Origin of the sequence: Stenotrophomonas sp. ASS1 (assembly GCF_004346925.1) — a bacterium.
Lineage (GTDB): Bacteria > Pseudomonadota > Gammaproteobacteria > Xanthomonadales > Xanthomonadaceae > Stenotrophomonas > Stenotrophomonas maltophilia_A.
Genome location: NZ_CP031167.1, coordinates 56914 through 114584 on the forward strand (window position 1 = coordinate 56914; position 57671 = coordinate 114584).

A 57671-nucleotide genomic window follows, 5' to 3' on the forward strand; every position below is an offset into this window, starting at 1 on the left:
CAACGCCGCCGCCTAAGCCATAATGGCGCCGATGTCGAAACAGAACCCGCTGCCGTTCCCCGGCGAAGAATCCCAGTCGACGCCCGCCGATACGGTGCCGGCGTCCCCCTCGACCGGTACCGGCCCGAACCCGGTACCGCCGCCCGCGCACGCGCGTCCGGCTGGCCGCCGCCCGCTGTGGGCTCGCCTGCTCGGCCGTCTGGTCGAGCCGTGGCTGTCGCTGAAGATCGAACCGGAAGACCCGGGCCAGTACAACGATGGCCGCCCGGTCATGTACGTGCTGGAGGACTACGGCCTGTCCAATGCGCTGATCCTGGACAAGGCCTGCCGCCAGGCCGGCCTGCCGTCGCCGCTGGTGCCGCTGGCCGGTGACCCGACCGGCCGCAAGCGCGCCTACCTGGCGCTGTCGCGGCGCAGCTCCAGCAACTCGCTGATTCCCGAACAGCGCGGCGCCAAGACCCATTCGGACTCGCTGGCCAAGGTCCTGCAGGCCCATCGCGTGCGCGATGACCTGGACGTGCACCTGGTGCCGGTGTCGATCTTCGTCGGCCGCGCGCCGGACAAGCAGAGCGGTTGGTTCGCCGTGCTGTTCTCGGAAAACTGGGCGCTGGTCGGCCGCTTCCGCCGCCTGCTGGCGGTGCTGCTCAACGGCCGCAGCACCATCGTCCGCTTTGCCCCGCCGATCTCGCTGCGCAGCACCGTGGACGAAGGCCTGGAGCCGGAGCGCACGGTGCGCAAGCTGCAGCGCGTGCTGCGTACCCATTTCCGCCGCATCCGTGAATCGGTGATCGGCCCCGACCTGTCGACGCGGCGCCTGCTGGTCGACCAGGTGCTGGCGGCCGAACCGGTGCGCGAAGCGATCGCCGCACAGGCCAAGCGCGACAATTCGAAGCCGGCCGATGCCTGGAAGAAGGCGCACGCCTACGCCTGGGAAATCGCCGCGGACTATTCCAGCCCGGTGGTGCGTTCGGCCAGCTTCATGCTCAGCCACGTGTGGAACCGCATCTATGCGGGCGTGCTGGTGCACCACCTGGACAAGTTCAAGGCCGCCGCGCCGGGCCATGAAGTGGTCTACGTGCCCAGCCACCGCAGCCACATGGACTACCTGCTGCTGTCGTACCTGCTGTACGACCGTGGCATCGTGCCGCCGCACATCTTCGCGGGTATCAATCTGAACCTGCCGGTGGTCGGTACCCTGCTGCGCAAGGGCGGTGCGTTCTTCGCGCGCCGTAGTTTCCGTGGCAATCCGCTGTATTCGGCAGTGTTCTCCGAATACATGGCGCAGCTGGTGTCAGGCGGATATTCCATCGAGTACTTCGTCGAAGGTGGCCGCTCGCGTACCGGCCGACTGCTGCAGCCCAAGGGAGGTGTCATCTCGATGACCCTGCGGGCCTATCTGCGCCAGCCGCGCAAGCCGGTGCTGTTCCAGCCCATCTACATCGGCTACGAGAAGCTGATGGAAGGCAACAGCTATCTGGACGAGCTGTCCGGCCGGCCGAAAGAAAAGGAATCGATCTGGTCGCTGCTGTGGGGCATCCCCAAGGTGCTCAAGCAGAACTACGGCCAGGTGGTGGTGAACTTCGGCGAGCCGATCGAGCTGACAAGTGTTCTTGCAGCCAATGCTCCCGAATGGGATGGCCGGGCTGTGCCGGAGGATGAGAAGCCGGCTTGGCTGATGAAGACCGTCGATACTCTCGCGCAGAGCATCAACGTGCGCGTCAATGCCGCCGCCGACGTCAACCCGATCAACCTGCTGGCGCTGGCCCTGCTGTCCACGCCGAAGCATGCGATGGGCGAGGCCGACCTGATCGCGCAGATCGAGCTGTGCAAGACCCTGCTGGTCGAGATGCCGTACTCGGACCGGGTGACGGTGACCCCGCACTCGCCGGAGCGGATCATCGCCCACGCTGAGGAAATCAACGTCCTCACCCGCATCAAGCACCCGCTGGGCGATGTGCTCAGCGTCAGCGGCGATACCGCAGTGCTGCTGAGCTACTTCCGCAACAACGTAGTGCACCTGTTCACCGCCTCGTCGTGGGTGGCCTGCTGCTTCCAGAACAACCGCCGCATGAGCCGCACCGGCCTGGTCCAGCTGGGCCGTACGGTATACCCGTTCCTGCAGGCCGAGCTGTTCCTGCCGTGGAGCGAGGACGAGTTCGCCCAGCGCATCGACCGGACCATCGACGTGTTCGTGCGCGAAGGCCTGCTGCAGAACGTCAACGATGACGACGGCGGCATCCTCGCGCGCAACACCGGGCAGACCGACGAGGTGTTCCGCCTGCGTGCGATCGGCCATTCGCTGCAGCAGGCGTTCGAGCGCTATTACATCGCCATCTCGGTACTGGTGAAGAACGGCCCCGGCGTGCTCGGCGCTGCCGAGCTGGAAAGCCTGTGCCAGCAGGCGGCGCAGCGGCTGAGCCTGCTGTATGCACCGGCGGCACCGGAGTTCTTCGACAAGTCCCTGTTCCGCGGCTTCATCCAGAAGCTGCGTGAGCTGCGCCTGGTGTGGCCGGACGAGAACAGCAAGCTGCTGTTCGACGAACGCCTCGATGCCTGGGCCAAGGACGCCAAGTTCATCCTCGGCCGCGAGCTGCGCCACACCATCGAACGGGTCAGCCCGGAAGCGGCACGCCCGGACGAGCCTGCGCCGCAGGATTGAAGGCAGCGCCGGGCGATGCCCGGCGAACGGCATGCCAACCAAGGTTGGCATCTACCGGGGCGAAGCAGTAGATCCACGCCATGCGTGGATGGGCCACCACTCAGGCCGGTTCGTCGGGAATCTGCAGGCTTTCCAGCCTGGCGATGCAGTCCTTCAGCTGCAGCTTGCGCCGCTTCAGGCGCTTGGCTTCCAGCTCGTCCTCGCCATTGGCGGCCATGCGGGTGATCTGTTCATCCAGCAGGCGGTGCTCGGCGCGCAGGGCGGCGAGGTGCTCGACGATCTCGGCGGGGCTGTAGGTGTCCACAGCCTCCGAGCATACACAGCGTTGATGACTGCCGGGAGAGGGGAATCCCGACCCCCAGCCGGGGCGGCTCCGAGCCGTTAGAATGGAACCCATGAGTGCCGTGATTTCCCTTCCCGATCCCCAGCCGCGTGCCGTCCGCGATCCGCGCGTGGCCGAGCGTGAGCAGCACAAGCTGGCCAAGCGCCTGCGCCGCCAGGTCGGCGAGGCGATTGCCGACTTCGGCATGATCGAGGCCGGCGACAAGGTCATGGTCTGCCTGTCCGGCGGCAAGGACAGCTACACCCTGCTGGACGTGCTGCTGCAGCTGCAGAAGAAGGCGCCGGTGCCGTTCGAGCTGGTGGCGGTGAACCTGGACCAGAAGCAACCGGACTTCCCCGAGCACGTATTGCCGGAATACCTCGCAGGCCTGGGCGTGCCGTACCACATCATCGAGCAGGACACCTATTCGGTGGTCAGCCGGGTCATTCCGGAAGGCAAGACCATGTGTTCGCTGTGCTCGCGGTTGCGTCGTGGCGCGCTGTACAACTACGCCGAGACCCACGGTTTCACCAAGATCGCGCTGGGCCATCACCGTGACGACATGGTGGCCACGTTCTTCATGAACCTGTTCCACCACGCCAAGCTGTCGGGCATGCCGCCGAAGCTGCGCAGCGATGACGGCAAACACGTGGTGATCCGGCCGCTGGCCTATGTGCGCGAAAGCGACATCGTCGAGTACGCACAGGCACGCCAGTTCCCGATCATTCCCTGCAACCTGTGCGGCAGCCAGGAGAACCTGCAGCGCCGCCAGGTCGGCCTGATGCTGAAGCAGTGGGAAAAGGACCACCCGGGCCGCATCGAGCAGATCGCGCGTGCCATGGGCGAAGTCCGGCCCTCGCAGCTGGCCGACACCACCCTGTTCGACTTCATGGCGCTGGGCCGTCGCGACGACGCGCCGCTGCCCGACGCCCATGCCTGGCTGGCCGGCTCCCCGGCCGACGCCGACGCAGATCCCGAGACGCCCACCGTTTAAGGTCGGTCGCCCTTCCTCTTTGCCATCCGGAATTCCATGTTCTTTCGCAACCTGACGTTCTTCCGTTTCCCGACCACCACCGATTTTTCCGAAGTCGACACCCTGCTGCCGCACGCGCTGCTGAAGCCGGTCGGTGCGCTGGAAATGAATTCGCGCGGCTTCATCTCGCCGTTCGGCCGCGAGGAGAAGGAACTGCTCTCCCACCGCATCGCCGAACATCTGTGGCTGACCGTGGGCGGCGAGGACAAGATCCTGCCGGCGGCGGTGGTCAACGACCTGCTCGAGCGCAAGCTGGAGGAGATCGAGGAGAAGGAAGGCCGCCGCCCGGGTGGCCGCGAGCGCAAGCGCATGAAGGACGACCTGCTGCATGAACTGCTGCCGCGCGCCTTCGTGAAGTCCTCGCGCAACGACGCCTTCATCGACCTGCAGCACGGCTACGTGGCGGTGGATACCTCCAGCCGCAAGACCGGCGAGTACTTCATGTCCGACATCCGCGGCCTGCTCGGCAGCTTCCCGGCGATGCCGCTGAATGCCGAAGTCGCACCGCGTTCGATCCTGACCGGCTGGATCGCCGGTGAGCCGCTGCCGACCGGGCTGAGCCTGGGCGAAGAGTGCGAGATGAAGGACCCGGTGGAAGGTGGCGCGGTGGTCAAGTGCCAGCACCAGGAACTGCGCTGCGACGAGATCGACAAGCATCTGGACGCCGGCAAGCAGGTGACCAAGCTGGCGCTGATCTTCGAAGACAACCTGTCCTTCGTGATCGGCGACGACCTGATCGTGCGCAAGCTGAAGTTCCTCGATGGCGCCCTGGACCAGCTGGAGCATGCCGACGAAGACGGCCGCCGCGCCGAGTTCGACGCCCGCTTCGCCCTGCAGAGCGCCGAGATCCGCCGCCTGTTCCTGTTGCTGGAAGAAGCCTTCAAGCTCAGCAAGGCTGACTGAACAGGCAGCCCGACGGCCGCCGGTCATCCGGCGGCCCGAAGCGGCGCTATGCTGGGCGCATGAGCCGTCTGCTGCGCCGCCTGATCAGCCCGACCCCGCCCGCCACCGTACAGCGCGACACCGTTCGCCTGCGCCTGGAGGATGCCGAGATCGAGGTGCTGCGCGTGCGCGATCCACGTGCGCGCCGCATCAAGCTGAGCGTGGACGAGCGCGGCGCACGCTTGACCCTGCCGCCGCGCGCAAGCCTGGTGATGGGCGAACGCTTCCTGGAACAGCATCGCGACTGGCTGGCGCTGCAGCTGCGCCAGTACCAAGGCCAGGGCCTGCCGGCACCGCTGCAGCCCGGCGAAGACGGCGTGCTGCCCCTGCGTGGCGAACTGCTGCCGCTGCGCTGGCAGGAAGGCCGCTACGCGCGCCTGGAGATCGACGCGCACGGCGCCTGCGTGCAGTGGCCGACCCGCGGCGGTGATGCCACCCTGCGCCGCCTGCTGCGCGAGTTCTACGAAGCCCAGACCCGCGCCGACGTCGGCCGCTGGCTGCCGAAGTACCTGCCCACCCTGCCGCGCGCACCCAGCCGCCTGCGCCTGAAGGTGATGTCCTCGCAATGGGGATCGCTGGCCCCGGATGGCAGCATGGCACTGGACCTGGCGCTGGTACTGGGCCGGCCTGAGGCGTTCGAGTACGTGCTGGTGCACGAGCTCTGCCACCTGATCCAGCCCAACCACTCGCCCGCGTTCTGGCACGAAGTGGAACAACGCTTCCCCGCCTGGCGCGAACAGCGCGATTACTTCCAGCTCGAAGGGCGCCGACTGAAGGCGATGCTGCGGCAACTGCTATAGCGCGCGGGCGCTATAGCAGTTGCCCGCGCATTCTTCCTCTACCCCCGCCTTCGGCGCGCTCCTTCAACAGAAGGGGCTTCACAATAGACACTGGCCCGCATCCGAGCGTGCGCGGTACCGATGTTCCGGGAGAGGTTATGTGCGAGTTGCTTCAAATCATCAGGATCGCCGGCTTTGCACTGTGCGTGATTGCAGGGTTAACCGCCGTACTTTCTGCAAACGCATACTGCAAAAAGAACGGAATCAACATGAATACCTTCGAGGGCATGTTCGAGATGTACCGGCGGGTTTTCAGATTTGAGAACAAACGCCTCTCGATACTGATGTTGTCTACCACCTATGGCGGGGCCGTGGTGATGGCGGGGGTTATCGCCATTACATTCTGGGGCCAGGCACAAGGGTGTGACTTCCACATCAACAGGCTCGCGCGCTGAACTTGGCGGTGCATCGGCGCTCTCACAGAACGGAGCCTGGATAGAAGCTCCCCCAGCATAGGACGCAAGAGCAGAGCGCATGTTTGGCTGACACGCCCAGCGCGGGGTTCCAGTCATCACGTCGAAGAGCAGCCGAGCATGGCGATGCCGGTCGTCCTGACCGGCACCCTTCGGGCCGTCGCAAGCGACGTTGGCAGCGGCTCCTGCTGCAACCTTCGGCTCTACATAGGAGCGCGCGCAGCGCGCGACCCGCTCCTGCTCTTCTTTTCTTTCTTCCGTGGTGGGCACACCGGAATCTGTCCGTGGCCGGGCGGGGTGGGTTGCGCAGGGGCGTGAGCCGCATGGATGCGGCGACCGAGCTTACAAGGACGTACTTGCAGCGATCCCTGCGCAATCCACCTCGCCAGGCCAAGCACGGCTTTGCCTTCGGATACCACCCACCACGAGGGGCTCAGCCGTTGGCCGAAACCCTCACCCCGCCCGCAGCGCCACCGCCGCCGCCCACCGCGCCGCCACCCGCGGCGCCGTAATGCACACCGCCTGATCGGTCACCGTCGTCACCGCGCGCTCCAGCAGCTGGATATCCGCCTCATGCTGGCGCGCCACATGCGGATCCTCGAAGAAGATCGCGCGCTGGCAACGCCCCTCCAGCACCCGGTCGGCAATCTGCGCATCACCGCCCATCGGGCCGCTCTGGTAGCGCGTCACCCACGGCGTATCACGCGGCCAGCCCCGGCTCCAGGCCAGCTCGTTCAAACGCTGGCCGGTGGTCCCGGTGGCCACCCGCTCACCGAACCGGGCCAGCACATCGAAGTGCTCATCGGCGAAGGCCAGCATCGCCGGCTTCATCGCATCGTGCGCGATCAGCGCCAGCGTCTGGCCTTCGAACGCATGCAGGTCGTCGGCGCCGGCATCGGCTGCCAGCCCGGCGTGGACGCGCTCCACCTCCACCCAGTCGCGTGCGGTGGCCACGGTCGAAATGAACGGCTTGCCGTGGATCACGCACTGCCGCTTGAGCGCGGTTGCTTCCGGAAACACCGAGGATGGATCGACCGGGTCGATCAGGTAGATCGCGCCATCCAGTGTCCGATCCGGACCCATGCCAACGACTTCGGCGACCAGCTTCATCAGGCCACCCTCGCGTCCGTAGGGATAACGGTGCAGGCCCGCGTACCCGGTCAGGAAGCCCTGTCGTTCGATCGCGTCATGGGTGCGGCCGACCGCATGCAGCGACACGCCCAGCTCGCGCAGGCCGGCCTCGCTGCTGCGCAGCCAACGGAACAGCGCAGCGCGCGCGTCGTGGTGATGAAGACGGTTGGCAGCCAGGCCGATGCGCATCGAACGCTCCGCAGGTACGGGTGAAGGCGGCAGTGTATGTCGGCATTCCCCCATCTGGATGCTTTTACAACTTTCTTCATTGCCGTCGGCCCGCGCGTCGATAGCGTGGCAGGCAGCGGTACCGCAGCGCGGCCGTTCCTTCCGCCCGCGAGATGAGGATGCCTACCGTGAATGTCGCCGGCTTCCCGGCAGCCATTGCTGTCATGGCCAGCCTGCTGCTGCCTGCCGCGGCCTCCGCCACGGGCTGCAGCACACCGCTGCGCATCGCCTGGCCGTCCGACCGTGCTCCTTTGTCGTCCAGCGAACAGGGCGAAGCCCGGGGGCTCGGCGCGGCGTACCTGAAGCTGCTGGGCGGGCAACGGCCACTGCAGCTGTTGCCCGTGCCGGCCACCAGCGTGGACCGGGACGAGCTGCCGGCCGGCACCCAGGCGCTGCTGGGATGGCCACGCTCGCAACTGCCTGCCGGATGGGTGGTCAGCACGCCCTACCTGCAGCTGCCACAGGTGATCGTGCGCCGGGAGGATGCGCCGCCGGTGCTGGGCCTGGAAGATCTACGTGGACGCATTGTGGCCAGCCCCAGCCGGGTGCCGCTGCAGGGGCTGCTGGCCGAGCAGGCAGCGGGTGCACAGCTGCTGCCACCGGCAGCGCTGGACGATGCACTCCCGCTGCTGGGCACCGGATTGATCGATGCGGTGGTCGCCAACCTCGGCGACGTCGAGGCGGCGTTGCGCCGCTACCAGGGCGATGCACTGCTGATCGCCGCGCCGGCCGGTTTCGATGATGCCCTGGTGCTGGCGGCCACGCCCGCCTGCGCCGATGTCATCGCCGGCTTCGAACAGGCGCTGTCGCAGCTGACCGATACCGAGCGCGATCAGATCCGCGCGGCCTGGCTGCCGGACCGGCCGCGCAACGCTCCGTCATCGTCGCCCCTGCGCTGGCTGGTGCCGGCCTCGCTGATCCTGCTCGCCCTGGCGCTGGTCCATGCCTTCGGCTACTGGCGGGTCCATCGCGAGAGCGTGCGCCGCCGAGGGGTGGAGCAGCGCCTGCAGGAGGTGACCGCGAACCTGCCGGCGGTGGTCTACCAGGCGCGTCGTTCGGCGGGCGGCAACTACAGTTTTCCGCAGATCGCCGGGGACGTGCAGGCTCTGTTCGGAATCAGCGTGGAGACCGCGCGGATCGATCACCAGCGATTGTTGGCCGCGGTCCACCCGGATGACCGCAACCAGGTGATGGCCTGCGTCGAGATGGCTGCATTGGCGCGTGGCCCGATCGATGTCACCTTCCGCACCCGCTCGCCACAGGGCTGGCGATGGGTGCGCTCGCATGGGCGGCCGTTGTCCTGCGACGACAGCGACGTCGAGTGGAGCGGCTACTGGATCGACGTCAGTGAGGTGCAGTCACGTACCCGCGCGCTGGCCGAAGCGCGCCGCGAGGCCGAGCAGGCGGCACAGGCCAAGGCGCACTTCCTGGCAACGATGAGCCACGAGATCCGCACCCCGATGAGCACGCTGCTGGGCATGCTCGAACGGCTGGCGGGCAGCAGGCTGGAGCCGCGCCAGCAGCAGGTGCTGGCCACCGTCGATGATGCCGCGCGGATGCTGCGGCAGATCCTCGACGATGTACTGCACAGCCAACGCCTGGAGGGCGCACCACTGCAGCTGCGGCCCACCGACCTGGCGGCACTGGTGCGCGCGGTGCAGCAGCTGCTGATGCCGGTGGCCGCCAGCCGAGGCCTGCACCTGCAGGTGGTGCTTGATCCGGAGATGCAGCCGGGATCGCTGGCCGATGGCCTGCGCCTGCGCCAGATCCTGTTCAACCTGGCCGGCAACGCGTTGAAGTTCACCCGGCACGGCCACGTGGAACTGCAGGTGCAGGTACTGCAGCAACGCGACTGGGGCCAGCGACTGCGCCTGCAGGTAAGCGACAGCGGCGTGGGCATCAGCGAGGAGCGCCAGCAGGCGGTGTTCGCTGCCTATACCCAGGCGGAGCGCTCGACCACGCGGCGCTTCGGCGGCAGTGGGCTGGGCCTGGCGATCTGCCGTGAGCTGGCGATCTCGATGGGGGCGGAGCTGCAGCTGCGCAGCTCACCCGGGAAGGGCACCACGGTGTGGCTGGATCTGGACCTGGATGCCTGTGAGGCACCCGTGGCCGCGCCCGCGGCGGCGGGTGCGGACGAGCGACCATTGCCGGCGGCGCGCGTGCTGATGGCTGAAGACCATCCCACCAACCTGCATCTGCTGGAGCAGCACCTGTGTGCGCTCGGGCTGCAGGTCCACGCCTGTACCGATGGACGGTCGGCGCTTGAAGCATGGCAGGCGCAGCCGTTCGACCTGGTCATCACCGACTGCCACATGCCGGGCATGGATGGCTTCGCGCTGGCACGGGCGATCCGTGCCGATGCCTGCCCGGCGCGTGCGCAGGTGCCGATCATCGCGCTCACCGCCAGCGTGATGGAAAGCACCCGCGAAGCCTGTCGTGCGGCTGGCATCGACCACTTCCTGGCCAAGCCGGTGGAGCCGCACGCACTGCGGGCGCTGCTGGCGGCATTGCTGGTACCGGACTCAGTGGGCCAGTAGCCGCACGATGCTGGCGGCGGCATCGCGGCCTTCGGCCACGGCGGTCACCACCAGGTCAGCACCGCGCACCGCGTCACCACCGGCGAACAGGCGCGGATGCGCGGTCTGGAATGGCAGGCGGTCCTTGCCGCCGGCCACGATGCGGCCGTTGGACTGGCCTTCCACGCCCAGCTCGGCCAGCCACGCCGGCACGCTCGGCGAGAAGCCGAAGGCGATGATCACCACGTCCGCTTCCAGCAGCGATTCACTGCCTTCGATCGGCACGGCGTTCTGGCGGCCGTTGGCATCGGGCTCGCCCAGCCGGGTTTCGACTACGGTCACGCCGATCACTTCATCGTCGGCGCCGGCTTCGATCGACAGCGGCTGCCGGTTGAACAGGAAGCGCACGCCTTCTTCGCGGGCATTGGCCACTTCGCGCGCGCTGCCGGGCATGTTGGCTTCGTCGCGGCGATAGGCACAGGTGACCTTGGCCGCGCCCAGCCGCACCGCGCTGCGCACGCAGTCCATGCCGGTATCGCCGCCACCTAGCACCACCACGCGCTTGCCGTTGAGGTCGGGCAGGGCAATGGTGTCTTCCCAGCCGGCAATCGGCCGACCCTTCGGGTCATCGCCGCCGACGATGCGGCTGTTCTGCACCAGGAATGGCAGCGCCGGCAGCACGCCCTTCAGGTCCTGGCCGTCGAGGCCACCATCGGTGTAGCGGTAGGCGCCGGTGCCGACGAACACCGCGTCGTGGCTGTCCAGCAGCTGCTGCACGCTCAGGTCACGGCCGATCTCCACGCCGAGGCGGAACTGCACGCCCATGCCCTCCAGCACTTCGCGGCGGCGGTGGATCACGTCCTTGTCCAGCTTGAAGCTGGGAATGCCGAACTGCAGCAGGCCGCCGATCTGCTCATAGCGGTCGTAGACCACGGCGGCAATGCCAGCGCGGGCGAGGCGATCGGCGCAGGCCAGGCCGGCTGGACCGGCGCCGATCACCGCCACGCTGTGGCCGCTGGGCTGCACCGCGCCCAGGTCAGGGCGCCAGCCGCTGGCCAGCGCGGTATCGACGATGTACTTCTCCACCGCACCGATGGTGACCGCACCGAATTCCTCCAGCGTGCAGCTGCCCTCGCACAGTCGATCCTGCGGGCAGACCCGGCCGCACACTTCCGGCAGCGGGTTGGTGCTGTGGCACAGCGTGGCGGCTTCATGGATGCGGTTCTCCTGCACCAGCTGCAGCCACTGCGGAATGGCGTTGTGCACCGGGCACTTCCAGCTGCAGTAGGGGTTGCCGCAGTCCAGGCAGCGGCCGGCCTGGTACTGGGCGTCCTCCTTGCCGAACTTGCCATACAGCTCGCCCCAGTCGCCGGACGTGCGCAGTTCCACCGGAATGCGCTGCGGCATGGTGCGGGGCAGGTCGAGGAACTGGAAGGCGTGCTTGCGGCTCATGGCGGGCTCTGGAATGCGGGGGGGAACGTTGCCGGCCAGCGGCCGGCACTACGTGATCCTGGGATGCCGGCCAGCGGCCGGCACTACCGTTACGCGGCGCGTCGCAGGGTTTCGGTCAGCGACTCGATGCTGGCGGCCTTCGGTTTGACCAGCCAGAACTTGCCGATGTAGTCGCGGAACTCGTCCAGGATCTGCTGCGCCCAGATGCTGCCGGTCAGCTCGCGATGGCGGCCGATCAGGCGGTGCAGGTGCTGGCGGTAGTTCTCGAAGCCTTCGGCGGACACGCGATGGATGTCGATCAGCTCGTGGTTGTAGCGGTCGACGAAGTCGCGGTCGACGTCCAGCACGTAGGCCAGCCCGCCGGTGAAACCCGCACCGAAGTTCAGGCCGACCTTGCCCAGCACCAGCACCACGCCATCAGTCATGTACTCGCAGCAGTGGTCACCGGCGCCTTCCACCACCGCCAGCGCGCCGGAATTGCGCACGGCGAAACGTTCGCCGGCACGACCGGCAGCGAACAGTTCACCGCCGGTGGCACCGTACAGGCAGGTGTTGCCGATGATGGCGGTGCTGCGTGCCTCGAAGCGGGCGCCGCGCGGCGGACGCACCACCAGGCGGCCGCCGGCCATGCCCTTGCCCACGTAGTCGTTGGCTTCGCCTTCCACCTCCAGGTGCAGGCCACCGACGTTGAACGCGCCGAAGCTCTGCCCGGCACTGCCGCGGAAGCGCAGTTCCAGCGGTGCCTCGGCCATGCCCTGGTTGCCGTGTGCGCGTGCCACCGCACCGGCCAGGCGGGTGCCGATGCTGCGGTCGGTGTTGTGGATCAGGAAGCGGTGTTCGCCACCGCGCTTGTGTTCGATGGCCGGGGCCAGCAGGCCGTCCATCTGCGTGGCCAGGCTGTCCGGCGATTCGTACAGGCGCTGCGCGGCACAGTGACTGCCCTCGTAGCGGGCATCGGCCAGCAGGCGTGACAGGTCCACGCGCACGCCGTCGCGCGGCGCCGCCTCGATCTGCCGCAGCAGGTCGGTGCGGCCGACGATCTCTTCCAGCGAACGCGCACCCAGGTACGACAGCCAGCCACGCACTTCCTCGGCCAGCAGGCGGAAGAAATTCTCCACGCGCTCGGGCTGGCCGGTGAAGTGGTTCTCGCGCAGGCGCTCGTCCTGGGTGGCCACGCCGGTGGCGCAGTTGTTGAGGTGGCAGATGCGCAGGTACTTGCAGCCCAGCACGATCATCGGTGCGGTGCCGAAGCCGAAGCTGTCCGCGCCCAGCAGCGCGGCCTTGACTACGTCCAGGCCGGTCTTCAGGCCGCCGTCGGTCTGCAGCAGGGTGCGCCCGCGCAGGTCGTTGGCCAGCAGCGCCTGGTGCGCTTCGGCCACGCCCAGTTCCCACGGCACGCCGGCATAACGGATCGAGCTGACCGGCGAGGCGCCGGTGCCGCCGTCATGGCCGGAAATGGTGATCAGGTCCGCACCGGCCTTGACCACGCCGGCGGCGATCGTGCCCACACCGGCATGGCTGACCAGCTTCACCGACACCAGCGCGGTCGGGTTGACCTGCTTGAGGTCGTAGATCAGCTGCGCCAGGTCTTCGATCGAATAGATGTCGTGGTGCGGCGGCGGCGAGATCAGGCCGATGCCTGGACGCGCGTAGCGCAGCCGCGCGATCAGCTCGTTGACCTTGTGCCCAGGCAGCTGGCCGCCTTCGCCGGGCTTGGCGCCCTGCGCGACCTTGATCTGCAGCACTTCGGCATTGACCAGGTATTCGGCGGTGACGCCGAAGCGGCCCGAGGCCACCTGCTTGATCTTGCTGCGCTTGGCGGTGCCATAGCGGGCGGGATCCTCACCGCCTTCGCCGGAATTGCTGCGACCACCGAGGCGGTTCATGGCGATGGCCAGCGCTTCATGCGCTTCCGGAGACAGGGCGCCGAGACTGATGGCGGCGGTATCGAAGCGCGGGAACAGCTCGCTGGCCGGCGCCACGTCATCGAGTGGTGTCGGCGCAGCGGCCGGCACCAGCTGCAGCAGGTCGCGCAGTGCCGACGGCGGACGCGCGTGCACGGCATCGCAGTACTGCTGCCAGGCACGCGGATCGCCGCTGCGCGCCGCGCGCTGCAGGGTGGTCACCACGTCCGGGTTGTACATGTGGTACTCGCCGCCGTGCACGTACTTCAGCAGGCCGCCGACATCCACGTCCTGCTGCGCATCCCAGGCCTGCGCGCACAGCTCGCGTGCGTCGGCATCCAGGCGCGCGAAACCGGCACCACCGATGCGCGAAGCGGTATCCGGGAAGCACAGGTCCACGACTTCCGGTTCCAGGCCGATGATCTCGAACAGCTGCGCGCCGCGGTAGCTGGCCACGGTACAGATGCCCATCTTCGAGATGATCTTCGACAGGCCCTTGTAGACGCCCTTGCGGTAGCGGCGGCCGATCTGCGACTGCTCACCGCCCTTGCTGAGCTTGAGGATGCCGCGTCGGCCCAGATCGAACAGGGTCTGATAGGCCAGGTACGGATACACCGCGGTAGCGCCGAAGCCGAGCAGGCAGGCCATGTGGTGCGGGTCGCGCGCGGTGCCGGTCTCGACGATGAGATTCACGTCGCAGCGCAGGCCCAGCCGCGAGAGGTGATGGTGGATGGCGCTGGTGGCCAGCAGCGCATGCACCATCGGCCGTCCGGCCACCGGGTAGCGGTCAGACAGCAGCAGCATCACCATGCCGTCGCGCGCGGCCTGTTCGGCCTCGGCACAGATGCGCTCGATGCCGGCACGCAGGCCCTCGTCTTCGCTGTAGGACAGGTCGAGCAGGCGGTTGGCCTGCACGTACTGGTCCATCTTCAGCAGCTGGCGCAGCTTGCGCTGGCTGAGCACCGGCGAATTGAGGATGACGTGGTTCACCGTCTCCGGGCCGGCATGGAAGATGTTGGTCTCCTTGCCGAGCTGGGTGGACAGCGACATCGCGCAGTCTTCACGCAGCGGGTCGATCGGCGGGTTGGTGACCTGCGCGAAGGCCTGGCGGAAATAGTCGTACAGTGGACGGCTGCGCTGGCTCAGCACCGCCATCGGCGTGTCGTCGCCCATCGAACCGGTGGCTTCCTGTTCGGTCTCGGCCAGCGGCCGCAGCACCTGTTCCACTTCCTCGCTGCTGAGCTGGTAGAGCTTGTGGTAGCTGCGCAGGGTGCCTTCGTCGAAGGGTTCCTCCACCAGCGACGGGTCGATCAGTTCGGTCTGCAGGTAGGTCACGCCCTGCTGCAGCCATTGCTTGTACGGCGCGCGACCGCGGTTGATGCGATCCACCGCATCGGAGTCGAGCAGGTCGCCGCGCTTGAGGTCGATGGCGATCATCTCGCCCGGGCCGAGCTTGCCCTTGCGCACCACGCGCTCGGTCGGCACTTCCCACACACCCGCTTCGGAGGCGACCAGGAAGTGGCGGTCGGCGGTCAGCATCCAGCGCGCCGGGCGCAGGCCGTTGCGGTCGAGGGTACATACGGCGTAGCGGCTGTCGCAGGCGACGATGCCGGCCGGGCCATCCCACGGCTCGCTGTTGAGCCCATGGAACTCGTAGAAGGCGGCCAGGTCCGGATCCTTGAATTCCAGCGACTGGGTGGCCGGCGGCACCAGGATGCGCAGCGCCTGGATCAGCTCCATGCCACCGGCCACCATCAGCTCCAGCATGTTGTCCAGGCTCTGCGAGTCAGAGCCGTGCATGGAGATGACGGGGTCGAATTCACCGATATCGAAGCGCGGCGTCTTCCACACCTTGCTGCGCGCCTGCGCCCAACGCCGGTTGCCTTCGATGGTGTTGATCTCGCCGTTGTGGGCGAGCATGCGGAACGGGTGCGCCAGCGGCCAGCGCGGAAGCGTGTTGGTGGAGAAGCGCTGGTGGAACACGATCGCGCTGGAGGCCAGCTCGCGGCGCTGCAGGTCCGGGAAGAAACGGCTGAGCTTGTCCGGCAGCACCATGCCCTTGTAGCTGATCGCATCCGGGGTGAGGGTGGTGACGTAGAAGTCGGCGTGTCCGCGCAGCTGCTGTTCGCTGCGGCGACGGGCCAGGAACAGCGCCAGCGCGAAGCCGGCATCGTCCTGGCCGATGCCGGCGTCGACGAACACCTGCTCGATGCGCGGCAGCGTGTCGCGCGCCAGCTGGCCGCAGACGCTGTCATCGGTGGGCACCTCACGCCAGCCGGCGACCTTGCAGCCGACCGCTTCCACCTGCGCCTGCAGCTGCGCGCGGCAGGCCTGCGCCGCGTCGGCGTCGTGCGGCAGGAACACCAGGCCGGCGGCGAAACGCGCAGCGACCGCGATGCCGGCTTCGCTGGCCAGCAGTTTCAGGAACGCATCGGGGCGGCGCAGCAGCAGGCCGCAGCCATCGCCGGTCAGGCCATCGGCGGCGACACCGCCACGGTGGGTCATGCGCGAAAGCGCGGCGATGGCGGTATCAACCAACAGGCGCGATGGTTGATCGTCGAGCTGGGCGACCATGCCAAATCCACAGGCATCGCGCTCGGAGCGCGGGTCGTAAAGCCCTTGGCGGTTGCGGGGGGCCATCTCTACCTCGATGCGGAATGAATTGAACGGGGACACTCAAGCCCGCTCAATCCCTGGAGCGCATCGTGAGGCCACCGGATGCCTCGACTAGAGCACAGGTTGCTGCAACGCCGCAATACACGGTTGCAGGTGCAACAGAACGCGCCGGCAACCCAGTGCCGGCGCGGGGCCGGACTCAGCCGCAGCGCGCGCCGCTGACGGCGCCCTTGGCGTCCACTTCGATGTTCAGGCGGTCGCCGAGGAACTCCATCGTGGCCACGTCGTTGGGCTTGAGCACGCGCACCTGGTTGGCGCCGGCATCTTCCTGCGCCTGCTTGCCCAGCGCGTCGGTGTAGGTCTGGCCGACCAGGCTCTGCACCTGGCTGGCATCGCAGGTGCCGACCGGCGGAGCCTCGGTGGCCTTGCCGGCTTCGTCGGCCGGCGCCTTGGCGGCTTCGGCGGCCTGCTGGGCGTGGGCCGTGGCCGAATCCTGTTCATCCAGCGCCGGTGCCTGGCAGGCGGTCAGCGCCAGCACGGCCGGCAGCAACAGGGCGGAGAGCGAACGGGCGCGAATCGGGAACGACATCATGACTCCGGAAGGGGTTGTGAAGACCCGAGCATAGCGGCGAACCGGCCCTCACGTGTTTGTCTTGCGTTATCGACAGGATCGCGGCATGGCGACGGCGACACTACCGACATGCCAACCCCCTCTACTCCCGAACGACAGGCCGCACGCGCGGCCGGCCTGCGCTATGTCGACGATACCCAGCCGGGCATCAGCCGGCGCCGCGCCGGCAAGGGTTTCAGCTACCGCGATGCCGATGGTCACGCGATACGCGACGCCACCACCCTGCAACGCATCCGTGCGCTGGCGATTCCGCCGGCGTATACCGCCGTATGGATCTGCGCCCACGCCAACGGCCACCTGCAGGCCACCGGCCGCGATGCACGCGGACGCAAGCAGTACCGCTACCACGCCGACTGGGCCAAGGAGCGCGACGCCGGCAAGTTCGACCGCATCATCGCCTTTGGCGAGGCCTTGCCCACGCTGCGGCGGCGGTTGTCGCGGGATCTCAAGCGACCTGGGTTTCCGCAGGAAAAGGTGCTGGCCATGGTGGTGGCGCTGTTGGCGGACACCCTGGTGCGGGTCGGCAATGAAACCTATGCACAACAGAACCGTTCGTTCGGACTGACCACGCTGCGCAACCGCCATCTGGAGCTGCTGCGCGGCGGCCGGGTGCGCATGCGCTTCCGCGGCAAGTCCGGGCAGCTGCAGGAGGTGACCGTGGGCGACCGCAAGCTGGGACTGCTGGTGCGGCGCCTGCAGCAGCTGCCGGGGCAGGCGCTGTTCCAGTACCGCGATGACGACGGTGCGCTGCAGCCGGTGGATTCCGGCGCGGTGAACGACTACCTGCGCGAGGTGATGGGCGAGGACTTCACTGCCAAGGATTTCCGCACCTGGGGTGGCACGGTGGCGGCGGTGCAGGCGTTTGCCGCCACCGAACTGCCGGAACCGGCCAGTCAGCGCGCGCTGGCGCAGGCGCAGCGCGCGGTGGTGTGCGAAGTGGCATCGCTGCTGGGCAACACGCCGGCGGTGTGCCGCAAGGCCTACATCGACCCGTGCGTGTTCGCCGGCTGGGAGCGCGGTGAACTGGCCAAGCTGGCCGGCCTGCGTGGGCCGCGCCAGTGGGAGCAGGCCACCCTGCGCGTGCTGCGCAGGGCGCGCAGGCTCAGCCGCAGTAGATCGCGGTGATGTTGTTGGTGCGGCCCTTTTCGATGGTCAGGCGGTCGCCGCCTTCGCTGGCCGGCGGTACCCGCGGACCGTCATGGCGCAGCACCCGCACATGCAGGCTGTCGCTGTCCACGCGTGCGCGGGCCACGGTGGCATCCGAAGCGGCCAGGCCCAGTGCGCCGCGCACCATGTCGCTGTGGCACTGCCCGGAAATCACGCCGTCGATCGGCTGCACCTGGGCCATCGGTGTGCTGCTGCAGGCGGCGAGGGCGAAGCAGACGGCGGTGGTGGCGATGGCATGTTTCATGGTGGCGTTCCTTGTGTGGTTGCGTGCAGCGTGCGACGTCGCACGTGGTGGCGGAATGAATACCGTGCACATCGTGGACACGGTGCGCTCACTGCCGCCAACAGCATAGGTGGAGACACTGCAGGAGCGGCAAGGGCCGCCCCCGGTAGTGCCGGCCGCTGGCCGGCAGCCCCTTTCCCTCCCGAGGAGACCTGCATGGCCACCACCAAGAAAGCCCCCGTCCGCCGCAAAGCCTCGCCCAAGGTGCGCAAAGGCAGCACCGCAAGCAAGACTGTCGCCGCCCCCGATCGCCCGCGCGTGGTGAAGACCGCCACCCGTAAGGCGGCCGCCAGCGATCCACGCGCAGCGCGCGTCGCGGCCCGGCAGCGGCGCCTGCAGGACCAGGAGAAGGCCAAGGACGTGCGCGCGGCAAGGAAAGCCACGAAGAAGACCGCAACCCAGGCCGGCACACGCCGGCAACCGGAGTCGATGCCGGCGCAGCAGCTGGCCAAGCCAGGGCACGAACACGAACTGGAGCTGGCGCCGCGTTTCCTTGCACCGGACTACACCGGCAGCGGCAAGCTGCAGGGCATGCGTGCGATCGTCACCGGTGGCGATTCCGGCATTGGCCGTGCAGTGGCGGTGCTGTTCGCACGCGAAGGCGCCGATGTGGCGGTACTGCACCTGGACGAGGCTGAGGACGCGGACATCACCCGCCAGCACGTGGAGCGCGAAGGCGGCCGCTGCGTGGTGATCGCCGGCGACGTGCGCGATCCGCGCTTCTGCAACAAGGCGGTCAAGCAGGTGGCCAAGGCCTTCGGCGGCATCGACATCCTGGTCAACAATGCCGCGTTCCAGCTGCATTGCGAGCGGCTGGAAGACCTGGAAGACGCGCATCTGCAGGAAACCCTGCAGACCAACATCGGCGGTTACATACAGATGGCGCGCGCGGTACTGCCGCATCTGGGCGAGGGTGCCAGCATCATCAACACCGGTTCGGAAACGGGAATCTTCGGCAGCAAGGCGCTGATCGACTACTCGGCCACCAAGGGCGCCATTCATGCCTTCACCAAGGCGCTGGCCAGCCAGCTGCTGCCGCGTGGCATCCGGGTCAACTGCGTGGCACCGGGTCCGGTGTGGACGCCGCTGAACCCGGCCGACAAGCCGGCGGAGGACGTGGCGGAGTTCGGCAAGGACAGCGACATGGGGCGGCCCGCACAGCCTGAAGAACTGTCGCCGGCCTATGTATTCCTGGCCTCGCCGGTCTGTGCCAGCTACATCAGTGGGGTGATCCTGCCGGTGATGGGCGGGCCGCACGGCTGACGCACCGATTCTGCCGGAAATGGCCGTCGGCGCGGCCGATGCTTCGGTAGTGCCGGCCGCTGGCCGGCAGCCTCAGGGCACGGTCACCGCAGGCGCATGGAGATCGGCAATGCGCGGAATGAACTGCTGTGGATTGGCACCGACCAGATTGGTCAGCACCACCACCGCCACGCCGCGGTCGGGGTAGACGATGAAGGCCGATCGCGCGCCACCGATGCCGGCCACCTGCAGGTCGGGCGATGCGCGCAGCACCGGCCAGCCGCCCGCCCATGGGCCGGCACGGCCATCGGTGAGGCGCTCTGCGGTCCACATCCTCTTCCGAGCTGCATCCTGAAGCAGGCGCCCGTCGGTCAACGCGACCAGCCAGCGCGCGGTGTCATCGGCGGTGGTGAGGATGCCACCACCGGCCCACAGTGAAGGCGGTATGTCGTAGAACCAGTGCGACAGGCGCGGCGGTGCATCGGCTGCGTCGGTGGCACGCGGGGCCAGGCTGTACATCGTCGCCACATCCGGGATCAGGTCGTAGCTGTCGCCGAAGGTGGTGCGCGCCATGCGCGCGCTGCTGAACTGGCGGGTGGCGAGGAAGCGTTCGTAGGACATGCCGGATTGCTGCGCGATGATCCGTGCCAGCAGTACGTAGTTAGTCTGGTTGTAGGCGAAGCGCTGCCCGGGTACGGCTTCGACCGGCCGCGCACTGACGGCTGTCCACGCCTGCGCTTCGGAGCCACTGCCCAACAGCCCGTTCGCATCAAGGATGTCCGGAAGGCCTGAGGTATGCGCAAGCAACTGGCGTACGCGTACGTCTCGCCACGTTGCCGGAAGATCATCCAGGTAACGCGAGGCCGGCGCGTCCAGATCCAGCTGCCCCTGCTGGGCCAGCTGTGCGGCAGCCACGCCGGTGAACGCCTTGGTGGCCGAATTGAGCGGGAAGCGGGTGTCGCGCGAGGCAAGCACACCGTTCTCGACATTGGCCAGGCCATAGGCTTCGGAGAGCACGATCTGCCCTTGCTTGACCACGGCGACCTGCAGCCCGGGAATGCGCTGCTCCAGCATGATCTGGCGGATCAGGCGGCGGGTCTGGTCGTTGGCCTGGTCCTGGCTGGCGGAGATGGCGGCGAAGGGCAGGGCACTGATGAGCATGAGCACGACTCGAAACGTTGGGCGGGACATGCGGAATTCCAGCGGGGCGTTGCGGATCGGATGCAGCGGGCGGGTCAAAGGTTTAAGCGCTCGGTGGTGCCTACCGTTCGTCGGCCCATGACTTCCGGGGGGTTGACTACAGTTGTCGTCATGCTGAAAGTGGCGACACGTGTAGTCAAAGGAGTGGTGTCATGCGTGGCAAGACGATCGGGGACCAGGAACTGGCCCTGCTGCAGTACATCGATGAACATGCGCCGGCCAGTGTCGGCGAGGTCGCCAGTGGCTACGCCGAGCCCCGTGGCCTGGCCCGGTCCACCGTGCTGACGATGATGGAGCGGCTGCGGGCGAAGGGGTATCTTCGTCGCCAGCAGCAGGACGGCGTCTACCGCTACCAGGCCACGCGTGGCCCGGAAAGCGTGCTGCAGGGTGCAGTGGCCCAGTTCGTCGACAACACCCTGCAGGGCTCGGTGTCGCCGTTCGTGGCCTACCTGTCGCAGCGCCAGCAGGTCAGCGACAACGAGCTGGCCGAGCTGGAAGCGCTGGTCGCCGAACTCCAATCGCGCCGCCACGAGGGCTGAGCCATGGACACCACGATGCTGATCCCGTTGTTGGAACGGCTGGGCTGGACCAGCCTGCAGACCGTGCTGCTGGTGGCCCTGGTGTACGGCGTGTGCCGCGCACTGCCGTCGCTGTCGGCGGCCACCCGCTGCCGCCTGTGGTGGCTGGTATCGCTGCAGGCCGTGCTCGGCCTGTTCTGGAGCCAGCCGCTGCAGCTGGCCTGGCTGCCGGCACCGCAGGCGGTGGCGATGACCGCCACTGACGTTGCCGCAGATCTGGTCTACCCGCTGGCGCCGGAAGCCTCGGCGCAGCTGCTGGCGACGATGCCGGTGCCTGCAGCGGACGTGCCGGCAGTGGCGTGGTGGGCCGTTGCACTGGCTGCGCTGTGGGCATCCGGTGTGCTGCTGATGGCCCTGCGCACCTTCGGTGAGTGGCGCCGCTGCCGGGCGCTGCTGGCCGCCGCCTATCCCTGCGAGGACGAGGCGCTGGTGCAGGCGCTGCAGCTGGCCTCCGATGCCCACGGCGTACGCCCTGCGCCGCGGCTGTGGATGAGCGCGCAGGTGGACGCACCGCAGCTGGTCGGGCCGTTCCGCCCGGTGCTGCTGCTGCCGGCCGGCGACAACGCCCTGCAGGGTGATGCGCTGGACCTGGCACTGACTCACGAACTGCAACACCTGCAGCGGCGTGACCTGCAGTGGGGCCTGCTGCCCGCACTGGCCCAGCACCTGTTCTTCTTCCACCCGCTGCTGCGCCTGTCGGTGCGCGAATACGCACAGGCCCGCGAGGAAGCGGTGGATGCGGCCGTGGTCGGCCAGCATGGCGCGAGCCGCCAGGCTTATGGCCGCCTGCTGCTGCAGCTGGGCGTGGCCCCGCAGCCGCACCTGGGTGTGGCCAGTGCCGCACCGAGCGCCACCAGCCTCAAGCGTCGCCTGCTCTCGCTGCAGTCGCGCCGGTCTTGCCCGCGCATCCTGGCGATGGCGTTGACCGCTGTGGTGGTGCTGGTGGGCGTGGCGCCGATGCGACTGGTCGCTGCGCCGGTGCCGCCGGCACCGCCCGCGCCGCCGGCCGCACCGAAGGCCGTGGTGCCGCCGCCGCCGAAGGCTCCGAACGCGCCGCCCGCAGCGCCTTCGGCCGCGCGCGTTCCGGCCGTGCCGGTGGCGCCCGCGCCGCCTGCCGAGCCGGCCGATGTCGAGGCGCTGTCAGGCCCGGACGATGCCGATGTGGCGGTCGACGTGGATGTCGATGTGGATACCGACATGCACAGTGAGCATTCGACTTCCCACACCACCTCCATCACCACCTACGGGCGCCTGGATCTCGGCAAGTCGCCGTTGCAGGCCTACGTGCTGGTCGATGGTGATTCGACCTTCGCCAATGGCGGCATCGACGATGTAACGGTGGCCCGCAGGCAGCTCGGCAAGGGGCCGGCGCTGTGGTTCCGCCAGGGCGACAAGCGCTATGTGGTGCGCGACCCGATGCTGATCCAGACCCTGCAGCGCGCCTACAGCGGCGCCGTAGACCTCGGCCGCCAGCAGAGCGAACTGGGCCGCCAGCAGAGTGTGCTGGGTCGCCAGCAGGGCGAACTCGGCAGGCAGATGGGCGAGATGGGCCGCCTGCAGGGCGAGGAGTCACGCCGTCTTGCGCTGGCCGCCGCTGAGGTAGCGCGCAGCGCGATGGCCGCCCACGACATCAACCGTGAGGCCGCCGCAGAAGCCGCGAAGGCGGCGCGTGGTGCGACCAGCGATATGGCCGTTGCACGTGAGGCTGCACGCGAGGCCGCCGCTGAGGCACGTCGTGCAATGCAGGAAGCCCGCAGCGAGGCCGCGCAATCCGGCCGCACCCGTGACATGCAGCGCCTGGCCAGCCAGCAGTCTGAACTGGCCAGCCGACAGGCGGCACTGGGCAGCCAACAGGCCGCGTTGGGCGAGGGTCAGGCACGCGTGCATGCGCAGGCATCGCAGCAGGCACAGCAGGTGATCGCGCGCGCACTGGCCAGCGGCAAGGCCGAGCGACTCTGAGCGGTAGTGCCGGCCGCTGGCCGGCAATGTGGGGTGCCGGCCAGCGGTCGGCACTTCCCTGGGAACATCAACCGCAGCTGGCGCGCTCGATGCGGTTCTGCGCATCCACCTGCACGGTCACGCGGTCCTGGCGGAAGTCCATGGTCACCGCCATGCCCGGCTTGACCACCCGTGCACCGCGCGCGCCGCTGTCAGCCACCAGTTTCTTGATCGTGGCTTCGTCGGCGGTCTTGCCGGTGAAGGCTTCCAGCGCCTCCGGCCTGCATTCGTGCGCGGTATCGGCCACGGGCGCCGGCGCGGGATCGTGGGTGGTGCTGCTGCCGGCGTGACTGCAGGCGGCCAAGGGCAGGATGGCGAGCAGGACCAGGGGGCTGAGGCGCATCGTCGGTCTCCAGGCGTGGATGGTGGCGGCAGTGTCACCGCTGCCACCGTCAGGCTGCGTCAACGCCTACTGCCCGACCAGCGCCAGGGTTTCGCGCTCACGTTGTTCTTCCCGTACCAGCCGCTGCAGCAGCAGGGCCAAGGTCACCACGTCCTGGTGGTTGTGGTCGGCCACCCGGCGCAGGTTCACCGCGTCGCCGCCGCGCAGGAAGCGCAGCCATGCGCCCGGCGCTTCAGAACCGGGCAGGTCGTCCTCGCGCACCACGCGCAGCAGCTGGCGCTCGATGGTGGACAGCTTGCAGTTCTCCCACGTGCCGCGATAGCGGCGACGGGTCGGATAGAGCAGGTCGACGTGATCCAGCGCGCTGATCGGGCAACGCTGGCGGGCCAACCGGTAGCGCGCCTTCAGCAGCGGCGCATCGTAGCTGCGGCCGTTGTAGCTGCAGAACACGGTGGACGGCTGCAGCCAGCGGGCGAAGGTGGCCAGCATCGCATCCTCGGCGGCCATCGTCGCCATCAACAATTGGCGGATGCGCAGGCCTTCGCCGCGTTGCGGGCACACATGCCAGTCGGCGGCCCCGATCATGAAGGCGCGGGTGCCGGTGCCGCCGGCCAGGCCGGTGGTCTCGGTATCGAAGAACAGCAGGTCGAGCGGGGATACGTGTTCGCCTTCGCGGCGGGCGAAATCCAGTGACAGCGGCTGTGCCGGAATGGGCTGCGGCTGCAGCGATTCGATCAGGAACAGGCCCGGTGCGATTTCCTCGCCGGGCAGCTGGCGATCCTGCGCGCTGGCGCGTGCCGGCGCGGCTCCACCCCGCGAACGCAGGCCGAGCAGGCGATGCAGGCTGCCCACTTCCGGCCGACGCAGCGGTGCGGGTGCCGGTGCGGAGGCCGCAGCGCCGGTCGGCTTGTGGCGGATTTCCTGTTCGACCCAGGCGAACACCGAACGCTCGGCCGGTGGTTGCCGCGCATCGTTGGCGGCCACCGGTGCCGCAGGTGCCGCGGGCGGCGGCTCGGGCGCAGCCGGCGTGACTGCCTTCGGGTCACCGGCCTGCTTCCGCAGCAGGCGCAGCTTGTCCAGGCTCAGGCTCACGGTGCCAGCAGCTCCATCGGATCGCGCGTGGTCACCACCACGTCGGGCACGTGCCGGCAGGCCTCGCCATCGAACAGGTCCAGCACGCGCAGCGCCAGCGCACGCGGCGAGGTGTCATCCTCTTCCTGCGCGGCCAGCACCGGGCCCACGCAGGCCGGGCAGCCGGCCTTGCAGTCGCAGCGCTGCACCAGTTCGCGCGCGCGCTGCACCAGCTCGGCCTGGCGCTGCCACAGCGGTTCGCTCAGGCCGACGCCGCCGGGGAAGTTGTCGTACAGATACACGGTGGGTACGAACTCCTGCAGCAGTTCCACCACACCAGGATCACCTTCGCTGCCGCGCAGCTGGCCGCGGCCGCTCTGGTCGGCGATCGCGAACCAGGAACCATCGCCGTTGCCGACCGACTTCTGCAGGTCACGCGCATCGGCCATCACCGCTACGGTGGCGACGATGTGCAGCGCATACGCGGCGCCGAGGAAGCCATCCAGCGCATCCTGCTTGCTGGCGAACGCGCGCAGCAGCAGCGCCTGCGGCAGCTGCCACCACACCGCAGTGGTGTGCAGTTCCTGGTCGGGCAGGTTCACCGGGCCGTAGCCGATGTTCTCGTGGGTGTAGTAGCGGATCTTCTTGTAGCCAGCCACGCGGCGTACCACGTGCACTTCGCCATGATGCGAATCACCACGGCCGGCCACGCCGCCGTCGAAGCGGTCCAGTACCTTGAGCTTGGTGAAGTCGATGCTGTCGGTGTAGTAATCCACATGCGTGCGGGTGACATAGGCCTTGCGGCCGTCCCAGTCGAGCGTCTCCACCTGGTAGGGCGTGGACTGCACCATGTGGATGGCACCTTCATACAGGGTGAGTGCGGCAGCGGAATAGTCGACCTCGGCGATGATCTGCTGGCGGCCATCGCTGCGATCGACCACCACGAAGTTGCCGTCGGCCACCGCGCGCAAGCTGACCGCGTTGGCCGGATAGCTGTCGGCAATCCATTCCCAGCGTTCGCCTTCGCGATGGATCACCTCGGTTTCGGCCAGCGCTTCCAGGAACACTTCCGGGTCGATCGGGCCGAAGCCATCGCCGACCCGGAACGGCAGCTCGAAGGCTGCGCAGCGGATGTGGTCGAACAGGATCAGTGGCTGGTCCGGCGCGATGCGCGCGTGCTCGGGCGAAGCCTCGGCGAAGAAGTCCGGATGCCGCACCACGTACTGGTCCAGCGGCTGCGAGCTGGCCACCATCACCCCCAGTGCGGGCTGCTGGCGGCGGCCGGCGCGGCCGAAGCGCTGCCAGGTGGCGGCCACGCTGCCGGGGTAGCCGTTGAGGATGACCACGTCCAGGCTGCCGATATCCACGCCCAGCTCCAGCGCCGAGGTGCTGACGATGCCGTCGATGTTGCCGGCGCGCATCGCACGCTCGGTCTCGCGGCGCTCGGTGGGCAGGTAGCCGCCACGGTAGGCGCGGATGCGCGGCGGCTTGCGCGGGTCGTGGTCGAAGATGTCCTTCAGGTACTTGGTCAGCACCTCGACCATCAAGCGGGTCTGCGCGAACACCAGGGTCTTCAGCCCGGACTTGATCGCGATGCGCGCGATGCGGTTGCTCTGCGAGCGTGCCGAGGCGCGCAGGCCCAGGTCCGGATTGATCACCGGCGGGTTCCACAGCAGCACCTGCTTGGGTCCGCTGGGCGCGCCGGATTCGGTGATGGCGGTGACCGGTGCCTCGATCAGCGCCTCGGCATGCGCCTGCGGGTTGCCGATGGTGGCCGAGCACAGGATGAACTGCGGTTGCACGCCGTAGAACGCGCAGATGCGCTTGAGCCGGCGCAGCACGTTGGTGACGTGGCTGCCGAACACGCCACGATAGGTGTGCACTTCGTCGATGACGATGTAGCGCAGGTTCTCGAAGAACTGCGCCCACTTGGTGTGATGCGGCAGGATCGCCTGGTGCAGCATGTCCGGGTTGGACACCACGATGTCGCCGTGCAGGCGGATGGCCTGGCGCGCATCGCCGGGAGTGTCGCCATCGAAGGTGAAGGCCTTTACGCCCAGATCGCCGGCGCGGTTGAGTTCCAGCAGCTCGGCTACCTGGTCCTGGGCCAGTGCCTTGGTCGGGAACAGGTACAGCGCCTTGGCCTTGTCCTGCATCGCCGCGCTGACCACCGGCAGGGTGTAGCACAGCGACTTGCCGCTGGCGGTGGGGGTGACGATGGCCACGTGCTCGCCGCGCTGGCTGGCCTCCCACGCTTGGGCCTGGTGGCTGTAGAGCTGTTCGATGCCGCGCGACTTCAGGGCGGCGGCCAGGGCCGGTGGCACCGAACCGGGAATGGGCGCGTAGCGGCCCTCGCGGCCGGGAATGGCGAAGCTGCCGGTGATGCGGTCCTGGTAGCGGCGCTGCAGGCGCGCACTGAGCAGGGCGCCATCGCGGGCGGGCAGGCCGTCGCGGGTGGCGAGCTTCTGCTCGGCATCGGCGGTGCGCTTGGCGAGTTCGTAAGCCATGGAAAGTGGAGCCGGGACGGATTGCGAGGGGTCACATGGCACCACACTCACGTCTCAGGATGTGAGACACCGCACACCAAGGGCATGAACCGTTCAGTGCTCGCGTCCCGTGGCGTCGCCGCATCTCCCCTGGCTGAACAGCTGCCCGTGCAGCAACGAAATCTGAAGCCGGCATCCGTATCCTTGGGTGCTGGACGCAACCAACAGGGTGGATGGCTGTGGCACGACGTGGAACGCAGGGAGCCGTCCTGGCCAGCATGCTGCTGGCCGGTATCGCGCAGGCGCAGCAGGCCACGCCGGTAGCGGTGCCCGACCCAGCGCCCGAACCTCCTGCAGATGCGCCGGCGGCAACCACCGCGCCGATCTCCACCACCCTGCCGCAGGACAACGTCACCACCCTTGGCGAAGTGCGTGCGCTCAAGCCCGAAGACGAGCCGCTGGATCTGTACCGTTTCAAGAACCCGGTGAAGTTTGGCGACAACCGCTTCAGTCGCGACTGGAGCGAACCGCCGTCGCCGGAGCAGGTCAGCATGGGCGGTGGCTACATCATGATGGGCGTGGTCAAGGGTGTGATGGCGGCGGCCAAGGGGATCAACAAACTCACCGGCGGACCGGCGCAGATCCAGGCCGCCGTGGCGCGGCCACCGCCGGAGCTCAGTGCCGAACAGCAGCAGCGTGCGCTGCGGTTCTCCCAGGAGCAGGATGCCGGCGATGCACCGCCGGTGAAGTAGGCCGGTATATCCTGCCGGCTCCCCACCGCTAGTGCTGCCATGTTCCTGCGTTCGATCTGCCTGCTGGCCGCATTGCTGCCGGCGTCCGCCTTCGCCGATGGCATCGCCGATGATGGCGCCTGCCGCAATGGCGCGTTTCCCTCTGAACAGAGCCGGTTCGCTCTGGCGCGGGTGGTCGATGCGCCCCGTCTGTACCTGCTTGGCGACATGGACGGCTGCCCGGCGAAGGGCGAACCGGCCTGCCGACAGCGCAGCTATGTGGTCAATGGCGATACCGTGGTGACCGGGCGTGATCTTGGCCGCTACCGCTGCGCGTTCTTCCCGAACAAGGTGGGTGGCAGTGCTGGCTGGGTGGACCGCAGCAAGCTGCAGGCGTTGCCGGTGGTCGTGCCGTCGCTGCAGGATTGGGCGGGCCACTGGAAGGACGGCGACAACGGCCTGCGCATCACCGTGCAGGGCGGGCAGCTGCATGTGGAGGGTGACGCCTACTGGCCCTCCGCCAACCCCACGCCGGAGCAGCGTCCCTACGGGCCGAACATGGGCCAGGTGGAAGCGCGCGCGGCGCCGCGTGGTGCCGATGTCGAGTTTGTAGAGGACACCTGCAAGGTGCGCGTGCATTCGCTGGGGGAGGTGCTGATCGTGGCCGACAACAGCGAATGCGGTGGCATGAACGTGCGCTTCAACGGCGTGTACCGGCGCGCCGGTTCGCGTTGACAAGCGCCAACCAAGGTTGGCATCTACCAAGGGCAACCGGAGGGATCCGATCCCGGGATCAATTCCCGGCTTCAGCGTCGCCGTTCCAGCCACCACAGCAGCGATGCGCACAACACGAACGCCAGCCACCACGGCCAGCGTAGGCCTGCCACGGGTTGCATCACTGACGCGTCTGCCGGCGTGCTGGCAGCCAGTGCACGTGTGGTCGCATCGATCATCGCCTGCCGATGCAGCGTCGGTGCATCCTTCGGGTCGAACACATAGCGCCAGACAACGATGTCGCCGTGCTGCAGGCGCTGCCAGCCCGGTTCGCGGGGCCACCAGCCAGCGCAGCGCAGCGCCGACGTCGCGCCATCGACGATCAGGGGTACATCGTCGCCACGCCTGTTGAAGACCTGCAGCGGCGCCTGCACACCGCACAGCGTCTGTCGTTCGCCTGCCCAGCCGATCGGTTGCGGTGACCACAGCGCATCAGCGCTGCCCTGTGCACGTGCCAGCGTGGCCACCACGCCGCTCCACAGTTCGCCGTGGCGGTCGTCGCGCCCGGCCAGTACCCAGCGCCAGCTGTCGGTCAGCGGCAGCAGGCCGATGCGGCCCTTGCCGGCAGCGCGCCAGCCACCGACAGCCTTGCCCGTGCCATCCTGCAGCAGGGCGGTGCTGCCCGGTGCCCGCAGCGCGAGTGCTTCCAGCGCAGGCAGGGGAGCATTGTGCGAGCTGCGGTCAGCCTCTTCGCCGTAGCCGGTCGGCAGCGTACCCGCGGCGAGCGGGCCACGCCGTGCGGCGAGGACCGCGCTGTCGCCGTCGCCGGGAAGTTCGAGGGTGCGGCTGCTTCCATCGCCCTGCACCGGCAGGCCCAGATCGCGGAGGCGCTGGCGCGCGCTGGCCGAAGGTGCGCCCGCACTGCGTACCAGCACGCCCAGTCCCTCGCGCAACGCCTGCCGCACGGCAGCCAGCTGGCCGGCACTTAATGCGGCCAGGCTGCGCTCGTCCAGCAACAGCAGATCGCTGCGCGCGAGTGACGCCGCATCCAGCGCGACCGCGCCATCTCCCACGCTGACACCCGCCCCGGTATCGGCCTGCACCTGCACGCGGATGCCGGCATCGGCCGCCCAACGCCGCAGGTACTTCAGCTCTGGACCCGGCGCACTGGCGCGCACCAGCAGGCGCAGCGGTGCGGCCGGCAGGGTCTGCTGCGGTACCGGTACGCTGTCCACTACATGGCCGTCGGCATCGAGCAGGCGCAGCTGGAACACGCTGCGGCCCTCGGCGCGGGCGATGCCGCTGAGCTTCACGCGCCCGTCCTCGGCAACGTCCGTGCGATCAACCACGCTGTCGGCGGGGTCAAGCAGCTCTGCTTTCGCTTTGGCCGCGCCACGCGCCTGTGCTTGGACTTCAAAACGGGCACCGGGAGCGACATCGGCCGGTGGTTGCAGTGCGATCCAGCCGCGCGGCTCCGGTGTGGCCTGCCAACGTACATCCGGTGGCAGCAGCGCGTCACGGTCACGTGCGGCCAGGCCCGCACCGACCAGCGTCAGCGTGGCGGCCGGATGCTGGCGCAGCGCGGTGGCCAGGTCGGGTACGCGCTGTGCGCCGGGTATATCGGCAGCTTCCGGCAACAGCAACAGCGGGCCTTCGCTGGCCGGGAGTGCGCCGGCCTTGCCGGCATCGGTTCCGAGCACCACCAGCCCGCCTGCAGGTTGCTGGCGGGTGGGCGGCACCAGGCAGAAATACAGCAGCGTGGCGACGATGATCTGCAGTGCGATCACGATCCACCGGCGGCCAGGGTGCGCGGTGTTTCCACGCAGCTGGCGCACGCTGGCGATGACCACGATCAGGGCGAGTGCCAGCGCAATCCACAGGTTCACAGCGGAGGCGTTCATGGCTGCGCCTCCAGCGCGTCGAGGTAGCGCTGGCCCATCGCATCGGCGGCACTGCGCCGCATCGCCTGCGGCAGCGGACGCTGCAGCGCCCGCCACAACTGTGCGCGCAGGCGCTGGCGACAGTCGCTGCAGTCGGGCTCGATGCGCAGCTGCTCGATGGCCGCAGCCAGATCGAGTGCATCGGGCAGGTAGGCCGCGTTGCGCTGCTGCCAGGTCGCGAGCGCGTCCAGATCCGGCGCGCCGGTGTCGTCGCCGAGACGCTGCCAGGCTTCGACGATGGCCGGATCGGGCGGGGTGCGGGCGGCCAGCGGCAGTTCACGACTGGCCAGCCCGGCACGGTCACCGCCGAGGCGGCGGCCTTCATCGATCGGTGGCAGCTCCGGTCCGACCCGGGCCAGATAGATGCGCTCGGCCTGCTGCACCTGCTTGATGAAGCCCAATGCCTTGTAGGCGAAGGGTAATGCCTGCTCCGGTCGGCCTTGGCGCAGCTCGCCTTCGGCCGACCACATCTGGTCCAGCGCGGCCTTCAACGTGGCGCGGGTCTGCGGATCGAGCAGGGTGGCCGCCTCGGCATGGTCATGGGTGTGTCCGTATTCCGAGAGCACGTCGGTGGCGCTGCCGAACACCGGTGGCGTATCGGCATTGGACGCCTTGCCGCCGTGATCGTGGCCATGCTCATCGTGCGCTCCGGCCTCGGCGCCATGGTCGTGATCGTGATCGTCGTCGTGATCGTGGTCGTCTGCGGCGGGCGTATCGCTGGTGGGCAGGTCGCTGGTCGGCGGTGGCTTCGGCGCACCTTCGCTTTCCTCACCCAGGAACTGGCCGTAGCGCAGGCGCAGGATGCGCTGGTCGACGCCGATCGCATCGCTGCGCTTCACGAAGTCCTCGGCGGCGAGAGTGCGGCGCTGCCGGATCAGCGCTTCGGCATCAATGATGATCTGCCGCTGGCTGCGGAAGTAGGCCGGCAGGGTCTTCTTGATGCGGCCTTCCAGCTCTGCACCGAGCGCGACTTCGGCGCTGGGCAGGCGCAGGATCACGCTGCTGCTGCGCCCGGTCTGCGGCGTGGGTGTGTGGTTGTCGCGCACTTCCAGCTGGGCGATGACATCGTTGCCGGGTTGTGCGCCTAGCGCGGCTAGGTCGAGAGTGTGGGCGAAACGCCGCGCGGTGGCTTCGCCGCTGCCGGCAAGCGTGACGCTGCGCTTCACGAAGGTGATGTTCTCACCGCTGCCCTGGGTGGTGGTGATCGACAGCGTTGCCTGCGCCGCGACACCGTAATCGTCGCTGGCCTCGAAGCGCAGCGCCCATTGCCGTTGCCCGGGCGTGCCCAGCACCAGGCTGGCGGCCGGCTCCAGCACGCGCACGCTGGGCGCGCGGTCGGCCACAACATCCAGCCGGTACAGGCGGGTTTCGGCCAGCGCCGGTTCGCTCACCACGCGGTACAGCACCGGCGTGCGCGCCACATCCTGTGCCTGCCACTGCCCATCGCGCTCGCTCAGCGGCAGCCGTCGACCATCGTGGAACTGCAGCCATGCCTTGGCCGGTGCGTGGTCGAAGCGCAACGACCACGACAGCCGGCTGTCGGCGGCGACCTTGGCATCCAGTGCGTTCTGGGTGAGCGTGGACTGGCCGGTATAAGCCGGTGCGTCGATGCGCAGGCGGGTGGACTGCAGGTGCAGTGGGCCCGCGGCAGCCGTGCTGCCAGGTGCCGCCGTACGGGCTGGCGCGGAGACGGGGCTGGAACGTGGCCAGCCGACTGCCAGTGCAACGATGGCCAGGCCTGCGATCCCGCACAACGCCAATGCCCCACGCGGCCAGCGCGGACGCAGTTCCGGCATCGCGCGTTCCAGCGTGGCCAGCACATGTGCGCGCTGGCGCTGCTGCAGCGGATTGAGGGTGAGCGTATCGGCGAACAGCAGATCGGCACTGTCCTCGCTGGCACCACTGCCATCGAGTTGGCGCTGCAGCCACTGGCGGTCCAGCTGGCGGGCACGTGCAGTGGCGAAGGCCGCGCAGGCGAGCAGGCTGACCGTGGCGACCACGCAGGCGATATCGAAACCGGACAGCCGCAGTGCGAGCGCCGTCGCAGCCAGCGCCCACGGCAGGCCCAGCAGCAGGGTGATGGCGGCGCGGCGACGACGCGCACGTTGCCAGGCATGCTGCAGCGTCTTCATGCGATCGCCCTGCGCCGCGCGCTGCTGGCCATCCAGCGTTCCAGTGCGAACAGCAGCACGATTGCCAGCAGAAGCCACGCCGTGGGCTCACGCACCGGCGATGCTGCGGCGGGCAGTGCAATCTGGCGCGGCGCCTGGTCCTGTGCATCGCCCACGCGTGGCGACGGCGGCGGCTGCAGGGCCAGCAGCAGGGAACGCGGCAGCTGTGGATCGCGCAGCGCGGTGTTGCTGGCGGCATCCCAATCACCCGGTAGTGACAGCAGGCGGCCAAGGCCGACACGTTGCTGCCACAACAGCGGCACGCCTTCGGCGCTGCGCAGCAGGACCTGGGCTTCCGTGGCGGGCTTGGTGGCGATCAGCACACTGCCGCCGTCGCGCAGCCAGGCCTGCCAGTTCGCCGGCAGTGCGTCGTTGCGGCTCCATACGCCGATCTCGCCGCGTTCGGGCAGGGCATCCGCCACCAGAGGAGCGAGCGGCGCCTGCACGCCCCACGCGCGCTGCAGTGCATTCAACCAGTGCTGGGCAGCGGCCGAAGCATCGCTGTGCACGCGAAGGCGCGGCGACGTTGCGGCACGCGGTTGCGCAGTGACCGGCATCGGCTGCGGGCGCCACTGTACCTCGCGCGACAGCTGCAGGCGTGCGCCGTCCAGGCCGGGCAGGGGATCGGGAACGTGCACGGTCAATGCGGTGCCAACGGGCAGCTGCGCGTCCAGTTCGCGCAGCAGGCTGGGCAGGGATGCGCTGGTTGCAGGTGGCGCCTGATCAATGGCCGGGAAGCCGGGCGCCAGCCAGTGCCAGTTGCCCGCTTCGGCGGTGCCGCGCAGAGCGGTCGCGTCCAGCCCTGGAGCAACGACCGTCCACGCAGTGGGGGCTGGTGCAGGCCCGGTCAACGCAGGCCGTGCCAGCAACAAGGCCAGCGCGGCCAGCAACAGCAGGCGCACCAGCAGCAACGGCCAGTCATCGAAGCGGATGCGCTGGCGTGGCCGGATCTGTGCGCGCAGCCAGCGCAGCGCGGCGAAATCCAGCGGTGTGTACGGATGGCGGCGGGCGAGGTGGATCAGCAGTGGCAGCAGCCACGCGGCCAGCGCTGCCAGCCCCAGTGGGAACAGCAGGCTCACGCGTCGCTCCCGCGACCGAACAGCGCCTGCAGCGGCTGGTCCAGCGGTTGGTCGAGCCAGCCGGCTGCGCTGGCAATCCCGCTGGCCTGCAGCCGCGACTGCAATGCGCTGCGTGCGTCGGCGAAGCGTTGCAGGTAGTCGGCGCGGATCGCCGCGCCATCGCCCAGCAGTTCCTCGCCGGTCTCCGGGTCGCGGAAGCGGTGGCCGGCGTCGAACGGGAAGTCGCGTTCGTCGGCAGTCAGGATCTGCAGCAGGGCCACTTCGCGGCGCGCGCTGGCCAGTTGTTCCAGCAGCGCGATGCAGGCTTCGTCGAAGCCGTCGCCAACTGCCAGCAGCAGGTCGCCCGGACGCACGCGCTCCCACAGCGGGCGCAGGCGATCGGCCGCAGGCCAGCCACCGCGCGCCTGCAGCGCATGAAGTTGAAGGTGCACGCGGTCACGTTGGCGTGCGCCGCTCGCTGCGGGCACCAGCTGCAGTCCATCGGCATTGATCGCCAGCAGGCCGAAACGGTCGCCCTGCTGAAGGGCCAGTTCGACCAGGCAGGCGGCAACGCCGCGCATGTGGTCCAAGCGCGTGCGTTCCGGCGCCGCGCGGTCGGCCTGACCGGCCGAAGCGGTGGCATCGAGCAGCAGCCAGACCGTGATCGGGCTTTCGCGTTCGGATTCGCGTACGAAGAAGCGGTCCGAGCGGGCGTACAGCTTCCAGTCGATCTGACGCAGTTCGTCCCCGGGCTCGTAGGCCCGGTACTGGGCGAATTCGAGACCGGCACCGCGGCTGCGGCTGGCGTGCTGGCCGATGCCGCTCGCACCGCTGGCCAGGCGCGGCCGCAACCGCAGCAGGCGCAGGCGCGCGCGCAGTTCGGGTGGCAGGGTCAACGACGTACCAGCGTTCACGCGTGGATCAACCCGGGAACGGCACGGCCTGCAGCAGGGCGGCGACCACGTCGTCGGCACGCTTCTGCTCGGCCTCGGCGGCGAACGACAGCAGCAGGCGATGGCGCATCACCGGTGCGGCCAGTGCCTGCACATCCTCGCGGGTGGCGGCGAAGCGGCCCTGCAGCAGTGCGCGTGCCTTCGCCGCCAGCACCAGCGACTGCCCGGCGCGCGGGCCCGCACCCCACTTCACCCACTGGTTGATCGCCGCGGGTGCGCCTTCGCCTGGGCGGCTGGCGCGCACCAGGCGGGTGATCCAGGTCAGCACATCAGGGCTGACATGCACCTGGCGTACTGCGGCCTGCAGCGCGATCACCGCTTCGGCATCCATCACCTTCGGTACCGCGTCGGTGGCACCGCCGGTGGTCTGTTCCAGGATCTGCCGCTCTTCGTCCTCGCTCGGGTAATCCACCAGCACGTGCAGGAGGAAGCGGTCCAGCTGTGCTTCCGGCAGCGGGTAGGTGCCGGCCTGCTCGATCGGGTTCTGCGTGGCCAGCACGAAGAACGGTGCAGGCAGTGGATACGTGGTGCCTGCGTAGCTGACGGTACGTTCCTGCATCGCTTCCAGCAGCGCGGCCTGGGTCTTCGGCGGGGTGCGGTTGAGTTCGTCTGCGAGCAGCAGGTGGGTGAAGATCGGGCCCTGCTGGAAACGGAAGTGGCGATGGCCGGTGCCGTGGTCTTCCTCCAGCAGCTCGGTGCCGAGGATGTCGCTGGGCATCAGGTCCGGGGTGAACTGCACGCGCCGGAACTGCAGTTCCAGCGCCTGCCCGAGCGAGCGCACCAGCAGGGTCTTGCCCAGCCCCGGGGCGCCTTCCAGCAGGCAGTGGCCCCCGGCCAGCAGGCCGATCAGCAGCTGTTCGACCACGGTGTTCTGGCCCACCACCGCGCGTGCGAGCGCAGCGCGCAGATCGTGCAGACGCGGCAGCAGGGAGTCGAGGTCAGCGGTGGTCATGGGCGTGCAGGTCCTATCAATTGTTCAACGCGTACATCACGATGTTGACGCCGAAGCGGGTGTTGTCTTCGGCCAGGAAGCGCTTGTTGCGCCAGTCGTAGTCCCACTCGCAGCCGTAGTCCTTGTTGCTGTAGAGCAGGCCCAGGCGGCCGTCGACCTCGATGCCTTTCAGGTAGTCGTGCACCAGGTCATCGCCCCAGCCGTTGAGTTCGAAGCTGGTGGCGGGCGGGCCATCGGGGAAGCGGAAGAAGCTGCGGTACAGCGGGTGGCTGTTGGGCAGCTTCTGCAGTGCCTTGGGACCAAACAGGCGACCCATCTGCGCCTCGAACGAGGTGGCGAACAGGCCGTCGATATCGTGGTTGCAGTCGTCGACGAAGACGAAGCCGCCATTGCGCACATAGCGCACGAAGTTCTGCCGCTCGGCGGCGTTGAACTCCACCAGCGTGTGCCCGGCCAGGTAGCAGAACGGCGCTTCCAGCATGCGTGGGTCGGCCAGCGCCACCACATGCTCCTGCGGATCCACGCGCAGCGAGGTGTAGTCAATCAGCGAGGTGATCAGGTTGGACGGCATGCGCGCGTCCACGTCCCAGGCACCGGAGTCGTACTGCAGGCGGGTGAACCAGAAGTCGTAGCGCGAACTGCGCGGGCCTGACTGCGCCCAGGCTGGCAGCGCCGCCGCCGAAGCGGCAGCGGCCAACCAGCGCAGGCAGGCCCGGCGATCCATCAGACCGCGTCGGACAGCGAGGTGAAGGTGAAATCGCGCAGCTTCATCGGCGGGATCATCATCACGTAGCTGGATTCATCACCGGCCACGCGCACCGGCTTGCCCAGCTCTTCGATGTTGTTGAGCATGATCACCGGCGATTCGTTGAAGCGGAAGTTCTTCACCGGGTGCTTGATCTGGCCGTTCTCGATGTAGAAGGTGCCGTCGCGGGTCAGGCCGGTCAGCAGCACGGTCTGCGGATCGACCATGCGGATGTACCAGGTACGGGTGACCAGGATGCCCTTCTGGGTGCCGCGCACCAGCTCGGCGGTGCTCTTGTCGCCACCGCTCATCAGCAGGTTGCCCGGCGTTGCCTTGGCGGTCTTGCCCTGCTTCTGCGCCCAGAAGCGCGAGTAGTCCAGGTTGGCGATCTTGCCGTTCTCGATGATCGCCATGCGCTCGCGTGGCATGCCTTCGCCGTCCCACGGCAGCACCGGTGCGTCCGGATGCCACGGATCGGCAATCATGGTCACGCGCGGGTCGTAGACCTGCTCGCCCAGCTTGTTGCCGCCGCCCTTCTTGGACAGGAAGCTGCGGCCTTCATCGGCCGAGCGTGCGCTGAAGAAGTTCATCATGAAGCTGATCAGGCCTGCGGCCGCGGCCGGTTCCAGGATCACCGTGTACTTGCCGGGCTCCAGCGCCTTGGCTTCGGCCGACTCGGTGGCCTTGCGCATGGCGATGCGGATGTCCTGGTCGGCCTTGAAGTCGGCGGCATCCTTCAGGTTGCGGCCGACCCAGCCCGAACCGCGGCCATCTTCGGTACGCACGGTGCAGGTGTAATCGAAGTTGGTGGTGCGCTGGTAGGCGAAGTTGCCGTTGCTGTTGGCGGTGGCCTGGAAGCCCTGGCCGTCTTCGAGGAAGCCAGCGGCGATCAGGCCGTGGCCACGGCACGGGGCGATCGAATCGGCGGCGACCTTGGCGCGGAAGGCCGGATCGATCGCTGCAGTGGATTCGCTGAAGGTCGGGCTGGCGCGATAGCTCTGCTTGCCGATGGCCGGCATGAACTCCGGGTTCTCCGGCGCCAGGCGCGCCAGGTCTTCGGCGCGGCGTACCACGCGTTCCAGCGCGGCATCGTCGAACTCGTTGATCGAGGCGGTACCCACGCGCTTGCCGAAGGCGACGGTGACCGCCAGCTCGGTGTTGTCGACGATGCCACTGGTGGAGACGTTGTTCAGCGCGAAACGGATGTTGCCGCTGATCGCGCCGGCCAGCACGGCGGTGCATTCGTCGGCCTTGGACAGGGCGATGACCTTGTCGAGGATGGCCTTGGCCTGGGCTTCGGTGAAGATACTCATGGTGTAAGGGCTCCTGACCGATCAGCCGAGGCTGCGTGCGGTGTTGATGACGTTGATGCCGTTGAAGCGCGCGGTCGACGAACCGTGCGAGACCGCCGAGACCTGGCCCGGCTGGCCCTTGCCGTCGAAGAACGAACCGCCCAGGCGGTAGTCGCGCTCGTCGGCCACGGCGGTGCAGGCGTTCCAGAACTCCGGTGTGCGGATCTGGTAGGCCACGTCTTCCAGCATGCGGGTGATCTGGCCGTTCTTGATCTCGTAGAACAGCTGGCCGCCGAACTGCGCGTTGTAGCGCTGCTGGTCGATCGAGAACGAACCATCACCGATGATGTAGATGCCGTTCTCCACGTCCTTGATCAGGTCCGGCACGCTCAGCGGCTTCTTGCCCGGTGCCATCGACACGTTGGCCATGCGCTGGAACTGCACGCTGGACCACGAGTCGGCGTAGCAGCAGCCGTCGGACTCGGTCTTGCCGAGGATGTGGGCCTGGTCGCGGATGGTCTGGTAATCCACCAGTTTGCCGTTGCTGATCAGGTCCCAGCGCTTGCACTTCACGCCTTCATCGTCGTACGCCACCGCACCGAGGCTGCCCGGCTGGGTCTTGTCGGCGAAGATGTTGACCAGCTCGCTGCCGTACTGGAAATGCTGCTCGCGCTTGTCCAGGGTGGCGAAGCTGGTGCCGGCGTAGTTGGCTTCGTAGCCGAGCACACGGTCCAGCTCCAGCGGGTGGCCGATCGACTCATGGATGGTCAGCCAGGTGTGCGACGGGTCGAGCACCAGATCGTACTTGCCCGGCTTCACCGACGGGGCCTTCAGCTTTTCCTGTGCCTGCTTGGCGGCGGCGATGGCATCTTCCTTCATGTTGTAGGAAGAGCTGTAGTTGACCACGCCATTCGGGCTGACCACCTTGCCGGCAGCCGCGCCGTCCAGATACTCGTAGCCCAGGCCCATCGGCGAGGACAGGCCTTCGCGGGTACGGAACTTGCCGCTGGACTTGTCGATGGCGGTGATCGTCATCGGTGCCCAGATGCGGTGCACGTCCTGGTCGATATAGGAACCATCGGTGGAGGCGAAGTACTTCTGCTCGTTGACCAGGAACAGCATCGAGTTGACGAAGCTGGCACCGGCGCCCATCGCCGCAGCGTTGACGTCCAGCAGCAGGCCGACCTTGTCCTTGATCGGCACTTCCATCGCATTCTTGCGGATAGGCGTGCGCCAGCTCACCTCACCCACGCCCGGCGCCTTGGCCAGCTGTACCGGTGCGGTCTGCACGCCGGCATTGGCCTTGGCGATTGCTGCGGCCTGCTGCGCGGCCTTGGCTACATCGGCCGTACCCAGCGCATTGGTGGCGGCGAAGCCCCAGGCACCGTTGACGATCACGCGGATGCCCACGCCGGTGGACTCGGTGTTCACCACGTTCTGCACCTTGTCCTCTCGGGTGATCACGAACTGCCGCAGGTAGCGGCCGATGCGCACGTCGCAGTAGGTGGCACCGGCCTGGCGGGCAGCGGCCAGTGCTGCATCGGCCAGGCGCTTCTTCAGCCCCAGGTCCAGCGTGCTCTGCAGTTGTTCAGCGGCAATCGCCTTGCCGAAGAAGGAGGGCACGATCAGCCCGCCCGCGGTAAGCCCGGTCAGGGCCAGGAAGTCACGTCTTTGCAAGGCTGCTCTCCATGTCGAAGGATGGGTGGCTCAAGCGCCGAGACTGCGCGCGGTGTTGATGATGTTGATGCCGTTGAAGCGGGTGGTGGACGAACCGTGCGAGACCGCCGAGACCTGGCCGGGCTGGCCCTTGCCGTCGAAGAACGAACCGCCCAGGCGGAAGTCACGCTCGTCGCAGATCGCAGTGCAGGCATTCCAGAATTCCGGCGTACGGATCTGGTAGGCCGCATCCTCGACCATGCCGGCGATCTTTCCGTCCTTGATCTGGTAGTACAGCTGGCCGCCGAACTGCGCGTTGTAGCGCTGCTGGTCGATCGAATACGACCCACGGCCGTGGATGTAGATGCCGTTCTCCACGTCCTTGATCATGTCTTCGACGCTGAGCGGCTTTTTGCCCGGCGCCAGCGAGACATTGGCCATGCGCTGGAACTGCACGCTGGACCAGGAATCGGCGTAACTGCAGCCATGCGAGGCATCGCGGCCGAGGATGTGGGCCTCATCGCGGGTGGCCTGGTAATCGACCAGGATGCCGTCGCGCACCAGATCCCAGCGCTGGGTCTTCACGCCTTCGTCGTCGTAGCCGACCGCACCGAGGCTGCCCGGTTGGGTCTTGTCGGCGAAGAAGGTGACGATGTCGCTGCCCCAGCGGAAACCGGCATCGCGCTTGTCCAGCGTGGCGAAGCTGGTGCCGGCGTAGTTGGCTTCGTAGCCGAGCACGCGGTCCAGCTCCAGCGGGTGGCCAACGTTCTCGTGGATGGTCAGGAACAGGTTGGACGGGTCCAGCACCAGGTCGTACTTGCCCGGCTTCACCGACGGCGCCTTCAGCTTCTCGCGCGCGTGGCGGGCGGCGGCGATGGCGTCCTCGACCGGGTCGTAGGAATCGCGGTAGGCGGTGATGCCACCGGGCAGCTGCACCTTGCCGCGCGCATCGCCATCGAGGAACTCGTAGCCCATGCCCATCGGCGAGGACAGGCCGGCACGAGTGCGGAACCTGCCGCTGGCCTTGTCGATGGCGGTGGCAGTGAACGGCAGCCAGATGCGATGGATGTCCTGGTCGATGAACGAGCCGTCGCTGGAGGCGAAGTACTTCTGTTCATTGACCAGGAACAGGGTGGAATTGATGTAGTCGGCGCCCGCATTCAGCGCGGCGGCGTTGAGTGCCAGCAACAGCTCGACCTTGTCCTGGATCGGCACCGCCATCGCGTTCCTGCGCACCGGGGTCTGCCAGCGCACCTCGCCCACCGACGGCGTCGGTGCCAGCTGCACCGGCCGGGTCTGGATGCCGGCGTTGGCGCGGGCAATCGCTGCGGCCTGCTCGACCGCTGCGCGCACGGCAGCCTCGGTCTGCTGGTGGGTAGCGGCAAAGCCCCAGGCGCCGTTGACGATCACCCGCACGCCGACACCGGACGATTCGCGGTTGGTCACATTGCCGACCTGGTGCTCGCGGGTGATGACCGACTGGTTGAGATAGCGGCCGATGCGCACGTCGCAGTAGCTGGCCTTGGCTGTGCGTGCGGCGGCGAGCGCAACGTCCGCCAGGCGTCTGCGCTGGGCGGTATCGACCGGGGCGAGCAGCTGCTCGGCGGCGATGGCACGGGAATGCGGCAGCAGCAGGCCCGCCAGGCCCAGACCGGAAAAAGCCAGGAACTCACGTCGTTGCACAGCGTTTCTCTCTCTCGCTTGCGTGCGGTTGGCAACGGGCCGGACCGATCACGTCAACTCCTCGACTTTCGCCAGCGCGGCGCGTCCGGGCAAGTGACTGCAGTCATGGTTGGGTGGGTTTCGGCAGGGCTTGCAGCCCTGCACCTGCTCAATGCAACGGCAACGGCAACGGCCAAAGCCAGAGCGGCATTCCGTGGGTTGGTGGGGCGGTGTCGGACTGCGGGGACGCCGCAAGTACGTCCCTGTAGGCTTGGCAGCCGCATCCATGCGGCTGACACCCCGCAATCCGACACCGCCCCACCTTCGACAGGTTCACTCGGCTGTTGGTAGGTGTCGACCTTGGTCGACACGTCTGTCAGATATCGAAATGTATCCGGGGTCAGAGCCGTTCTCCTGCGGAAAACGGATCTGACCCCAAGAGCCGTTCCGACAGACCGCAGAAAACTGTCGAAGGCGGGGTGGGTCCGGTTGCGGGGGCGTGAGCGCCATGGATGGCGCGACCGAGCCTCCATGGGTGAGGGCGCTTTGCTTGCGAAGCACCGCTTCGCAAGCGCCCGAACGCACAGCCGCCAGCGGCTGGGCCGGACCCCGGAGGGGGATTCACGGCGTCCCCCGCAACCGGATCCACCCCGCCATCCCACAGGAAGCCCGCTGTTGCTGTTGCTTTGGCTGTTGCCGTTGCTCCGGCTTCGGCGGGTGCAGGGCGCCGAAGCCCTGCCGAGCAACACCCCCTCGTGCACAATGGGGCCGACCCCGCCTGGACACCGTCCCTGATGTCGAGCAAGCCGTATTCAGAAGCCTGCGAGCGCAACCGCGAACCCATCGCCACCGCACTCGACCCGTGGATGGGCGACCGCCATCGGCTGCTGGAGATCGGCAGTGGCACCGGCCAGCACGCGGCGTTCTTCGCCGAGCGCTGGCCGTGGCTGCGCTGGCAGCCCAGCGACCATCCGGACCATCTGCCGGGCATCGAGGCCTGGCGCGCGGAGGCGGCGTTGCTGAATCTGCTGCCGCCGGTGGCACTGCAGGTGGAACTACCCCCGGCGCCGGGCCTGTCGTTGCCCGAGGGCAGCACGTTCGATGCCGCATTCAGTGCCAACACGTTGCACATCATGGGCTGGGAGCATGTGCAGGCGCTGTTCGCCGCGCTGCCGTCGGTGCTGCGGCATGGTGCGCTGCTGGCGGTGTACGGCCCGTTCAACTACGGCGGTCGCTACACCAGCGACAGCAATGCGCAGTTCGATGTCTGGCTGAAGACGCGCGACCCGCGCAGCGGCATCCGCGATGTGGAAGCGGTGCAGGCGCTGGCGGCGGACAACGGCTTCACCCGCCTGGGTGATGTGGCGATGCCGGCCAACAACCGGTTGCTGCTGTGGCGGCTGGGGTGATCAGGCGTCCGGCGACATGCTGGAAAGGCGTGCCGCCGCAGCGCGCAGCCCGTTGAAAATGGGTTCGGACACGTTTACGGGGAAATCACTTGGGAGCTGACGCGTGACCTGCTCGATGGCGGGTTCGACGGCTGCGATCAGCGCTTCGATCCACGGCTCCGCACCATCAGCGACACCACAGGCGCGTGCGGTTTCGTTCCAATGGCGTCGTCGCACAAGGTGCAGCTTCCGGTGGCGATTCTTGCCCTGGACGGACATGGCGAGCTGTGCATTCCGCGGGTCGAGCTGGTTTGGCCCCCTACCCAGGATGGGATGCACCGACAATACGTCGTAGACGGGTGTCAGGCGGAAGCGTCCACCGGCTTCGAGGTAAACACTGAAGTTCTTGGCATGTCCATCGGTTGCAGCCAACATCCAGAAAAGAATCTGCGTCTTGAAGAAGGTCGCCCGATCCTCGAAATGCTCGGATTGTCGAAGCAGATCCATGATGGTCACGATGCCTGGGCCGCCATCGGATTCATACTTCCTGGCAGCGGGCAGACCGAAGACCTGGCACATGTCTTCCTGCGGCAGCCGCAGCCACCATCGGCGATCCGCAGAAAGGCGGCGGTCGAATCGCTCCACAATAAGCGCGCGTTCGTCCTTGAAGCGTCCCATCTGCGTATTCGCAACGGGGATTCCAAAGGCGGAAAGCAGTTGCATGCACAGCCATTCGTTCTCGACGGATTGGTGCATGTCCGCCCGCATGTTGCCCACAATGCCAAGCGGCAGCTTGAAGATGTGGGTGGATGGGGTACTGCCGGTAGGAATGCACCACTGGCCAGCATGCAGCAGAAGTCCCGTCTTCTCCTGCGCACCGGCGATGGATATGCGGAACGCATCATCACTGGTGGGTGCGCCAGGTAGATTCCCTGCCGTCACCTGACGCAGGATCGCAGCGACGCCTGATTCGTCCAACGCTTCGCACGTAATCTGCTGGATGTCCCCCGGTGTATGCGAAAGCGGCAGCAGTTGCACTGCGCCGACGCAATCCCGGCCAATGGCTTCGAGAAGATCGAACGTGTCGCTGCTGCGCGTGGAGAACCTGTCGCGGATCCGGTTGCGGATGACGGCGTTGTCGGGAAGAAGGTTGTCGAAGTAGTTGTTGACGACATCGCCCCGATGGCTCTCACCCTCCGGGAGCAGGGGCAGTGAGAGTGACAACGGCCGGGACTGGGCGGAGCTGATCCACGAGTCGACGTACGAAAGCCGGGAAGAGCCGCTCCGGGCATCATCCCAGAGCGCGACCTCGACACCATTCATCCAGACCCGCAGCGTACCCATGGCTCACCACTCCAACGTTGACGTTGTCTCCGGGGGGCTTCGCTGCTGCAATCTGACTTCCAGACCCAGCACTGCCCAGACCCGCATCAGCCGTTCGAAGCTTGCCGATGCCGGGTCGCGCTCCAATGCGCCTACTGCCTGGCGGCTTATGCCGAGCTGTGCCGCCAACTGCGCCTGGCTCAGGCCCGCCTGGCGCCTGAACGCACGCATCAGCGGTGCCAGTTGTTGAGGTGTCCTCACCGTGTGCAGCGGCCTGTCCATATCGGCAGTCCCCTAGAAAGTGACCGTACGCGAACGTGTACGCAAAGGATAGGTTGCATTACCACAAGCAACCTATCTCTTTCCTTCGCTGGAGGCAATCTATCGATTGCTATTTCAATATGCAATCAATAGGTTGCTTTCGTGCCGTCAGCGGTGCTCAAGCCACCTGCACGATGTGCAGCGCCTTCGGGTTCCGCCACTGCGCCAGCAGGGCGGCTTCGCGCGCCTTGGCCTGCTCGAAATGCGCTTCCTTGACGTGGCCGAAGCCGCGGATGTGCTCGGGCACGCTGGCGATCTCCACCGCCAGCGCCAGGCGGTCGTCATCCAGGCCGTCCAGCAGCAGCTGCACGGTGGCCTCGTAATCGCCGATCAGCTTGCGCTCCATGCGGCGTTCCTCGGTGCGACCGAACACATCAAGCCGGCCGCCGCGAAGGAACTTCAGCTTGGCCAGCAGGCCGAAGGCCTTGAACATCCACGGGCCGTATTCCTTCTTCAGCAACCGGCCCTGCTCGTCCTTCTTGGCGAACAGCGGCGGTGCCAGGTGGAAGCGCAGCTGGTAATCGCCCTCGAACTGCTGCTGCAGGCGGCGCTGGAAGTCGCCGCTGGTATACAGGCGGGCCACTTCGTACTCGTCCTTGTAGGCCATCAGCTTGAACAGGTAACGGGCTACGGTCTCGGTCAGCGCGGTGGAACCGCCGATGCGGTCGGCTTCGGCGGCGCGCACGCGCTCGACCAGGCTGCGGTAGCGGTTGGCGTAGGCAGCGTCCTGGTACTCGACCAGGAACGAGGCGCGGCGCTCGATCATTTCATCCAGCGAGCGCGACAGGCGTGCATCGTCCAGCGGCAGGAATGCCACGTCGCCACCGTGCGAGGGCAGGCCACGCAGTTCGCGTTCGTCGCCGGTGTTGCGCGGTGCGGCGGTGGCGCCCCATTCGTTGCCCTCCCACTCGCCCGGCGGCAGCGGGTGCAGCGGGCCCGGGGTGGATTCGGTATCGGTGTGGCGGTTGCGCACCAGGCCGGCGGCCTGCTGCACGGCCTGCGGGTCGACCACGGCCAGGCGGCCCCAGGCGAAGGCCTGCTGGTTCATCGCCACGGCCGCACCGTTGAGTTCGATGGCGCGCATCAGCGACTCGAACGACAGCGGCACCAGGCCCTGCTGCCACGCATAGCCGAGGATGAACAGGTTGGCGGCGATGGCATCGCCCAGCAGCGCGGTGGCCAACTGGGTGGCATCGAGCAGCAGCGGCTCCTGGCCGCCCAGGGCTACGCGCACACCGGCGATGATGTCGGCGGCGGGGAACTGCATGTCCGGACGGGTGGTGAACGTGCCCGGCATCGCTTCGTAGGTGTTCAGCACCACTTGCGAACGGCCGGCGCGCACCTTCGAAAGCGCCCAGTAGTCGTTGACCACCACCATGTCGCAGCCCAGCACCAGGTCGGCTTCACCGGCGGCGATGCGCACGGCGTGGATGTCATCCGGGCGGCGTGCGATGCGGATATGCGTGGTCACCGCGCCACCCTTCTGCGCCAGGCCGGTCTGGTCGAGCACGGTCGCGCCCTTGCCTTCCAGGTGGCCGGCCATGCCCAGCAGTGCGCCGATGGTCACCACGCCGGTACCGCCGACGCCGGTGATCAGGATGTTCCAGGGTTGTTCCAGCGTGCCGCGGATGGTTGGTGCCGGCAGATTGTCCAGCAGGGTGGAGGCATCGCGCTTGCTGCCCTTGCGCGGCTGGCCACCGTGTACGGTGACGAAGCTCGGGCAGAACCCGTTCACGCACGAATAGTCCTTGTTGCAGTTGGACTGGTCGATCTCGCGCTTGCGCCCGAACTCGGTTTCCTTCGGCAGCACCGACACGCAGAAGCTCTTCTTGCCGCAGTCGCCGCAACCCTCGCAGACCAGCGAATTGATCAGCACCCGCTTCTGCGGATCTTCCAGCTTGCCGCGCTTGCGGCGGCGACGCTTCTCGGTGGCGCAGGTCTGTTCGTAGATCAGGATCGAAACACCCTTCACCTCGCGCAGGCGCTTCTGCACCTCATCCAGCTCGCTGCGGTCGTGGAACTCGACGTCGCTGGGGAAGTGCTCGCGCTGGCCGGTCCACTTGCCGATGTTGTCCGACAGCACCACGATGGTGTGGATGCCTTCGGCGCGCATCTGCTTTGCGATGTCGGGCACGCTCAGCGGGCCGTCCACCGGCTGGCCGCCGGTCATCGCCACCGCGTCGTTGTAGAGGATCTTGTAGGTGATGTTGACGCCGGCGGCGACCGCCTGGCGGATCGCCAGCGAGCCGCTGTGGAAATAGGTGCCGTCGCCCAGATTCTGGAATACGTGCGGGGTGTCGGTGAACGGCGCCTGCCCGGCCCAGGTCACGCCTTCGCCGCCCATGTGGGTGAAGGTGTCGGTGCTGCGGTCCATCCAGGTCACCATGTAGTGGCAACCGATGCCGGCCAGCGCCCGCGAGCCTACCGGCACCTGGGTAGAGGTGTTGTGCGGGCAGCCCGAGCAGTAGTGCGGTACGCGCGGGAAGCTGGCGCGCGGCAACGCAAGCTCGGCTTCCTTCTCCTGCATCCACTGCAGGCGCTGCTCGATCGATTCGTTGTTGAAGAACTTCTGGATGCGGCGACCGATCACGCCGGCGATGGTGGCCGGCGTCAGCTCACCGGTGGACGGCAGGATCCATTCGCCGCTTTCATCGTACTTGCCGACGATGGACGGGCGCTGGCCCCAGCTGGCCGGCCAGTTGAAGAACTGTTCCTTCATCTGGCGCTCGATGAAGGCACGCTTCTCCTCCACCACGATGATGTCTTCCAGGCCCTGCGCGAAGCGCGCAATGCCCTGCGGTTCCAGCGGCCAGGTCATGCCGACCTTGTACACGCGGATGCCGATGTCGGCGCACGCGGCTTCGTCCAGGCCCAGGTACTCCAGCGCCTGCAGCACGTCCAGGTAGCTCTTGCCGGTGGTGACGATGCCCAGCCGCGCGCGCGGCGCATCCATCACCACCTTGTCGATGCCGTTGGCGCGGGCAAAGGCCTGTGCGGCCTTCACCGCATAGCGGTGCAGGCGCATTTCCTGGTCCAGCGGCGGGTCTGGCCAGCGGATGTTGAGGCCACCCGACGGCATCTCGAAGTCTTCCGGCAGCACGATGCGGCGCGCCATCGGATCGACCTCGACCGAGGCCGACGATTCCACCGTCTCGGCGATCGTCTTGAAGCCGACCCAGCGGCCGGTATAGCGGCTCATCGCCCAGCCCAGCAGGCCCATGTCGAGGATGTCCTGCACGCCGGCCGGGTTCAGCACCGGCATCATCGCGCTGACGAACTCGTCCTCGCTGCCGTGCGGCAGCGTCGAGCTGCGGCAGGCATGGTCGTCGGCAGCCAGCGCCAGCACGCCGCCGTAGCGCGAGGTGCCGGCGGCATTGGCGTGCTTGAACACGTCGCCGCAGCGGTCCACGCCCGGGCCCTTGCCGTACCACATGCCGAACACGCCCTGCACGTTGGCGCCGGGGAACAGGTTGGTCTGTTGCGTGCCCCACACCATGGTGGCGCCCAGATCCTCGTTCAGGCCCGGGGTGAACTTCACCTTGGCTGCTTCAAGGTGCTTGCGCGCGCGCCACAGCTCCAGGTCGAAGCCACCCAGCGGGCTGCCACGGTAGCCGCTGACAAAGCCGGCGCTGTCGATGCCTTCGGCGGCGTCGCGCAGCCGCTGCATCAGCGGCAGCCGCACCAGCGCCTGCACGCCACTCAGATAGATCCGCCCCTCGCTGCGGGTGTACTTGTGGTCGAGCGTGTAATCACGGTCGAGCAGGTCGGCGGACGAGGGCGAAGTGAGTTGCGCGGTACTGGTCATGGCTGGCCCGGTAGGATCGGCTGGCACCGGCCGCGTGCAGGCACGCGGCGGGAAAGGCGCGAATTGTAGCAGCGGGGCCGCGAGGCCCCGGCACTCGCGCCCGCGGCGGTGCTGGGGTTAGGATCGGGGAGAGAGAGGGAGGCTGCAGTTGCGGCCTGGGGAGAAGGGATGTCAGTTCCAGGAAAGATCCTGGCCAGCGTGCTGCTGGCCTCGGGAGTGGCCACTGCGTGGGCCGCGCCGGCCGTGCCGGCACCACAGGAGTTCTACTTCGACAACGACCTGGCGGCAACGCCGATGGTGGCGGTGCAGGGCGAGGGCGATGAGCTGGTGGCCCAGCTGGTCAAGCTGCGTGAGCGCGGCCGCCGCGCGGTGGAAGCGACGGTGCAGCTGGCATCGGTGGCCGGCGCGCAGGGCCGTGGCGAGCTGGCCGAGCAGCTGTATGGCGAGGCGATGAAGGAGGCGCCGGCACAGAGCAGCAGCGGCCGCAGCGTGCGCTGGAACTACGGTTGGGACCTGCTGCGCCAAGGCAAGCCGGAGGCGGCGCTGGAACAGTGGCTGGTATCGGCCAGCAACGCCCGTACGAAGCCCACCTGGGTGCCACCGACCTATGCGTTGGCATTGTGGCGGATGGGGCAGAAGCAGGAGGCGGTGCAGTGGTATGCGGCTGCGGTACGCACCGAGCCGACGCAGTGGAGTACCACGGCCAACTATGGGCAGCTGCTGCCGCAGTGGCGTGAGGATGAGCGCGCGTCGCTGGCCGAGGTGCAGCAGGCCTGGGCGGCCGCACCACCTGCCTGGCCCTGAGGGAAGGGGTTCGGCCGGGTTGCACCCGGCACCCGCAGAGGCAACAGCTGAAGCAACAGCAACAGCCGAAGCAACAGCGGGCTTCCTGCGGGATGGCGGGGCACTGTGGGTTTGCGGGGCCGCCGTAAACCCGTCCTGGGGGCTTGGTCGCCGCATCCATGCGGCTCACACCCCGCAAACCCACAGTGCCCCGCCTTCGACAGATTCCGGCAGCTGTTGGTAGGTGTCGACCTTGGTCGACACGGTAGATCCACGCCATGCGTGGATGAATCTGTATCGGAATCGACTATTCGATATCTGATCGAAATGCAGCCGAGCGTGGGCTCGGCTCTACAAAGAGCGGCCGGCCAAGCGCTTTTGCCTTTGCTTCTGCTCTTCTTTTTTCTTTTCCGTGGCGGACGCACTCGGAAATTGTCAGAGGCCGGGCGGGATGGGTTCGCGGGGGTGTCCGCGGCATGGATGCCGCGGCCAAGCCCCCATGGACGGGTTGACGGCGTCCCCCGCGAATCCATCCCGCCCGGCCAAGCGCGGCTTTTGATGTTCACAGTCAACCAGCCGCCACGAGGGGCTGCGCCGTTCGCTGGAAACCCCTCAGTCGTCCGCGGAAACCGTCCGCCCCGACGCCCACGCACGCAGTGCTTCTACCTGCTCTGCCATCAGCACCGACAGCGGTCGGGTGGCGCGGATCTCGTTCATCAGCAGCTCGGTGTCCAGCGGCCGGCCTTCGGCGTGTGCCGCATACAGGCCAGCCACGATCGCCTGCTCGATCTCGGCGCCGGAGAAGCCATTCGCGGCCGCCGCCAGCGCGGGCAGTGCGAAGTCGTCGGCGTTGAGCTGGCGCCGGCCCAGGTGCAGCCGCAGCAGTTCCACGCGCACGTCGGGCGAGGGCAGATCGACGAAGAAGATCTCGTCGAAGCGGCCCTTGCGCAGCAGCTCGGCGGGCAGCTCGTGCACCTGGTTGGCGGTGGCGACGATGAACACCGGCGCTTTGCGTTCGGCCATCCAGGTCAGCAGGTAACCGAGTACACGTCGTGACACGCCGCCGTCCTCGCCTCCGCTGGCCAGGCCTTTCTCGATCTCATCCATCCACAGCACGCACGGCGCCAGCTGCTCGGCCGAGGCCAGCGCCTGGCGCAGGTTGGCCTCGGTCTCGCCGTGGTACTTGTTGTACAGCGCGCCCACGTCCAGGCGCAGCAGGGGCACGCCGAAGCCGGCGGCGGTGGCCTTGGCCAGCATCGACTTGCCACAGCCCTGTACACCCAGCAGCAGCATGCCGCGCGGCGGGTCCAGCCCGGCCGGGGCGGAGCCGGCAATGAAGGCCACGCGCCGCTGGTTGATCCAGCGCTTGAGCCGGTTGGCGCCGGCCACATCGCCGAAGCGCGCGCTGTCATGTTCGAAGAACAGGTGGCCGCTGCGGTTGAGCAGCTCGAACTTCAGCCGCGCCAGCTGTGGCAGGTCGTCGTCGCGCAGTGCGCCGTCGGCGTAGATCAGCTGGCGCGCGATGCGCCGGGCATCGACCAGGCTCAGGCCCTGCAGGTTCTTCAGGATCTTCTTGACCGCTTCGCTGTCGACTTCAACCCGGCGGCCGCCATGCTCGCGCGCATAGGCGTCGGCCTCCTCGCGCAGCATCTTCAGCAGGGCATTGGCATCGGGCAGGCGCGGGTTGAAGCGCACCGCCAGTGCTTCCAGCTCGGCCGGCAGTTCCACCTTGGCGCCGATCAGCACCAGCACGTGCGGCTCGCTGTGGCGGCGCTGGATCAGGTCGCGCAGGGCGCGCTGGTGGCTGGCATAGCCCAGGTAGGGGTGGAAATCGAGCAGCAGGTAGACGCCGCGTTGGTCGGCCTGGCGGATCATCTGCAGGGCCGCGCTGGCATCGGGCGGCCCGACCGGCGGGTCTTCGCTGTCCAGGTCGATCCGGCGCAGACCCTCGGTGATCGACCAGCGGTGCAGCGCCCGCCAGACGTGCATCAGCGTCTGCCGGAACAGCTCTACGATGCGACCCTCGTCCTGGGTCTCGATGACGATCAGTGGGGTATTGGCGCGGATCAACGCGCTCAGGTCCTGCAGTTCGCTCATGCCGGTTCGATCCCTCGGGGGCGCCACGATAGCAAAGGCGATGGCCGCTGGTTCAGCACGACGCTACCTCCCGTCACCATCACCGGTGTACGCTCGGGGCACGTACCCGGAAGCGAGGCTGGCATGAAGACGATCCTGGTGGCCGGTTCCAAGGGCGGGGTGGGCAAGACCACCGTCGCCACCCACCTGGCCGCGTACGCGGCATTGCAGGGCAAGGCCACGGTGATTGCCGATGCCGACCCGCAGGGTTCCAGCACCCGCTGGGCACAACGCCGTGCCGGGCTGGAAAGCGCGGTGCTCCCCATCGACGTGTATCGGAAGAAGCAGTGGGCGCAGAAGCTGCCCGACGGCACCGACACCGTCATCATCGATGCGCCGGCCGGTGCCCTCGCTGACGATATTCCCCATTTCCTCGACGCTGCCGACGCGGTGGTGGTACCGGTGCTGCCCTCGGCGCTGGACATCGAAGCGATCGTCGGCTTCCTCAACAGCCTGGCCCAGAACCCGCGCGTGCACAGCCGCAAGCTGCCGGTGGGGCTGGTGCTCAACCGTACCAAACCATGGACCCAGACCTCGCAGCAGGCGCTGCAGATGCTGGGTGAATGGCCGTACCCGGTGGTCGCGCAGCTGCGCGACAGCCAGAGCTATGTGGTCATGACCGGCCTGGGCCGCAGCCTGTTCGACTACCGCTCGGCCCAGGTGCGCGAGCACCAGGCCGACTGGGAGCCGCTGCTGTCCTGGCTGAAGCTTTGATGCCTGCGTCACTCTTTCTGCTGCATCCTCTTCTTCATGGAAACCCGCGATGCGTGAACTGATCCTGCTGCGCCATGCCCATGCCGAACCGGCTACCCCCGGCCAGGCCGACCTCGACCGGCCGTTGTCGCCGGTGGGGCTCGCCGAAGCCGAAGCCGCCGGCAAGTGGCTGAAGGAGAACAACCTGCTGCCGGACTGCGTGCTGTGCTCACCGGCGCGGCGCACCCGGGAGACCCTGGAAGCCGTGCTCGGCACCATCGGCTATGTCGAGAAGCGCCTGGAAGACCGCATCTACGAGGCCACCCCCGGCACCCTGGCGGCGCTGGTGGACGACCGCCGTGACCTCGACCGGGTGCTGATCGTCGGCCATAACCCCGGCCTGGAGCGCCTGGTGGCGTTGATGACGGAAGGCACCAGCAGCGACTATCGCGGCATGCCGCCGGCCGGCATTGCCGTGCTCGGCTTCCCGCGCGAGGCCTCGATCGAGCCGGGCGTGGCCAGCCTGAACGCGTTCTGGTGGCCGTGATCCAATGAGCCTGGCGCGGCGCAGCCGCTTTCTGCTGCCCGTGCTGCTGGCTTCCGGCGCGGCCTGGGCTGCCGCGCCACCGCCAACGCCCTTGCCGCCGGTGGTCGCTGAAGCGCACCGGGTCCTGCACCTGGATACCCAGCGCTCGCAGATCGGTTTCGAGGTGCGCACCCGCTTCGGGCAACGCATCGAAGGCCTGTTCCCGCACTTCGAGGGTCGCATCGAGATCCTCTCCGACGGCCGCCATCAGGTGCACCTGAAGATGTTCACGCGTTCGGTCGAGATCCCCGGCAAGGCGCGCTACACCGGCTGGATGCGCGGCGAGGAGTTCTTCGACGCAGGCCGCCACCCGGTGGTCGAGTTCGACTCGCTGCCGTACTGGCCGGAGACCGTGGAAGACGGGGGCGACATCAACGGGCGGCTGACCCTGCGCGGGATCAGCCACCCCGAGACACTGAAGGTCGAGAAGGCGGATTGCGCCCGACCCGGCTATGATTGCGACGTCGTCAGCCGCGGTACCGTGCAGCGAGGCCGGTATGGAATGGACAGCTGGCAGCTTGCCTTGAGTGACCGAGTGACCTTCGTATTGCGAGCGCGCCTGAGCGAGGCGCCGAAACCGTGAACCTCCTGCTGCGTGTACTGGCGCTGGCAACCGTGTTGCTGGGCAGCGGTTGTGCATCGCTGTCCAATGCCGAGCGCGACCGCGCCGAAGCGATCGCCGTGCAGGCGCGCTCGATCCAGGTCGACTGTCAGCGCGCCGACCGCTGCGCACAGGATTCGCCGCTGCGGGCGTTGGCCGGCCGGGCGTTCACCGAATCCACCCCGGAGCAGCCGCGCCACTACGCCACCCTGCTGGACGAGGGGGAGGGCGCCCTGGTGGCGCGCCTGAACCTGCTGCGCAGTGCCACCCGCAGCATCGACCTGCAGACCTACATCTTCGACAAGGACGACAGCGCGCGGCTGGTCATCGACGAACTGCTGGCCGCGTCGCGGCGCGGGGTGAAGGTGCGGGTGCTGATCGACCAGCTCTCGGCGATCTCCGACCTGCAGATCCTCGGCGCATTGTCCGGCGCCCACCAGAACTTCCAGCTGCGGGTCTACAACCCGACCTTCGGCAAGGCCCGGCTGAACTACTTCGATTACGCCGGCAGCGTGCTGTGCTGCTTCCGTCGCTTCAACCAGCGCATGCACAACAAGCTGCTGGTGATCGACGATGCGATCGGCGTGGTCGGCGGCCGCAACTACCAGGACGACTATTACGACTGGGATCGCGAGTACAACTTCCGCGATCGCGACGTCATGATCGCCGGCCCGGAAGCACGGGCGATGGCGGCCAACTTCGATGCGTTCTGGCGCGCCAAGCGCAGCGTGCCGGCCGAGCGCCTGAATGACGTGGGCCGCACCCTGCTGCGCGAAGGCGTGCCGGTGCTGCCGCCCGCCACGTTCCGCCGCCCGGAGCGGGTGCAGCGGGTCAGCGCTGAAGCCAATGACATGGAGTTCGTCACCCGTTCCTTCGTGGATACCGCGCTGCCGGTGGCCTCGGTGCGCTACGTCGCCGACCTGCCGCGCAAGCACCGCCGCGAGAAGGCCGATGCCCCGCTGGCCGGCCAGCACGTGACCGAGCCGCAGCTGGATGCACTGATCGCCGGCGCGCAGAAGGAAGTGATCCTGCAGACGCCGTACCTGGTGCTGTCCAAGCCGGCGCAGAAGCTGTTCCGCGAGCTGCGCAAGCGCCCGCAGCCGCCGCGCGTGGTGGTGTCCAGCAACAGCCTGGCGGCCACCGACAACCCGATCGTGTATGCGCTGTCGTACAAGTACAAGCGACGCAACATGCGCGAACTGGGCTTCAACATCTTCGAGTACAAGCCGTTCCCGCTGGATGCACCGGTCGACTACCGCAATCTGCTGCCCGACCCGATCGCCGCGCCCGGAGGCGACGACGACGGCGGGCGCAATCCGCTGATCGGCGGCAGCGCCGCTGGCAGCAATGCCGGTGGTGGCAGCGACGGGGATCTGGCCGCGCCCCGCAAGCAGGTGGCGGTGCATCATCCGCGTACCGGCAGTGCCTACCAGAACGCGCGCGAACGTCGCCGCGCCGCCGGCAGCGAGGTGGAAACGCGCCTGCTGCGCACCGAGACGCGTCCGTCGTTCCTGGGCAGCAAGGCGGTCAACAAGCCGTTGCCGGTCACCCGCAAGGGCGCCCGCATGGGCCTGCACGCCAAGTCGCTGGTGGTCGATCGCCGCATCGGCGTGGTCGGCACCCACAACTTCGATCCGCGCAGCGAGAACTACAACACCGAAGGCGCGGTGATCATCGACGATCCGGTGTTTGCCGAGCAGCTGGCCGAGAGCATCCTGCGCGATACCCATCCGCAGAACTCGTGGACAGTGGCGCCGCGGGCCAAGCCGCCAGTGCTGTCGGGCCTGAACTACAGCGTCGGCAAAGCCTCCGAAGCGCTGCCGATCCTCGACTTCTGGCCGTGGCGCTACGCCACCGACTACGAGTTCAAGCCCGGTCCGGACTGCCCGCAGCCGCTGCCACGGCAGGACCCGGCGTTCCACAACTGCTACGTCGCCGTCGGCGACTTCCCCGAAGTCAACGTCGGCCCGAAGTGGCTGCTGGTGCGCATGCTGACTGCATTCGGCGCCGGCCTCGTTCCCATCCTCTGAAGGTGCCCGCATGACCCAGGTATTCCGCGAAGCCGTTTCCATCGAGCAGCTCAACGCGCTCAGCCGCAACACGGCGATCGAATCCCTCGGCATCGTCTTCAGCGCTGCGGGCGAAGACTGGCTGCAGGCCACCATGCCGGTGGACGAGCGCACCCGGCAGCCGTACGGCATCCTGCACGGCGGTGCCTCGGTGGTGCTGGCCGAGACCCTGGGCAGCAGCGCCGGCAACCTGTGCGTGGATACCGGCAAGCAGATCTGCGTGGGCCTGGAAATCAACGCCAACCACGTGCGCGCCGTGCGCTCGGGCACGGTCACCGGCACCGCCCGCGCGCTGCACGTGGGCCGCAGCACCCAGCTGTGGGAGATCCGCATCGAAGACGAGCAGGGCCGGCTGGTGTGCATCTCTCGGCTGACCCTGGCGGTGGTGGCCGCCGGCCACGGTTGAGCCCCCGGCGGGCGTGTTGACGGCGGCAGAACCCAGCGTTCCCCGCCGATTGCCCCGGTCAATGGCGGTTATGGCCTAAATCGGCTGGCAGCTGCTGCGGCGCTCCGGTATCGTGCGCGGATGACTTCCCCCACTCCGGCCCCCCGTGGCGGCGTGGCGCGTGTGTGCCGTTACCTGTACCGCGTACCGCTGCTGTTGGTCCACATCATCGTGTTCCTGCCGCTGATCCTGATCGGCATGCTCCCGCCGTGGGGCGAGCTGCGCGTGGGCGAGGATACCTTCGGGGCGAAGGTGGTGAACTGGTGGCAGGGCGGCCTGATGTGGATCTTCGGCTTCCGCCTGTCACGGGTGGGCCAGCCCTTGCCCGGTGCCGTGCTGTTCGTCGCCAACCACGTCAGCTGGGTCGACATCTCCATCCTGCACAGCCAGCGCATGATGGGCTTCGTCGCCAAGCGCGAAATCGCCAGCTGGCCGCTGGTCGGTTGGCTCGCTGCGCGCGGGCAGACCATCTTCCACCAGCGCGGCAATACCGAATCGCTCGGTGGCGTGATGCAGGTGATGGCCGATCGCCTGCGTGCCGGCAAGGCAGTAGGCGTGTTCCCGGAAGGGCGCACCCGCGGTGGCCATGAAGTGGGGCCGTTCCATGCCCGCATCTTCCAGGCCGCGGTCGAAACCGGTGTTCCGGTGCAGCCTGTGGCGCTGGTCTATGGGTTCAAGGGTGACGCACAGACCATCGTGGCATTCGGCCCGGGCGAGAGTTTCGCCGCCAATTTCCTGCGCCTGCTGGGTGAGCCGGCGCGGCATACCGAAGTGCATTTCCTGGAGCCGATCGGTACCCAGGACCTGGAAGGCCGTCGACGCATCGCGGAAACCTCGCGCGCGCGCATCGTGGCGGCCATGAGCACCGGCTGAGGGCACGGTGGCCCTGGTCCCGCCACCCGTCCTGGACGCCGGTACACCGACGTTGCATGCGACTGACTACCAGCCGCCGCGCTGGCTGCGCAATCCGCACCTGCAGTCGATGCTCAGCTCCAGCCGCATGCGCCTGCAGCGCGGCCTGCTGCTGCTGGCGGCCACCGGTGCGGTCAGCGAAGAGCTGATCCTCGATGGTGGTGATGGCGTGCGCCTGCAGGGCTGGCACAGCCATGTCGAAGGCCGCGAGCCCAAGGGCATCGCGCTGCTGCTGCATGGCTGGGAAGGCAGTGCCGAATCCAGCTACATGCGCATGGCCGCCGCGCGCATGATCGAGCAGGGCTTCGACGTGGTGCGGCTGAACTTCCGCGACCACGGCAACACCCATCACCTGAACCCCGGCATCTTCCACTCCAATCTCATCGATGAAGTGGTGCACGCCGCGGGCGATATCGCCCAGCGCTGGCCGCAGCTGCCGCTGGTGGCCGCCGGTTATTCGCTGGGTGGCAACTTCGTTCTGCGCCTGGCCCTGCGCGCGCCGGCGGCCGGCGTGCCGCTGCTGCGCGTCGCCTCGGTGTGCCCGGTGCTGGACCCGGCGCTGACGATGGAGAGCATCGAGAACGGCCCGGCGATGTACGACTGGTACTTCCGCCGCAAGTGGGCCGGCTCGCTGCGCCGCAAGCGCGATCTGTTCCCCGAGCTGAGCGACTGCGACGACCGCGTGCTGAAGCTGGACATCCGCGCGCTGACCGCCTGGCTGGTCGAGCGCCACACCAGCTTCGGTTCGCTGCAGGCCTATTTCGACGGCTACTCGATCGCCGGCGACCGCCTGTCGTCCCTGCAGGTACCGGCCGACATCCTGATGGCGCAGGATGACCCGGTGATTCCGTACGCGACCTTCAGCAACTGGCAGCTGCCGCGCCAGGCGCGCCTGGAAACCGCCTGCTGGGGCGGCCACTGCGGGTTCATCGAAAACTGGCGCGGCGACGGCTTCTCCGAGCGCTGGGTGGCGCAGCGCCTGCAGCGGGTGCTGGCGGGCTGAACCGGCACCGGTGCGTGGACCGCTACAATGCGGGTTTGCACTTGAACCGGACCGCCATGCAAGACCAGATCATCCAAGCGTTGCGCCAGAACCAGGCCGACCAGGCCGTGCAGCTGGCCCAGGCGTGGACCCGTGATGAACCCGGCCAGGCCGAAGCCCACCGCTGGCTGGCGCTTGCGCTGCAGCAGCAGGGCAAGGCCGAGGATGCGATGGAGGCGCTGCAGCAGGCGTTGCAGCTGGCCCCCGATGATGCCCAGCTGCACCTGCAGCACGCTGGCCTGCTGCTCGCCCTGCGCCAGTATCAGGGCGCTGACGAAGCGCTGGCACGTACCACCGGGCTTGACCCGAATTCCTTCGCCGCCTATCTGATGCAGGCGCACCTGGCGATCGGCCGCAACGACTTCGATGAAGCCCAGCGCCTGTCCACGCTGGCCTCGCGCGTAGAGCCGGACCACCCGGAACTGCTGACCATCGACGGCATGATCGCGCTGCGCCGCGACGACCCGGATCGTGCGCTGACGCTGCTGTCAGCGGCCAACCAGGCGCAGCCCAACGACACCCGTGTGCTGTACGCACTGGGCTTCGCCTACCTGGGCAAGGACATGCTGGCCTTCGCCGAGCAGGCGTTCCGCCGCGTGCTGGAACTGAACCCGGCCATCAGCTCGCTGCATGGCCTGG

At 67.9% G+C, this 57671-nt stretch carries 46 protein-coding genes (2 of these 46 only partly in view); 23 read left to right on the plus strand and 23 right to left on the minus strand.

Annotated elements, in window-relative coordinates; genetic code table 11:
• Window positions 1–23, plus strand: partial view of a hypothetical protein gene (locus tag MG068_RS00250; protein WP_132808692.1) — the final stretch only. The gene continues 928 nt to the left of window position 1, outside the view; only the last 23 of its 951 coding nucleotides appear in the window; the start codon falls outside the window, past its left edge; the stop codon is at window positions 21–23.
• Complete coding sequence (gene plsB, locus MG068_RS00255) at window positions 23–2659, plus strand: glycerol-3-phosphate 1-O-acyltransferase PlsB (protein WP_125893005.1); 2637 nt, start codon at window positions 23–25, stop codon at window positions 2657–2659. Before MG068_RS00250 ends, plsB begins: the two co-directional genes overlap by 1 nt.
• 100 nt (window positions 2660–2759) lie before the next feature.
• Here the strand turns inward: plsB and MG068_RS00260 are convergent, their stop codons facing one another.
• Window positions 2760–2963 carry a YdcH family protein gene (locus MG068_RS00260; protein ID WP_005421068.1) on the minus strand — a complete coding sequence of 68 codons (204 nt, stop codon included), beginning with the start codon at window positions 2961–2963 and terminating at the stop codon, window positions 2760–2762.
• Window positions 2964–3054: 91 nt separating this feature from the next.
• On the opposite strand from MG068_RS00260, the gene ttcA reads away from it, so the two are divergent.
• The 4 genes from ttcA (at window position 3055) to MG068_RS00280 (ending at window position 6190) form a co-directional block, all read left to right on the plus strand.
• Complete coding sequence (gene ttcA / locus MG068_RS00265; RefSeq protein ID WP_180846548.1) at window positions 3055–3975, plus strand: tRNA 2-thiocytidine(32) synthetase TtcA; 921 nt, start codon at window positions 3055–3057, stop codon at window positions 3973–3975.
• Between the two features lie 36 nt (window positions 3976–4011).
• The gene (locus tag MG068_RS00270; RefSeq protein WP_005411825.1) at window positions 4012–4917 is read left to right on the plus strand and encodes a recombination-associated protein RdgC; all 906 of its coding nucleotides are present in this window, start codon (window positions 4012–4014) and stop codon (window positions 4915–4917) included.
• Between the two features lie 59 nt (window positions 4918–4976).
• Window positions 4977–5756 (plus strand): M48 family metallopeptidase, encoded by a 780-nt coding sequence (locus MG068_RS00275; protein ID WP_005407504.1) that lies wholly within the window; start codon window positions 4977–4979, stop codon window positions 5754–5756.
• 107 nt (window positions 5757–5863) lie between these two features.
• Complete coding sequence (locus MG068_RS00280) at window positions 5864–6190, plus strand: hypothetical protein (RefSeq protein WP_132808696.1); 327 nt, start codon at window positions 5864–5866, stop codon at window positions 6188–6190.
• A 471-nt stretch (window positions 6191–6661) separates the two neighbouring features.
• Here the strand turns inward: MG068_RS00280 and MG068_RS00285 are convergent, their stop codons facing one another.
• The gene (locus MG068_RS00285) at window positions 6662–7528 is read right to left on the minus strand and encodes a methylglyoxal synthase (RefSeq protein ID WP_049461554.1); all 867 of its coding nucleotides are present in this window, start codon (window positions 7526–7528) and stop codon (window positions 6662–6664) included.
• Between the two features lie 167 nt (window positions 7529–7695).
• On the opposite strand from MG068_RS00285, the gene MG068_RS00290 reads away from it, so the two are divergent.
• Entirely contained in the window at window positions 7696–10104 is a 2409-nt protein-coding gene (locus MG068_RS00290) for an ATP-binding protein (RefSeq protein WP_132811089.1), read from the plus strand.
• Here the strand turns inward: MG068_RS00290 and MG068_RS00295 are convergent.
• From MG068_RS00295 to MG068_RS00305, 3 genes are all read right to left on the minus strand, one after another.
• Window positions 10090–11535: an FAD-dependent oxidoreductase gene (locus MG068_RS00295; RefSeq protein ID WP_014035469.1), complete on the minus strand. Its 1446-nt coding sequence runs from the start codon at window positions 11533–11535 to the stop codon at window positions 10090–10092. The two genes, MG068_RS00290 and MG068_RS00295, sit on opposite strands and share 15 nt — an antisense overlap.
• An 89-nt stretch (window positions 11536–11624) precedes the next feature.
• Window positions 11625–16079 carry a glutamate synthase large subunit gene (gene gltB, locus MG068_RS00300; protein WP_132808698.1) on the minus strand — a complete coding sequence of 1485 codons (4455 nt, stop codon included), beginning with the start codon at window positions 16077–16079 and terminating at the stop codon, window positions 11625–11627.
• A 175-nt stretch (window positions 16080–16254) separates the two neighbouring features.
• Window positions 16255–16644, minus strand: coding sequence for an I78 family peptidase inhibitor (locus tag MG068_RS00305; protein ID WP_004133799.1), 390 nt, complete (start codon window positions 16642–16644; stop codon window positions 16255–16257).
• Between the two features lie 111 nt (window positions 16645–16755).
• Between MG068_RS00305 and MG068_RS00310 the strand changes: the two genes are divergently transcribed.
• The gene (locus MG068_RS00310; protein ID WP_110710662.1) at window positions 16756–17811 is read left to right on the plus strand and encodes a DNA topoisomerase IB; all 1056 of its coding nucleotides are present in this window, start codon (window positions 16756–16758) and stop codon (window positions 17809–17811) included.
• Here MG068_RS00310 and MG068_RS00315 read toward each other — a convergent pair.
• The gene (locus tag MG068_RS00315) at window positions 17789–18097 is read right to left on the minus strand and encodes a hypothetical protein (protein WP_004153470.1); all 309 of its coding nucleotides are present in this window, start codon (window positions 18095–18097) and stop codon (window positions 17789–17791) included. The two genes, MG068_RS00310 and MG068_RS00315, sit on opposite strands and share 23 nt — an antisense overlap.
• Before the next feature lie 195 nt (window positions 18098–18292).
• Between MG068_RS00315 and MG068_RS00320 the strand changes: the two genes are divergently transcribed.
• On the plus strand, window positions 18293–19399 hold the full coding sequence (locus MG068_RS00320) for an SDR family oxidoreductase (RefSeq protein ID WP_132808700.1): 1107 nt from the start codon (window positions 18293–18295) through the stop codon (window positions 19397–19399).
• Window positions 19400–19471: 72 nt separating this feature from the next.
• Here MG068_RS00320 and MG068_RS00325 read toward each other — a convergent pair whose 3' ends face one another.
• The gene (locus MG068_RS00325) at window positions 19472–20539 is read right to left on the minus strand and encodes a serine hydrolase domain-containing protein (protein ID WP_132808702.1); all 1068 of its coding nucleotides are present in this window, start codon (window positions 20537–20539) and stop codon (window positions 19472–19474) included.
• 191 nt (window positions 20540–20730) lie between these two features.
• On the opposite strand from MG068_RS00325, the gene MG068_RS00330 reads away from it, so the two are divergent.
• Both MG068_RS00330 and MG068_RS00335 read left to right on the plus strand, forming a co-directional pair.
• Window positions 20731–21117, plus strand: a complete 387-nt coding sequence (locus tag MG068_RS00330; protein ID WP_107432569.1) for a BlaI/MecI/CopY family transcriptional regulator — start codon at window positions 20731–20733, stop codon at window positions 21115–21117.
• 3 nt (window positions 21118–21120) lie between these two features.
• Window positions 21121–23115, plus strand: coding sequence for a M56 family metallopeptidase (locus tag MG068_RS00335; protein WP_132808704.1), 1995 nt, complete (start codon window positions 21121–21123; stop codon window positions 23113–23115).
• 67 nt (window positions 23116–23182) lie between these two features.
• Here MG068_RS00335 and MG068_RS00340 read toward each other — a convergent pair whose 3' ends face one another.
• The 3 genes from MG068_RS00340 to MG068_RS00350 form a co-directional block, all read right to left on the minus strand.
• Window positions 23183–23497 carry an I78 family peptidase inhibitor gene (locus MG068_RS00340; protein ID WP_071228629.1) on the minus strand — a complete coding sequence of 105 codons (315 nt, stop codon included), beginning with the start codon at window positions 23495–23497 and terminating at the stop codon, window positions 23183–23185.
• A 66-nt stretch (window positions 23498–23563) separates the two neighbouring features.
• Window positions 23564–24649 carry a ribonuclease H-like domain-containing protein gene (locus MG068_RS00345; RefSeq protein WP_489686047.1) on the minus strand — a complete coding sequence of 362 codons (1086 nt, stop codon included), beginning with the start codon at window positions 24647–24649 and terminating at the stop codon, window positions 23564–23566.
• Complete coding sequence (locus MG068_RS00350; RefSeq protein WP_132808708.1) at window positions 24586–27075, minus strand: DEAD/DEAH box helicase; 2490 nt, start codon at window positions 27073–27075, stop codon at window positions 24586–24588. The genes MG068_RS00345 and MG068_RS00350 overlap by 64 nt, the downstream gene beginning before the upstream one ends.
• A 212-nt stretch (window positions 27076–27287) precedes the next feature.
• On the opposite strand from MG068_RS00350, the gene MG068_RS00355 reads away from it, so the two are divergent.
• Entirely contained in the window at window positions 27288–27806 is a 519-nt protein-coding gene (locus MG068_RS00355; protein WP_012509660.1) for a hypothetical protein, read from the plus strand.
• A gap of 39 nt (window positions 27807–27845) precedes the next feature.
• Window positions 27846–28520: a hypothetical protein gene (locus tag MG068_RS00360; protein WP_049398582.1), complete on the plus strand. Its 675-nt coding sequence runs from the start codon at window positions 27846–27848 to the stop codon at window positions 28518–28520.
• Between the two features lie 71 nt (window positions 28521–28591).
• On the opposite strand, the gene MG068_RS00365 is transcribed toward MG068_RS00360, so the two are convergent.
• From MG068_RS00365 to MG068_RS00405, 9 genes are read right to left on the minus strand one after another with little or no spacing between them, the layout of a single operon-like run.
• The gene (locus MG068_RS00365) at window positions 28592–30400 is read right to left on the minus strand and encodes a hypothetical protein (RefSeq protein ID WP_132808710.1); all 1809 of its coding nucleotides are present in this window, start codon (window positions 30398–30400) and stop codon (window positions 28592–28594) included.
• Window positions 30397–32571, minus strand: coding sequence for a hypothetical protein (locus MG068_RS00370; RefSeq protein WP_132808712.1), 2175 nt, complete (start codon window positions 32569–32571; stop codon window positions 30397–30399). Before MG068_RS00370 ends, MG068_RS00365 begins: the two co-directional genes overlap by 4 nt.
• Window positions 32568–33689 carry a BatA domain-containing protein gene (locus tag MG068_RS00375; protein WP_132808714.1) on the minus strand — a complete coding sequence of 374 codons (1122 nt, stop codon included), beginning with the start codon at window positions 33687–33689 and terminating at the stop codon, window positions 32568–32570. Before MG068_RS00375 ends, MG068_RS00370 begins: the two co-directional genes overlap by 4 nt.
• The gene (locus tag MG068_RS00380; RefSeq protein WP_132808716.1) at window positions 33686–34582 is read right to left on the minus strand and encodes a DUF58 domain-containing protein; all 897 of its coding nucleotides are present in this window, start codon (window positions 34580–34582) and stop codon (window positions 33686–33688) included. The genes MG068_RS00375 and MG068_RS00380 overlap by 4 nt, the downstream gene beginning before the upstream one ends.
• 7 nt (window positions 34583–34589) lie before the next feature.
• Window positions 34590–35573, minus strand: coding sequence for an AAA family ATPase (locus tag MG068_RS00385; RefSeq protein WP_132808718.1), 984 nt, complete (start codon window positions 35571–35573; stop codon window positions 34590–34592).
• A gap of 16 nt (window positions 35574–35589) precedes the next feature.
• Complete coding sequence (locus MG068_RS00390) at window positions 35590–36297, minus strand: DUF4159 domain-containing protein (RefSeq protein WP_132808720.1); 708 nt, start codon at window positions 36295–36297, stop codon at window positions 35590–35592.
• Entirely contained in the window at window positions 36297–37631 is a 1335-nt protein-coding gene (locus MG068_RS00395; RefSeq protein ID WP_019336350.1) for a TldD/PmbA family protein, read from the minus strand. Before MG068_RS00395 ends, MG068_RS00390 begins: the two co-directional genes overlap by 1 nt.
• A gap of 21 nt (window positions 37632–37652) precedes the next feature.
• Window positions 37653–39287 (minus strand): TldD/PmbA family protein, encoded by a 1635-nt coding sequence (locus MG068_RS00400; protein WP_032128710.1) that lies wholly within the window; start codon window positions 39285–39287, stop codon window positions 37653–37655.
• A gap of 30 nt (window positions 39288–39317) precedes the next feature.
• A complete protein-coding gene (locus MG068_RS00405) occupies window positions 39318–40949 on the minus strand; it encodes a TldD/PmbA family protein (protein ID WP_165929912.1) in 1632 nt (543 codons plus the stop codon).
• A 773-nt stretch (window positions 40950–41722) separates the two neighbouring features.
• Here MG068_RS00405 and MG068_RS00415 point away from each other — a divergent pair.
• Complete coding sequence (locus MG068_RS00415) at window positions 41723–42337, plus strand: DUF938 domain-containing protein (RefSeq protein ID WP_132808723.1); 615 nt, start codon at window positions 41723–41725, stop codon at window positions 42335–42337.
• Here MG068_RS00415 and MG068_RS00420 read toward each other — a convergent pair whose 3' ends face one another.
• The 3 genes from MG068_RS00420 to MG068_RS00430 form a co-directional block, all read right to left on the minus strand.
• Entirely contained in the window at window positions 42338–43660 is a 1323-nt protein-coding gene (locus MG068_RS00420) for a type II toxin-antitoxin system HipA family toxin (RefSeq protein WP_107431360.1), read from the minus strand. It lies immediately after the preceding gene.
• A 3-nt stretch (window positions 43661–43663) separates the two neighbouring features.
• Entirely contained in the window at window positions 43664–43921 is a 258-nt protein-coding gene (locus tag MG068_RS00425; RefSeq protein WP_004134030.1) for a helix-turn-helix domain-containing protein, read from the minus strand.
• Window positions 43922–44078: 157 nt separating this feature from the next.
• A complete protein-coding gene (locus MG068_RS00430; protein ID WP_132808725.1) occupies window positions 44079–47765 on the minus strand; it encodes an indolepyruvate ferredoxin oxidoreductase family protein in 3687 nt (1228 codons plus the stop codon).
• 168 nt (window positions 47766–47933) lie between these two features.
• Between MG068_RS00430 and MG068_RS00435 the strand changes: the two genes are divergently transcribed.
• Complete coding sequence (locus tag MG068_RS00435; RefSeq protein WP_032128715.1) at window positions 47934–48569, plus strand: tetratricopeptide repeat protein; 636 nt, start codon at window positions 47934–47936, stop codon at window positions 48567–48569.
• A gap of 591 nt (window positions 48570–49160) precedes the next feature.
• Here MG068_RS00435 and MG068_RS00440 read toward each other — a convergent pair.
• Window positions 49161–50645 (minus strand): AAA family ATPase, encoded by a 1485-nt coding sequence (locus MG068_RS00440; protein ID WP_071228822.1) that lies wholly within the window; start codon window positions 50643–50645, stop codon window positions 49161–49163.
• Between the two features lie 123 nt (window positions 50646–50768).
• Between MG068_RS00440 and MG068_RS00445 the strand changes: the two genes are divergently transcribed.
• From MG068_RS00445 to MG068_RS00480, 8 genes are all read left to right on the plus strand, one after another.
• Window positions 50769–51398 (plus strand): ParA family protein, encoded by a 630-nt coding sequence (locus MG068_RS00445; RefSeq protein WP_010487235.1) that lies wholly within the window; start codon window positions 50769–50771, stop codon window positions 51396–51398.
• A gap of 49 nt (window positions 51399–51447) precedes the next feature.
• A complete protein-coding gene (locus MG068_RS00450; protein WP_005407539.1) occupies window positions 51448–51924 on the plus strand; it encodes a SixA phosphatase family protein in 477 nt (158 codons plus the stop codon).
• A 4-nt stretch (window positions 51925–51928) separates the two neighbouring features.
• Entirely contained in the window at window positions 51929–52546 is a 618-nt protein-coding gene (locus MG068_RS00455; protein ID WP_032128717.1) for a YceI family protein, read from the plus strand.
• Window positions 52543–54594, plus strand: a complete 2052-nt coding sequence (locus MG068_RS00460; RefSeq protein WP_049462234.1) for a phospholipase D family protein — start codon at window positions 52543–52545, stop codon at window positions 54592–54594. The genes MG068_RS00455 and MG068_RS00460 overlap by 4 nt, the downstream gene beginning before the upstream one ends.
• A 10-nt stretch (window positions 54595–54604) precedes the next feature.
• Window positions 54605–55039 carry a hotdog fold thioesterase gene (locus tag MG068_RS00465; RefSeq protein ID WP_032128719.1) on the plus strand — a complete coding sequence of 145 codons (435 nt, stop codon included), beginning with the start codon at window positions 54605–54607 and terminating at the stop codon, window positions 55037–55039.
• 120 nt (window positions 55040–55159) lie between these two features.
• Window positions 55160–55951 carry a lysophospholipid acyltransferase family protein gene (locus MG068_RS00470; protein ID WP_049398187.1) on the plus strand — a complete coding sequence of 264 codons (792 nt, stop codon included), beginning with the start codon at window positions 55160–55162 and terminating at the stop codon, window positions 55949–55951.
• A gap of 52 nt (window positions 55952–56003) precedes the next feature.
• Window positions 56004–56993: a YheT family hydrolase gene (locus tag MG068_RS00475; protein ID WP_071228829.1), complete on the plus strand. Its 990-nt coding sequence runs from the start codon at window positions 56004–56006 to the stop codon at window positions 56991–56993.
• Window positions 56994–57049: 56 nt separating this feature from the next.
• Window positions 57050–57671, plus strand: the start of a protein-coding gene (locus tag MG068_RS00480) for a tetratricopeptide repeat protein (RefSeq protein WP_132808727.1). 1448 nt of this gene lie beyond the right edge of the window; the window shows 622 of its 2070 coding nt (coding positions 1–622); it begins with the start codon at window positions 57050–57052; its stop codon lies off the right edge, out of view.

Excerpts from the sequence above, each read along its gene's own strand:
- MG068_RS00355 (WP_012509660.1), top strand. The coding sequence starts at position 27,288 with ATGGCTGTGGCACGACGTGGAACGCAGGGAGCCGTCCTGGCCAGCATG.
- MG068_RS00335 (WP_132808704.1), top strand. The coding sequence starts at position 21,121 with ATGGACACCACGATGCTGATCCCGTTGTTGGAACGGCTGGGCTGGACC.
- MG068_RS00275 (WP_005407504.1), top strand. The coding sequence starts at position 4,977 with ATGAGCCGTCTGCTGCGCCGCCTGATCAGCCCGACCCCGCCCGCCACC.
- MG068_RS00365 (WP_132808710.1), bottom strand. The coding sequence starts at position 30,400 with ATGAACGCCTCCGCTGTGAACCTGTGGATTGCGCTGGCACTCGCCCTG.
- MG068_RS00415 (WP_132808723.1), top strand. The coding sequence starts at position 41,723 with ATGTCGAGCAAGCCGTATTCAGAAGCCTGCGAGCGCAACCGCGAACCC.
- MG068_RS00305 (WP_004133799.1), bottom strand. The coding sequence starts at position 16,644 with ATGTCGTTCCCGATTCGCGCCCGTTCGCTCTCCGCCCTGTTGCTGCCG.
- gltB (WP_132808698.1), bottom strand. The coding sequence starts at position 16,079 with ATGGCCCCCCGCAACCGCCAAGGGCTTTACGACCCGCGCTCCGAGCGC.
- MG068_RS00440 (WP_071228822.1), bottom strand. The coding sequence starts at position 50,645 with ATGAGCGAACTGCAGGACCTGAGCGCGTTGATCCGCGCCAATACCCCA.
- MG068_RS00450 (WP_005407539.1), top strand. The coding sequence starts at position 51,448 with ATGCGTGAACTGATCCTGCTGCGCCATGCCCATGCCGAACCGGCTACC.
- MG068_RS00320 (WP_132808700.1), top strand. The coding sequence starts at position 18,293 with ATGGCCACCACCAAGAAAGCCCCCGTCCGCCGCAAAGCCTCGCCCAAG.
- MG068_RS00285 (WP_049461554.1), bottom strand. The coding sequence starts at position 7,528 with ATGCGCATCGGCCTGGCTGCCAACCGTCTTCATCACCACGACGCGCGC.
- plsB (WP_125893005.1), top strand. The coding sequence starts at position 23 with ATGGCGCCGATGTCGAAACAGAACCCGCTGCCGTTCCCCGGCGAAGAA.
- MG068_RS00445 (WP_010487235.1), top strand. The coding sequence starts at position 50,769 with ATGAAGACGATCCTGGTGGCCGGTTCCAAGGGCGGGGTGGGCAAGACC.
- MG068_RS00295 (WP_014035469.1), bottom strand. The coding sequence starts at position 11,535 with ATGAGCCGCAAGCACGCCTTCCAGTTCCTCGACCTGCCCCGCACCATG.
- MG068_RS00370 (WP_132808712.1), bottom strand. The coding sequence starts at position 32,571 with ATGAAGACGCTGCAGCATGCCTGGCAACGTGCGCGTCGTCGCCGCGCC.
- MG068_RS00310 (WP_110710662.1), top strand. The coding sequence starts at position 16,756 with ATGCCAACCCCCTCTACTCCCGAACGACAGGCCGCACGCGCGGCCGGC.
- ttcA (WP_180846548.1), top strand. The coding sequence starts at position 3,055 with ATGAGTGCCGTGATTTCCCTTCCCGATCCCCAGCCGCGTGCCGTCCGC.
- MG068_RS00430 (WP_132808725.1), bottom strand. The coding sequence starts at position 47,765 with ATGACCAGTACCGCGCAACTCACTTCGCCCTCGTCCGCCGACCTGCTC.
- MG068_RS00390 (WP_132808720.1), bottom strand. The coding sequence starts at position 36,297 with ATGGATCGCCGGGCCTGCCTGCGCTGGTTGGCCGCTGCCGCTTCGGCG.
- MG068_RS00270 (WP_005411825.1), top strand. The coding sequence starts at position 4,012 with ATGTTCTTTCGCAACCTGACGTTCTTCCGTTTCCCGACCACCACCGAT.
- MG068_RS00435 (WP_032128715.1), top strand. The coding sequence starts at position 47,934 with ATGTCAGTTCCAGGAAAGATCCTGGCCAGCGTGCTGCTGGCCTCGGGA.
- MG068_RS00395 (WP_019336350.1), bottom strand. The coding sequence starts at position 37,631 with ATGAGTATCTTCACCGAAGCCCAGGCCAAGGCCATCCTCGACAAGGTC.
- MG068_RS00350 (WP_132808708.1), bottom strand. The coding sequence starts at position 27,075 with ATGGCTTACGAACTCGCCAAGCGCACCGCCGATGCCGAGCAGAAGCTC.
- MG068_RS00340 (WP_071228629.1), bottom strand. The coding sequence starts at position 23,497 with ATGCGCCTCAGCCCCCTGGTCCTGCTCGCCATCCTGCCCTTGGCCGCC.
- MG068_RS00315 (WP_004153470.1), bottom strand. The coding sequence starts at position 18,097 with ATGAAACATGCCATCGCCACCACCGCCGTCTGCTTCGCCCTCGCCGCC.
- MG068_RS00470 (WP_049398187.1), top strand. The coding sequence starts at position 55,160 with ATGACTTCCCCCACTCCGGCCCCCCGTGGCGGCGTGGCGCGTGTGTGC.
- MG068_RS00360 (WP_049398582.1), top strand. The coding sequence starts at position 27,846 with ATGTTCCTGCGTTCGATCTGCCTGCTGGCCGCATTGCTGCCGGCGTCC.
- MG068_RS00420 (WP_107431360.1), bottom strand. The coding sequence starts at position 43,660 with ATGGGTACGCTGCGGGTCTGGATGAATGGTGTCGAGGTCGCGCTCTGG.
- MG068_RS00385 (WP_132808718.1), bottom strand. The coding sequence starts at position 35,573 with ATGACCACCGCTGACCTCGACTCCCTGCTGCCGCGTCTGCACGATCTG.
- MG068_RS00330 (WP_107432569.1), top strand. The coding sequence starts at position 20,731 with ATGCGTGGCAAGACGATCGGGGACCAGGAACTGGCCCTGCTGCAGTAC.
- MG068_RS00455 (WP_032128717.1), top strand. The coding sequence starts at position 51,929 with ATGAGCCTGGCGCGGCGCAGCCGCTTTCTGCTGCCCGTGCTGCTGGCT.
- MG068_RS00325 (WP_132808702.1), bottom strand. The coding sequence starts at position 20,539 with ATGCTCATCAGTGCCCTGCCCTTCGCCGCCATCTCCGCCAGCCAGGAC.
- MG068_RS00465 (WP_032128719.1), top strand. The coding sequence starts at position 54,605 with ATGACCCAGGTATTCCGCGAAGCCGTTTCCATCGAGCAGCTCAACGCG.
- MG068_RS00425 (WP_004134030.1), bottom strand. The coding sequence starts at position 43,921 with ATGGACAGGCCGCTGCACACGGTGAGGACACCTCAACAACTGGCACCG.